The organism is Moraxella sp. CTOTU49097 (assembly GCF_032064105.1).
GTDB classification, from domain to species: domain Bacteria; phylum Pseudomonadota; class Gammaproteobacteria; order Pseudomonadales; family Moraxellaceae; genus Faucicola; species Faucicola osloensis_B.
The window spans coordinates 1-48,619 of the sequence record NZ_DAMBOA010000013.1; the positions used below are offsets into that span (position 1 = coordinate 1).

Annotated in this window: 41 protein-coding genes, 6 tRNA genes and 2 pseudogenes; 30 read left to right on the plus strand and 19 right to left on the minus strand. The window is 43.7% G+C overall.

Annotated features, from left to right (window positions below; translation table 11 throughout):
- Window positions 1-45: 45 nt before the first annotated feature.
- A complete protein-coding gene (locus RT064_RS08220) occupies window positions 46-498 on the plus strand; it encodes a phage baseplate protein (RefSeq protein WP_313062786.1) in 453 nt (150 codons plus the stop codon).
- Between the two features lie 114 nt (window positions 499-612).
- Window positions 613-888, plus strand: a pseudogene (locus tag RT064_RS08225) (sodium:solute symporter family transporter); the annotation flags it as partial.
- A gap of 174 nt (window positions 889-1,062) precedes the next feature.
- Here RT064_RS08225 and RT064_RS08230 read toward each other — a convergent pair.
- Window positions 1,063-1,139 (minus strand) — tRNA-Met (locus tag RT064_RS08230).
- A gap of 346 nt (window positions 1,140-1,485) precedes the next feature.
- On the opposite strand from RT064_RS08230, the gene RT064_RS08235 reads away from it, so the two are divergent.
- The 6 genes from RT064_RS08235 (at window position 1,486) to RT064_RS08260 (ending at window position 7,297) form a co-directional block, all read left to right on the plus strand.
- Window positions 1,486-2,655 (plus strand): PhoH family protein, encoded by a 1,170-nt coding sequence (locus RT064_RS08235; protein ID WP_313062787.1) that lies wholly within the window; start codon window positions 1,486-1,488, stop codon window positions 2,653-2,655.
- 3 nt (window positions 2,656-2,658) lie between these two features.
- On the plus strand, window positions 2,659-3,285 hold the full coding sequence (gene ybeY / locus RT064_RS08240; RefSeq protein WP_313062788.1) for an rRNA maturation RNase YbeY: 627 nt from the start codon (window positions 2,659-2,661) through the stop codon (window positions 3,283-3,285).
- Between the two features lie 8 nt (window positions 3,286-3,293).
- On the plus strand, window positions 3,294-4,388 hold the full coding sequence (locus RT064_RS08245) for an asparaginase (RefSeq protein ID WP_313062789.1): 1,095 nt from the start codon (window positions 3,294-3,296) through the stop codon (window positions 4,386-4,388).
- Between the two features lie 61 nt (window positions 4,389-4,449).
- Window positions 4,450-5,256, plus strand: coding sequence for a tRNA pseudouridine(38-40) synthase TruA (gene truA, locus RT064_RS08250; protein ID WP_248105557.1), 807 nt, complete (start codon window positions 4,450-4,452; stop codon window positions 5,254-5,256).
- Between the two features lie 128 nt (window positions 5,257-5,384).
- Entirely contained in the window at window positions 5,385-5,606 is a 222-nt protein-coding gene (infA, locus tag RT064_RS08255; protein ID WP_007116282.1) for a translation initiation factor IF-1, read from the plus strand.
- Window positions 5,607-5,851: 245 nt separating this feature from the next.
- Window positions 5,852-7,297, plus strand: coding sequence for an outer membrane protein transport protein (locus RT064_RS08260; protein WP_313062790.1), 1,446 nt, complete (start codon window positions 5,852-5,854; stop codon window positions 7,295-7,297).
- Window positions 7,298-7,431: 134 nt separating this feature from the next.
- On the opposite strand, the gene RT064_RS08265 is transcribed toward RT064_RS08260, so the two are convergent.
- Both RT064_RS08265 and RT064_RS11030 read right to left on the minus strand, forming a co-directional pair.
- Entirely contained in the window at window positions 7,432-8,547 is a 1,116-nt protein-coding gene (locus tag RT064_RS08265; protein WP_313062791.1) for an energy transducer TonB, read from the minus strand.
- A gap of 90 nt (window positions 8,548-8,637) precedes the next feature.
- Complete coding sequence (locus RT064_RS11030; protein ID WP_313062792.1) at window positions 8,638-8,850, minus strand: DUF2256 domain-containing protein; 213 nt, start codon at window positions 8,848-8,850, stop codon at window positions 8,638-8,640.
- A gap of 234 nt (window positions 8,851-9,084) precedes the next feature.
- Between RT064_RS11030 and RT064_RS08275 the strand changes: the two genes are divergently transcribed.
- On the plus strand, window positions 9,085-10,632 hold the full coding sequence (locus RT064_RS08275) for a cryptochrome/photolyase family protein (protein WP_313062793.1): 1,548 nt from the start codon (window positions 9,085-9,087) through the stop codon (window positions 10,630-10,632).
- 124 nt (window positions 10,633-10,756) lie between these two features.
- On the opposite strand, the gene RT064_RS08280 is transcribed toward RT064_RS08275, so the two are convergent.
- Entirely contained in the window at window positions 10,757-13,246 is a 2,490-nt protein-coding gene (locus RT064_RS08280; protein WP_409519549.1) for a glucose/quinate/shikimate family membrane-bound PQQ-dependent dehydrogenase, read from the minus strand.
- 512 nt (window positions 13,247-13,758) lie between these two features.
- On the opposite strand from RT064_RS08280, the gene RT064_RS08285 reads away from it, so the two are divergent.
- The 4 genes from RT064_RS08285 (at window position 13,759) to pncB (ending at window position 17,653) form a co-directional block, all read left to right on the plus strand.
- Window positions 13,759-14,736, plus strand: a complete 978-nt coding sequence (locus RT064_RS08285) for a DUF1852 domain-containing protein (RefSeq protein WP_313062794.1) — start codon at window positions 13,759-13,761, stop codon at window positions 14,734-14,736.
- A gap of 49 nt (window positions 14,737-14,785) precedes the next feature.
- On the plus strand, window positions 14,786-15,841 hold the full coding sequence (locus RT064_RS08290; protein WP_313062795.1) for a methionine synthase: 1,056 nt from the start codon (window positions 14,786-14,788) through the stop codon (window positions 15,839-15,841).
- A gap of 20 nt (window positions 15,842-15,861) precedes the next feature.
- Window positions 15,862-16,368 (plus strand): flavin reductase, encoded by a 507-nt coding sequence (locus tag RT064_RS08295; RefSeq protein WP_313062796.1) that lies wholly within the window; start codon window positions 15,862-15,864, stop codon window positions 16,366-16,368.
- 88 nt (window positions 16,369-16,456) lie between these two features.
- Complete coding sequence (gene pncB, locus RT064_RS08300) at window positions 16,457-17,653, plus strand: nicotinate phosphoribosyltransferase (protein ID WP_313062797.1); 1,197 nt, start codon at window positions 16,457-16,459, stop codon at window positions 17,651-17,653.
- 103 nt (window positions 17,654-17,756) lie between these two features.
- Here the strand turns inward: pncB and RT064_RS08305 are convergent, their stop codons facing one another.
- Together RT064_RS08305 and RT064_RS08310 are read right to left on the minus strand one after the other, a co-directional pair.
- A complete protein-coding gene (locus tag RT064_RS08305; RefSeq protein WP_313062798.1) occupies window positions 17,757-19,211 on the minus strand; it encodes an NAD-dependent succinate-semialdehyde dehydrogenase in 1,455 nt (484 codons plus the stop codon).
- 328 nt (window positions 19,212-19,539) lie between these two features.
- Window positions 19,540-20,484 (minus strand): alpha/beta hydrolase, encoded by a 945-nt coding sequence (locus tag RT064_RS08310; RefSeq protein ID WP_313062799.1) that lies wholly within the window; start codon window positions 20,482-20,484, stop codon window positions 19,540-19,542.
- A 189-nt stretch (window positions 20,485-20,673) separates the two neighbouring features.
- Here RT064_RS08310 and RT064_RS08315 point away from each other — a divergent pair, with 189 nt between their 5' ends.
- Both RT064_RS08315 and RT064_RS08320 read left to right on the plus strand, forming a co-directional pair.
- On the plus strand, window positions 20,674-21,120 hold the full coding sequence (locus tag RT064_RS08315; protein WP_313062800.1) for a BLUF domain-containing protein: 447 nt from the start codon (window positions 20,674-20,676) through the stop codon (window positions 21,118-21,120).
- Window positions 21,121-21,280: 160 nt separating this feature from the next.
- Window positions 21,281-21,856 carry a BLUF domain-containing protein gene (locus RT064_RS08320; protein WP_313062801.1) on the plus strand — a complete coding sequence of 192 codons (576 nt, stop codon included), beginning with the start codon at window positions 21,281-21,283 and terminating at the stop codon, window positions 21,854-21,856.
- Between the two features lie 152 nt (window positions 21,857-22,008).
- Here RT064_RS08320 and RT064_RS08325 read toward each other — a convergent pair whose 3' ends face one another.
- The 6 genes from RT064_RS08325 to RT064_RS08350 all read right to left on the minus strand — a co-directional run bounded on the left by RT064_RS08325 (window position 22,009) and on the right by RT064_RS08350 (window position 28,232).
- The gene (locus RT064_RS08325) at window positions 22,009-22,581 is read right to left on the minus strand and encodes a BLUF domain-containing protein (RefSeq protein WP_313062802.1); all 573 of its coding nucleotides are present in this window, start codon (window positions 22,579-22,581) and stop codon (window positions 22,009-22,011) included.
- A gap of 252 nt (window positions 22,582-22,833) precedes the next feature.
- Complete coding sequence (locus RT064_RS08330) at window positions 22,834-23,574, minus strand: hypothetical protein (protein ID WP_313062803.1); 741 nt, start codon at window positions 23,572-23,574, stop codon at window positions 22,834-22,836.
- Between the two features lie 106 nt (window positions 23,575-23,680).
- A complete protein-coding gene (locus RT064_RS08335) occupies window positions 23,681-24,967 on the minus strand; it encodes an ammonium transporter (protein WP_409519552.1) in 1,287 nt (428 codons plus the stop codon).
- A 262-nt stretch (window positions 24,968-25,229) separates the two neighbouring features.
- Complete coding sequence (gene cydX, locus RT064_RS11010; protein WP_409519551.1) at window positions 25,230-25,442, minus strand: cytochrome bd-I oxidase subunit CydX; 213 nt, start codon at window positions 25,440-25,442, stop codon at window positions 25,230-25,232.
- Between the two features lie 32 nt (window positions 25,443-25,474).
- Window positions 25,475-26,611 (minus strand): cytochrome d ubiquinol oxidase subunit II, encoded by a 1,137-nt coding sequence (cydB, locus tag RT064_RS08345; RefSeq protein ID WP_313062821.1) that lies wholly within the window; start codon window positions 26,609-26,611, stop codon window positions 25,475-25,477.
- Window positions 26,604-28,232, minus strand: a complete 1,629-nt coding sequence (locus RT064_RS08350; RefSeq protein WP_313062805.1) for a cytochrome ubiquinol oxidase subunit I — start codon at window positions 28,230-28,232, stop codon at window positions 26,604-26,606. The genes cydB and RT064_RS08350 overlap by 8 nt, the downstream gene beginning before the upstream one ends.
- Window positions 28,233-28,692: 460 nt before the next feature.
- On the opposite strand from RT064_RS08350, the gene cydD reads away from it, so the two are divergent.
- From cydD to RT064_RS08385, 7 genes are all read left to right on the plus strand, one after another.
- Window positions 28,693-30,390: a thiol reductant ABC exporter subunit CydD gene (gene cydD / locus RT064_RS08355; protein ID WP_313062806.1), complete on the plus strand. Its 1,698-nt coding sequence runs from the start codon at window positions 28,693-28,695 to the stop codon at window positions 30,388-30,390.
- A gap of 4 nt (window positions 30,391-30,394) precedes the next feature.
- Window positions 30,395-32,188: an amino acid ABC transporter ATP-binding/permease protein gene (locus RT064_RS08360; RefSeq protein ID WP_313062807.1), complete on the plus strand. Its 1,794-nt coding sequence runs from the start codon at window positions 30,395-30,397 to the stop codon at window positions 32,186-32,188.
- Window positions 32,189-32,410: 222 nt separating this feature from the next.
- Entirely contained in the window at window positions 32,411-33,304 is an 894-nt protein-coding gene (locus RT064_RS08365) for a PepSY domain-containing protein (protein ID WP_313062808.1), read from the plus strand.
- 111 nt (window positions 33,305-33,415) lie between these two features.
- Window positions 33,416-34,084, plus strand: a complete 669-nt coding sequence (locus RT064_RS08370; RefSeq protein ID WP_036603962.1) for a response regulator — start codon at window positions 33,416-33,418, stop codon at window positions 34,082-34,084.
- A 63-nt stretch (window positions 34,085-34,147) separates the two neighbouring features.
- Window positions 34,148-36,031: a sensor histidine kinase gene (locus RT064_RS08375; RefSeq protein ID WP_313062809.1), complete on the plus strand. Its 1,884-nt coding sequence runs from the start codon at window positions 34,148-34,150 to the stop codon at window positions 36,029-36,031.
- A gap of 153 nt (window positions 36,032-36,184) precedes the next feature.
- On the plus strand, window positions 36,185-37,966 hold the full coding sequence (locus RT064_RS08380) for a TrkH family potassium uptake protein (protein ID WP_313062810.1): 1,782 nt from the start codon (window positions 36,185-36,187) through the stop codon (window positions 37,964-37,966).
- 23 nt (window positions 37,967-37,989) lie between these two features.
- Window positions 37,990-38,694: a potassium channel family protein gene (locus tag RT064_RS08385; RefSeq protein ID WP_135889249.1), complete on the plus strand. Its 705-nt coding sequence runs from the start codon at window positions 37,990-37,992 to the stop codon at window positions 38,692-38,694.
- A 365-nt stretch (window positions 38,695-39,059) separates the two neighbouring features.
- On the opposite strand, the gene RT064_RS08390 is transcribed toward RT064_RS08385, so the two are convergent.
- The 4 genes from RT064_RS08390 to RT064_RS08405 all read right to left on the minus strand — a co-directional run bounded on the left by RT064_RS08390 (window position 39,060) and on the right by RT064_RS08405 (window position 40,468).
- Window positions 39,060-39,136: transfer RNA gene (locus RT064_RS08390), tRNA-Asp, on the minus strand.
- A gap of 27 nt (window positions 39,137-39,163) precedes the next feature.
- Window positions 39,164-39,239: transfer RNA gene (locus RT064_RS08395), tRNA-Val, on the minus strand.
- An 87-nt stretch (window positions 39,240-39,326) separates the two neighbouring features.
- Window positions 39,327-40,010, minus strand: a complete 684-nt coding sequence (locus RT064_RS08400) for a DUF2059 domain-containing protein (RefSeq protein ID WP_313062811.1) — start codon at window positions 40,008-40,010, stop codon at window positions 39,327-39,329.
- Between the two features lie 8 nt (window positions 40,011-40,018).
- Entirely contained in the window at window positions 40,019-40,468 is a 450-nt protein-coding gene (locus RT064_RS08405) for an acyl-CoA thioesterase (protein WP_051499411.1), read from the minus strand.
- Between the two features lie 410 nt (window positions 40,469-40,878).
- On the opposite strand from RT064_RS08405, the gene RT064_RS08410 reads away from it, so the two are divergent.
- From RT064_RS08410 to RT064_RS08425, 4 genes are all read left to right on the plus strand, one after another.
- Window positions 40,879-40,954: transfer RNA gene (locus tag RT064_RS08410), tRNA-Asn, on the plus strand.
- A 174-nt stretch (window positions 40,955-41,128) separates the two neighbouring features.
- Window positions 41,129-41,204, plus strand: a tRNA-Asn gene (locus RT064_RS08415).
- Window positions 41,205-41,362: 158 nt separating this feature from the next.
- Window positions 41,363-41,851, plus strand: coding sequence for a hypothetical protein (locus RT064_RS08420; protein WP_313062812.1), 489 nt, complete (start codon window positions 41,363-41,365; stop codon window positions 41,849-41,851).
- 214 nt (window positions 41,852-42,065) lie between these two features.
- Window positions 42,066-42,371, plus strand: a complete 306-nt coding sequence (locus tag RT064_RS08425; protein WP_313062813.1) for a CopG family transcriptional regulator — start codon at window positions 42,066-42,068, stop codon at window positions 42,369-42,371.
- 106 nt (window positions 42,372-42,477) lie between these two features.
- Here RT064_RS08425 and RT064_RS08430 read toward each other — a convergent pair whose 3' ends face one another.
- Window positions 42,478-43,815, minus strand: a complete 1,338-nt coding sequence (locus RT064_RS08430; RefSeq protein ID WP_313062814.1) for a dicarboxylate/amino acid:cation symporter — start codon at window positions 43,813-43,815, stop codon at window positions 42,478-42,480.
- Window positions 43,816-44,282: 467 nt separating this feature from the next.
- On the opposite strand from RT064_RS08430, the gene RT064_RS08435 reads away from it, so the two are divergent.
- From RT064_RS08435 to RT064_RS08450, 4 genes are all read left to right on the plus strand, one after another.
- A tRNA-Ser gene (locus tag RT064_RS08435) sits at window positions 44,283-44,372 on the plus strand.
- Between the two features lie 62 nt (window positions 44,373-44,434).
- A complete protein-coding gene (locus RT064_RS08440; protein ID WP_313062815.1) occupies window positions 44,435-45,151 on the plus strand; it encodes a 16S rRNA (uracil(1498)-N(3))-methyltransferase in 717 nt (238 codons plus the stop codon).
- 231 nt (window positions 45,152-45,382) lie between these two features.
- The gene (locus RT064_RS08445; RefSeq protein WP_313062816.1) at window positions 45,383-46,165 is read left to right on the plus strand and encodes an acetoacetate decarboxylase; all 783 of its coding nucleotides are present in this window, start codon (window positions 45,383-45,385) and stop codon (window positions 46,163-46,165) included.
- A gap of 52 nt (window positions 46,166-46,217) precedes the next feature.
- Window positions 46,218-47,018 (plus strand): 3-hydroxybutyrate dehydrogenase, encoded by an 801-nt coding sequence (locus tag RT064_RS08450; RefSeq protein WP_313062817.1) that lies wholly within the window; start codon window positions 46,218-46,220, stop codon window positions 47,016-47,018.
- Between the two features lie 268 nt (window positions 47,019-47,286).
- Here the strand turns inward: RT064_RS08450 and RT064_RS08455 are convergent, their stop codons facing one another.
- Window positions 47,287-48,072, minus strand: a complete 786-nt coding sequence (locus RT064_RS08455) for a DUF4145 domain-containing protein (RefSeq protein ID WP_313062818.1) — start codon at window positions 48,070-48,072, stop codon at window positions 47,287-47,289.
- A 230-nt stretch (window positions 48,073-48,302) separates the two neighbouring features.
- Window positions 48,303-48,619: pseudogene (locus RT064_RS08460) on the minus strand (hypothetical protein); the annotation flags it as partial.

Below are 48,619 nucleotides of genomic sequence, written 5' to 3' on the forward strand. Positions count from 1 at the left end.
TCTAACCGCTAATTTGGTTCTATTTTTAGGTTTACACAAAAATTCTTGCAATCTCAGTTTGCACAACAAGGTAGCCGAATCCTTGCTGTGGAGAATCGAATCTACGAAGATACTAAAGTTGGTGATGTCTTTGTTACCACTACTCATTTCGATACGTCTGCTCAAGTTGCAATACATAAAGGATATGGCACGTGGGAACGTGAGGCAGAAGGTCGTAGTATCGTGGGTTACTCAAGTAAAACGGATAGCCCAGAGTGGACTAAAACTAACGGAAATATATTTGGTGAATATGATCACCAGCTAAAAATAGATGAGATACCCAAACATGATTTTGAAATCAAATTTGTAAGTGGAACTATTGGAGGAACTGGCAGCCCTGCCACTGATAGTTCAAGTAATGCGCCACCTAATTTAAGAACCAATACTGTGGGTGGCGACAAAGCACATAATAATGTACAGCCTTCTAAAGTTTATAATGTCTGGAAGCGTATTGCTTAGTTACTCTAATATAAATTAAAAAACCCGCTTTTAATGGCGGGTTAAGTCTAAAATAAATTACAAATTAGTCTAAAATAAATTACAAATTAGTCTAAAATAAATTCGCAAATTACAGCTTGGGCAGGGTTTGGCGCGGCGTTTGGTCCTGTGGTGTTGATGTCATTATTTTGGCGACGTATGACTGGCACAGGCGCGTTGGCGGGTATGCTTGTAGGCGCGTTGACGGTCATCGCTTGGAAACCATTAACCGGTAGCAGTCTATATGAAATCGTACCAGGCTTTATTTTAGGCATGATTGCCATCTATGTGGTGTCGCTGTTAACGCCAGCGTCTGACAAAGTCATGGCACGTTTTGATGATGCCGATAAAGCCTATAACAATGCTCGTTAATATTGGATGCCAATTTAAATAGTAATTTAAATGACAAAAAGGGTGATACAGCTATTGCCCTTTTTTTGTTTTTTTATTGTCAAATGAAAAACAACAAAAAAGCCAAACATCAAAATGCTTGGCTTAGCAAAATACGGGGCTTGTCAAAATAGCGTGCGTTAAGTTATTTGCAAATGGTGGCGATGAAGAGACTTGAACTCTTGACCTCACGATTATGAGTCGTGCGCTCTAACCAGCTGAGCTACATCGCCATGTTTAGCAAATTTGCAGGATTTAGGCAGAATTTTGAAACTATTTCTTGCCTGTCATGGGGTGCATATTATGCGTATTTAACCCTATGTCGTCAAGCATTTTGTCACATTTTTTTTCATTTTCTCAAAATTTAATTTTTTGCCTGTCGTGGCTGAGCATTGCCCCACTGTTGACTTCAAAATCACTTGAAATGACAAAAACCCGTGAACGTCACTTGAATTTTTGCATATATTTACCATAATAGTATCAACGTGCCAAAATATTATATTGGTTACTGTCATACTCCCCTAATCTCTCAATCTTATGATTTATCACAACTATAAAAACCCATAAAAGGAAGCACTCTTGAGCGATACCATCAGCAGAACGGTCGATTTATCATCTCTAAAAACCCATCAACTCAAAACCCTGTTGGGCGAATACAATAACCACATTAAGTACCTTGAACATCGTCTGTCAGTCCACATTCACCAACGCAAAACCGATTTTGTGATTTCAGGTGAGCTCGATTCAGTCACGCGTGCTGAGCGTATTTTGGTACAGCTTGCCGATGAAGCACAAAGCAACGACGTCATCTCGCCAGAAGATTTGCACCTGCTCGTGCAAACGAGTTTCAGCCGTGAGCAAGATTTAGCGCTAGAAAATGATGCCGCTAGCGCAAATGGCAGCGAGCGCGCTGATAGCACTGAATTCACCCCGATTAGTTTGAGAACCCGTAAAGGAAAAATCATCCCACGCGGTTACAACCAACAGCAATATGTCAAAAAAATCTTACTCTCTGATGTCTCGTTTGGCGTAGGTCCTGCAGGGACGGGTAAGACTTACTTGGCGGTGGCTTGTGCGGTGGATATGCTAGAGCGCAATGAGATTGAGCGTATTTTGCTGGTGCGCCCTGCGGTAGAAGCAGGGGAAAAACTGGGCTTTTTACCGGGGGATTTGACCCAAAAAATTGACCCTTACCTACGCCCACTTTATGATGCTTTATATGAAATGCTAGGTTTTGAAAAAGTGGCAAAACTGATTGAAAAACAAGTCATTGAGGTAGCACCCCTCGCTTACATGCGCGGTCGTACCTTAAATAATTCGTTTGTGATTTTGGATGAAGCACAAAATACCACCCCTGAGCAGATGAAAATGTTCTTGACTCGTTTGGGTTTTGGCTCCCGGGCGGTCATCACGGGCGATATGTCACAGGTGGACTTACCTCGCGGCACCAAGTCAGGCTTGCGACATTCGCTAGAAATTCTGGCGGATATTGAAGAAATTCATGTGACGCGGTTTGATAGTAAAGATGTGGTACGCCATCAATTGGTTCAAAAAATCGTGCAAGCCTATGATAAATACGATGAAGCGCAAGAAGCGATTAAAGAAGCCAAAAAGCAATCGCGCCTACTTGAACAAAGCCAAGCACAGTCGCAAGCAGCAAGCTTGGCTATCGGGGTGACGGATAACAACGCCCCGATTGATAAAGCTCCGATTGATAACACACCCATTGATATAGGTATCGCAGAGTAGCTTATGTCATCAGCTTTGCCAACCCAAATTGATTTAACAGCTGATTTAGCTGGCGCTGTGCCGCAAGCGCCGCTTAGTCAAGTGCCGATGAATCAAGTGATAATTAGTTTTGCAGAAAGCTTAATTGAACTGCCAACTTTTGGCGAACTTGAAGCCTTGTACCAACAAGACAAGATTGCCGCTATTTTGAAGCAAGTGCTGCAGTATTTTCAAACCCATCAAGACACTGCCGAAATACCTAGTCAACTGGGTGAATTTATCTTTCAAAAAACCGTTGAATTAGAAATTTATGTCACGGAGCCTGTGGAAGCTCGCGCCATCAATTTTGATGCGCGTGGCAAAGACTACGCTACCAATATTTTATCCTATGCCAGTGAATTGCCTGAAACTGTACTAGAATTACTGCCCGCACTGCCGCTAGGTGAACTAGTGATTTGTCATGCGGTGGTGGTCAGTCAAGCCGCTGAGCAAGGCAAGACCATTGAGCAGCATCTGACCCATTTGCTGGTGCATGGGATGCTGCATTTGCTAGGTTTTGACCATGAACTTGGGCAAGCTGAGCAAGATGAAATGGAAGCGATTGAAATCGCTGTCCTTGATAAGTTATCCGTTGCCAACCCTTATGAGTAAAATTTCAATTGAGTAAATCTATCACCAAATCAGGTATTGGCATTATCTACGCGGGCGGCACTTTTGGCAGTCATGGCAAACCGCTTGCCAGCTTAGATGCTGATATTTTTTTACCTGTGTTATCACAGATACTACAAACCCATTTTGCCACCTACCCAAACCATGCACACGACCCTGTGGATTGGCGAATATTGGATAATGATGTCATTAAAGACAGTAGCCAGTTAACGCCTGCCGATTTTGCGCATTTTTATCAATTGATACTACAAGCCATTGGGCAAGGGCTTCGCCAATTTGTGGTACTAACAGGCACGGATACGCTCAGCTACCTCGCGGCTTTTTTGGCAGAGTGTTTTGCGGGTAGTCATATCAGTATTGTGGTGACAGGCGCAATGAGACCTTTGCTTGATAGCAATGTGTTAACCGATTACCGCATCGACGCGCAGAGCGATGCCACGCAGAATTTATTTGATGCTTGCAAATTAGCCCGTCATGGTGAGCCTGGGGTGCGGGTGTGTTTTTCTGGTGAAGATTGGCCTGCCCAAACTGTACAAAAAATTCATAGCCATGATTTAATGGCGTTTGTGGGGCACCACCGTGCTGGTTATCCCGCCAATAGCTATACCGCAAAAATCACTCAGGCTCAGCATCAACTGTGGCTAGAAGATCGGTTGAGTCAATTGCCGCAAGTCTTTGACGGTTTATCCCATGCCAATATTGCCACACTTTATTTGACGCCCGTGGATACGCATTTGCTCGCCACTCGCTTGGATAATTTATTGTCTGAAAAACCAGATGCCATCATTATTTTGGCATTTGGTGCAGGCAATGTGCCGTATGCCGAATCCATCAAAAACCAATTATTACAGGCGAGAAAACAAGGCTGTCTGGTTGCAGTGACCACCCAATGCGCGTATGGCGGCGCCAGCCAAGCGTATGAAGCGGGGGCATGGCTGGCTCAATGTGAGGTTTTGATGACGGGACGATTGACCTTACCTGCGATATTTGCGCGTCTGCTTTGGTTGATTGGCAGTTATGATACCCCTGCTCGCCGCCGTCAGCGCTGGGCGCATTGTCTAAAAGATACCCACAGCGTCGCCTAATAACTGATTAGTTGTTATACTAGGCTTTTTTATCGTATGTTTTGGAAAAATTGGCTTTTTTATGACTGTAAATACTTATGCGATCAGCATTGAATTTATTGGTACTCGCTATCGCGGCTGGCAACGACAACAAGAAGTTGATAGTATTCAGCAGCATGTTGAAGCAGCGTTATCAAAGATAGCCAATGAACCCATAGAAGTCATCGCTGCAGGTCGTACTGATGCCGGTGTCCATGCGTCAAATATGATAGCCCATTTTCAGACCAGTGCCACGCGTCAGCCTTATAATTGGCTGCGTGCCGCAAATTCTCTACTACCTGATGATATTGCGGTGCGCTGGATACAAGTGATGCCCGCTGAGTTTCATGCGCGCTTTTCTGCCATTGCTCGACGCTACCGCTATATTACCCTCAACCACCCCTTTCGACCTGCGATACTCAATCAGCAAATTACCCATGAATACGCCCCGCTTAATGTCCAACTGATGCAGCAGGCAGCGACCTATCTGGAAGGCACCCATGATTTTACCAGTTTTCGTGCCGCTTCCTGCCAATCTAATCAGCCTGTCCGCCATGTCCATTTTGCCAAATTAATTCAGCATGGTGAGCTGTTGGTACTGGATATCCAAGCCGATGGTTTTTTGCATCACATGGTGCGAAATATTATGGGTACGTTATTTGAAATTGGGCGCGGTGAAAAGCCAGTCGCATGGATGGAAGCACTGCTACTTAGCAAAAACCGGTCACTTGCGGCAGCAACCGCCGCTGCCGATGGGCTGTACTTTATCAATGCGCTGTATCCACCCCAATTTCAATCACTGTTGCCGGTAACAAGGCTATCCCCTATTTGGCTAAATTTGGCTGAATAAGGACGCGATGCACGCAAATCTTTTAGCTGTTTTTTTTCAATTGATTGATTTAGGGGTTAAAAGTTGCGATAACACACGCATCAGCGTATAATCTACATTTATACATTTGACTCATAGATATAGGTATTATGGCAAAAAAAGACGATGTAATTGAATTTGAAGGCGAAGTGGTCGATACTTTACCTAACACATTATTTAAAGTGCGTTTAGAAAATGGGCATGAAATTATTGCGCATATTTCTGGAAAAATGCGTAAGAACTATATTCGTATCTTAACAGGCGATAAAGTTAAAGTTGAAATGACACCTTACGACTTATCGAAAGGACGTATTACTTACCGCGGTCGATAGTTGTTTAGGCACATATAGTCAGTAAAAAGAGGGTGTTAACTCATTGGGTTAACACCCTCTTTTTTTCGTGACTGCTCAGGTCAATAAATTCTTACAAAAATGTGATTCTATGGTTGTCAATTGTTAAAATTTTGATTATTCTTTGACTGACGAAAGGAAGGTATTACGTCAATTTTAATTTACCGATAAGTTTTTGTTAAATTAGATGTTAGACGTGATGATTAAAATCAAACAGGGAGCTTCACATGTCATTTAAAATTTCTTCTCTTGCGCTAGCTGTTGCTACGCTTTCTACTGTTTCTATCGCAAACGCCGCAGGTCTAGACCGCTCTACCCAACCAAGCTGGGCTTTTACTGAGGAAGGTACTTTTGCCTATGTTGAGCACATTGCTATCGATCCAACAATCGAGGGTAAAGATAACAAAAACGTTGCGACAACTGACGCAAACTTTACCGCTGGTCGCAATGTCCCTGATATGGCGGATGATTACCAGTTTTTAAATTTTGGCGCAAAAGCCGATGTCAATGATACCGTCAGCATAGGGGCATTTTTTGATCAACCTTGGGCAGCCGATGTTGAGTTTTCTGGCGATAACAACTTTGTTGGCACGCCAACAGCAATCATAGCATCCAATACTGCTACTGTTTATAGTGGTGCAACTCAGCTGTTACAAGCTATTAATCCTAATGCGACTGCTGTTACTTCTGCTGCTGATTATACTAATGCTGTTAATACTGTACAAAACACTATTAACTATTTAAATAGTGTCGGTCAAACAACCCAAGCCACTGCACTAGCCGATGGTTTAACAGCATTACAAACTGGCGCAGCAAAAGCTAGCTTTGTAAACAATAATTTATCTCAAGTTACAGGTGCAACCAATGTTTCTATCAGCAGCCAAAATTTCACAGGACTGTTGGCGGTAAAACTGGGTGAAAAGAAAAACATTCAAATCTATGGTGGTCCTACGATTCAGCGTTTAGAAGGTGATGTCCACTTACGTGGTAACGCGTATGGTGCTGCTTCAGGATATGATGCTAGTATTGCTCGTAACACTGACTATGGTTGGATGGCTGGGATTGCTTATTTAAAACCTGAAATTGCCCTCAAAGCCGCGTTAACCTATCGCTCTGAAATTGACCACGATGTCACTATGACGGAAAATCTTCCTGCACTTGGTGCGATTGGTGTAAGTAATGAAATCACTATCACCACGCCAAAATCTGTTAATTTAGATTTCCAAACAGGTATCAATCCAACAACCCTTTTAACCGCAAAAGCACGTTGGGTTCCTTGGAGCGATTTTGCAATTAAACCAAAAATTTTTAATGCAGCAGCAATAGCTAGTGGAAATGGTGACCTTAATTTGGTTGATTATTCTAAAGACGCTTGGACTGCTGAAGTCGGTCTAGGTAAGAAGCTATCGCCACAATTAGCTATTTCGGGCGCTGTGGGTTATGACTCAGGTGCAGGCAATCCCATCACTTCTCTAGGACCTGTGGAAGGTAACTGGAATGTGGGCTTGGGCGCAAAATACAATTTGACACCTGAATGGGCTGTCTCAGGCGGCGTTAAATACTTAATGTTTGGTGATGCCAAAGCGAACCTACCTGATGGTAGCATTGTTGGCGATTTCAAAGACAATGATGGCTGGGTATACGGCGTACGTTTATCCTACCAAAAGAAATAAGCTAACTTTCAATAACATGAAAGCCAATCTGTTCATCAGATTGGCTTTTTTTATGTGTCTAGGTAATCAATTGTTACACAGTAAGCCCTTCATGATTATTACATAGGTGCCGCTTCAACGACATATTGTATGGTTTAATTTGCAAGATTGGTCAGTGCTATGGTGAGATTACCAATGCTTGGTACCGTGACGCCATTGGCTTTTTTTGGGTAAAGTTTGGCTTTTTGCACTTGTTGGCAAATAAACTTATCCACCTCTGGATCACCCGATGTTTGCGTAATCCTGCATTTTTCCACGCCACCTTGGGCATTGACATTGAGTTTTACTTGCAGGCTTGATAGCTGCTTTAGTGTCACAATACGGGATAAATTGGGTGGTAACTGGGTGTTAGGTCTTTTCTGCCAACTTGCCTCCGCATTGCCAAAGGTGATGGGTGTTGCTGGTTTTGGTGACGAATTAACAGCGGGGATAGCTGAAATAACTGGGCTAACGGGCCGATTTGGCGTTTTTTTTATTTGAGAGCGCATCGAGTCTTTAGATGATTTAGCAGATGATTTAGCACGCTCATCGTGAGTTATAGGTTTTAAAGCATTATCGGTATTGGTATGGCTTTGGTTGGTAGTAGCTGATTTGATAGTAGCTGAGTTGGATTGAGTAAGAGATTGGCTAGTGTTTGAACTTATTTTGCGTTCTATTTGCGACCCTTGCTGTTGTTCATATTTGGCGTTATTTTCACGCACGTTCAGTAATGGATGGCTAAGAATATCTTGTGATTTTTTTTGGGGTTGAGTTTGGCTTTGACTTGTTTTAGATAACGAATTTTTAGGTTGACTGGCTTTTTTTTGGTTAGCCGAATTATCCATCGTTGGTCTGAGTTCGATTGGCTTGTGGCTACTATTTTTTGCTGGGTGATTCACCAGTTTAGCGGGTGTAGGGTTTGGTGTTGGGAACGGTTTTTCCTGAATATCAGCCGCTTGTGTGTTATCGCTAGGATAAAATTGTTTGACAGGGTCTACATGATGGATAACCACAGGCTGTGTTTGTGAATGGTATGTCTGTGAGGGGTGAGGCTTCAGCTGGATAAAGCTAATTTCGAGCGGCTGTGTGGTTTGCGGTTTGATTTTTAATGGCGTTTGGTACTGAAAAAATAGATATAGCAGCAGCCCATGCAACGCAGTAACAATGCCAACTACCGCTACCCTAATATATAGTTTTGACGATTTGTTATCGGATGATGGGGTAGATAGCATAACAGGGGAATCGCTTGATGCACACTTTAATGATGGGAGATGATATTGCCATCTTAATACAATTGTGCCATAAATCAAATAGTTAGTTTGCTATTTGATTTTAGGTGCACCTGTCATTAATGAGTTTTTAGCGTTATTTTTTAATTTGCTGCTACGGCTATTACCTTGACAGCGCTTTGAGCAATAAATGACATTCACCCAATCTTTTTCCCATTTTTTTCGCCAAGTAAATGGACGCTGACACACTGGGCAGATTTTGCTGGGTAAATCAGATTTTTTAACGGTTTTATTAGAATTTTTCATTATCCCTTTCTATAAATTTACTTAATCTCTGGCCATTTAAGGCGCGTACATCTATGAGCCATTATCTATTTTAGTTTAGTTGACTTTTTATGTGGGTCATTGCACATTTTTGCAACAGCATGAGTGGTGTTTTACCGTCATGATAGCGCAATAAACCTGAAAAAATGACTTGGGAAGCCAAGCCTTTGTTGACATAATACCCTAATGATAAACTGTTGTATTGGGCTAAAGATAATGAGCAGCAAAACAAACTTGATGTGGTTTCGCCAAGATTTGCGCACCTTTGACAATACCGCTTTTGCGGCTTGCTGTGAGCATGCACGGCAAAACCATGCTGGCGTCATAGCGGTGGTTTATTTAACACCCAAGCAATGGCAATCACACCGCAAATCGCTGTGGCAAATTGACTTGATACTGCGGCAAATCCGCGCACTTGAGCAGAGTTTATCTCAGTTAAATATTGGTATCATCGTGAGAGTGGTGGATGATTTTGCCTTGCAGGCGATGGATGTGCTTGAGCTTTGCCAGCAGCTTTCTATAAGCCATTTATTTGCCAATCTGGAGTACCCGGTTAGTGAAGTTGGCCGCGATCAGTATATTGCCCAGCAGGCGCAGTCGTTGGGCATAGTTACCCAATGGTTTGATGATAGTCAGGTGATTGCCCCTCAGCGTATCGTCACCGACAAAGGTATGCCGTACAAAGTTTTTACCCCTTTTTACAAGCGTTGGCTTGCGCTGATTGAAACTGGGGGCTTAACCCTATCGCCCACCCCTGCTGTAATGGCTATAAATACCACACAACTTACCAAAGACAGCCGCAATACCAATATCAATATCAATCACCATATAACGATTGATGCATTTTATCGTGCTTATCTTACCCCCACCGCTGCGCTTGATAAACAGCTCAATCACGTGGGTAAGTTAGCACAATTGTTATACCCTGCCGGTGAAGTGGCTGCCCAATCACGACTGGATGATTTTTTAAAAAACCATATCGCTGATTACAATACCGCCAGAGACGTGCCCGCTTTGAATAATCACTTGGGTGCGACCAGTCGTTTATCACCCTATTTGGCCATCGGTATGCTATCGCCCAGATTATGCTATCTCAAAGCCAGACAAAGGCTGAACGGTCAGCAAGGACTGGGCAGCGAGAAAGACATTATGCGCTGGATTAGCGAGCTGGCTTGGCGCGATTTTTATTATGATGTTATGGTTAACCGTCCAGATATCGTTAAAGGCAAGGCGTTTTTGACCCCACTCGATGAATCTGTGGCTTGGCGTTATGACCTAGCTGACTTTGAAAGCTGGTATCAAGGCAACACCGGTGTACCGCTAGTAGATGCAGCGATGCGCTGTCTCAATGCTACAGGTTTTATGCACAATCGGCTGCGTATGGTGGTGGCGATGTATCTGAGCAAAAACCTATTGATTGATTGGCGTTGGGGTGAGGCGTATTTTATGCAGCATTTGGTAGATGGTGATTTTGCCAGTAACAATGGCGGATGGCAATGGTCAGCTTCCGTCGGTACCGATGCCCAACCTTATTTTCGGGTCATGAATCCATTTAATCAGGCGGCAACACATGACCCTGACGCCAGCTATATTCAACACTGGTTACCCGAGCTTGCAACAGTGCCAGCTAACATCATCAACGATGAGCAAAAACTACAAACTTACCTAACACAACATCCTCACATCGCCTATCCAAAGCTTGCCACACCAACAAAAGTTTCACGAGCGATAGCAATTGAGGCGTTTAAAAAACCAGTTGAGTAATTGCTATCGTTAAGTGTTGTTTAATTGCTGATATAAATTATGACTAAATACACTGCCCACTTAATCTAGGATCATAAAAAAACCACGTTAAAGTGTTAACGTGGTTTTTTTAAAACATTTATGACTAATCGGGTAACGCATAGGCAACCATGTAGTCACCCATCTTGGTGCCAAACGAGCCATGCCCGCCTGCCATGATGACCACATACTGTTTGCCATTAATCTCATAAGTCATTGGCGTGGCTTGCCCACCAGCCGGCAAACGTGCTTCCCAGAGTTTATTGCCGTTGCTGACATTAAAGGCACGGATATAATTATCTTGGGTCGCCGCGACAAACATCACATTTCCTGCGGTCGAAATCGAACCACCCAGTCCGGGTACACCGATTTTTAATGGCGGTAACTGCATCAGTTTTGGTAAGCTATCGCGGATAGTACCGATACGTTTTTTCCACACGATTTGATGCGTGGTCAAGTCCACCCCTGCCACATAGCCCCAGCCAGGTTGTTTACAAGGTAATCCGACAGGCGATAAGAAAGGTTTGATTTCCACACCATAAGGCGCACCATACATAGGCTGGATGCCTTGTTCAGTGCCTGCGCCTTTTTCTTTTTGTGGACGGTTAGGATCTTGTGGGATCAAAGTACTAACGAAAGGTAACGCTAAAGGATTCATCACCGCGACTTGGCGATCGGGATTGACGGAAATACCGCCCCATTCAAATACCCCTAAATTGCCTGGGAAAACCAAGGTACCGTTTTCTGACGGTGGCGTATAGATACCCTCATAATTGAGTGATTTAAAATACGCACGGCAATATAATTGGTCAAACATGGTCGCGCCCCACATATCTTTATCCTGTAGCGGATTTGGTGGCGCAAGGTTTAACTCAGAAAATGGCTGAGTGGCAGCGTATTTTTCACCTTTGGTTTGGTTACCGCGTTTGACCGTTTGTGGCACGGCACGTTCTGTCACCGGTACCACAGGTTTACCAGTACGGCGGTCAAGGACAAAAACATTGCCCGTTTTGGTGGTGACATAGACCACAGGCGTGGTTTTGCCCGTTTGGTCGGTCAATTCTGCAATGGTTGGCTGCGACGGTACATCCATATCCCACAAGTCGTGATGCGTGGTCTGGAAGCTCCAAAGCACTTTACCTGTGGTGCCATTGAGCGCGACAACCGAGTTGGCAAAACGCTCTTGTAGTCGGTCACGATTACCGCCCCAAATATCTGGCGTACCAACACCGACAGGCACGTATACAACGTCGGCTTGGCTATCATATGCAAGCGGCGCCCACGCATTTGGCGAGTTGTGTACAAATTTTTGCCCAGGTGCTGGGATAGCGTTGGGGTCTTCTGCGCCTGTGTCAAACACCCACATCAATTTACCGGTATTAACATCATAGCCACGGATAACGCCCGAAGGCTCTTTGGTAGAGAGGTTATCAGTCACAGACCCACCAATAACAATCGTCGTCCCTGTCACTACAGGCGGTGACGTTGGGTTATAGCCACCGGGATATGGGTATGGCATATCTTGTTGTAGATTGACTTCACCATTGGTACCAAAATCGCTACAACGTTGACCCGTATCGGCATTGACGGCGACTAAGCGACCATCATTGACCGGCAAAATAATTTTACGCGGGCAAAGCGCCGATTTGGTTTGGCGCGCTTGCAAACTGGCAGCATTTTTACTGACATTGGCGTCATCGTGATACGATACCCCACGGCAAGTCAAATGTTGGAAGGTTTTGTCTGATTTGAGTTTCGGATCAAAGCGCCATTTTTGTTTACCTGTGGCAGGGTCAAGCGCAATCAAAAACTGATGCGCGGTACAAAAATATAAGGTATTATTGACTTTAAGCGGGGTGACTTCGTTGGTGGTTTCCCCAGAATCATTGGCGGTTTTAAAGTCGCCAGTACGAAACGTCCACGCTTCTTTAAGATTTTTGACATTGCTATCGTTAATTTGGGTCAAAGGTGAATAGCGTGTACCTTCAGGCGTACGTCCATAATCGGTCCAATCGCCAGGAGCAATACCTGCCAGTGGTTTTGGCGTAGGCTGCGCGCGGGTGATAGTACCGTTGATTTCTTGGGGGTCATGAAAAGCGGCATAACCCATCAACGCAAAAATTGATAGAATGACTAAGCCTAAGCCATGTCGAACCGGGGTTAGCCAAGTATGATCAAATAACGTTGCTTTAGGCGTTGATGATGGATATGCAGAGTTAATTGGCTGATGAGATTTAACATAGCGGGTAATATGTGGTAACCATAGCCAAATCCCCATAAAGGTTAAAATATCAAGTCTAGGTGCGAGTGCCCAAAAATCGCTGCCCACTTCCCATAACGACCATACCGCTGTCACAACCAATAAGGCAGCAAACAGCCACAGCGCCAATGCAGCGCGTTTTTTAAGTAACACCGCCGTAGCTAATATCCAAAGACCTGCTACTAAGTAGTACCACGAGCCGCCCAAACTAATGAGATAAATCCCGCCAAACAATAATACAAAGCCTATAATGGCAAAAATCGCCATGGTGATATAGGGTGGTTTTACCGTATTGATTGCTGACGAGGGTATATTTTGATGATTGCTTATTGTCATATCACCCTCCTTATTTTCCCGTGATTATAGAGCGGGCTATTCAACCTTTAATGCTACAGACTTGTAGCGTAATGTTGGTAATTGGTAAGTTAACCTTTCTAATGACTAATTACTTGTTTTATACCTACAAAATTTATTACTTTGTTGCATAAATTATTTTTTAACTATCAACTTTTATTGAATGTGCAAAACTTCTAACAAAGTTAATTTTCGTCAACTTCAAAAAATAGACAGTATCACTAGCTTCGCTAAATCTATGTTAGGGAATTTTGACATCGCTAATACCAAATCTCAGTGCTGCCAATAAAAAACGATTAGACACTCTGCTAGCCGTTTTTTATTCAAGAAAAAACCTAAAATGAATAAAATTCATCATTTTTAAATTTTAATTCGTTTTAATTCATCTTTATTTTAGCGTATAACTGTCTTTGTACTTTTAGCAGTAACGATTTTTAGTAATCGTATGGTGCTAAAAGAAAATTTTTTGCGCGACTGTTACGGAGATTATAGACATGACTTTACCGATTGATTGTCATATCAAAACCATTGCATTTGATGAAAACTACCAACCTGCCAAAGATACTAGGCTGACTACCAACTTTGCCAATCTGGCACGCGGGGAACACCGCGAGCAAAACTTACGCAATACCCTGCAAATGATTAACCATCGATTTAATGACTTGGCAAATTGGGACAATGTGACTGGCGACCGCTATCAGGTCGAGCTTGAGATTGTCTCTGCCAATCTTGAGATAGCGGGTACGGGAGACAGCTTTCCGGCTATTGAGATTTTAAAAACCGTTATCTTTGACACCCAGACCCAGCAGCGAATCGATGGCATTGTGGGGAACAGTTTTTCTTCCTATGTGCGCGATTATGACTTTAGTGTATGGTTATTGGCGCATAACAAAAACCAGCCATCGTTTAGCGTGCCCGAGCGGTTTGGGGATTTGCATGGCAAGTTATTTGATTGTGTGCTGAACTCGCCTGCCTATCGTGAGCAATTTAACAAACCCCCGGTGATTTGTCTCAGTGTGTCGACCACCAAGACTTATACCCAAACTGCCAATTGTCATCCGATTCTGGGCACTGAATATGTACAAGACGCGTATTCGCTAACGGATGAATACTTTAGCAAAATGGGGTTATCGGTGCGTTATTTTATGCCGCCAAAATCAGTGGCGCCTTTTGCGTTTTATTTTAAAGGTGATTTGCTCAACGACTACACCAACCTTGAGCTTATTAGCGCGATTAGCACGATGGAAACGTTCCAAAAAATTTATCGTCCTGAGATTTATAACGCCAATACCGTGGCAGGTCAAAGTTATCAACCCAGTTTAAATCATCAAGATTATTCACTGACCAAAATCGAGTATGACCGTGAAGAACGTAGCCAGCTGGCGATTCAACAAGGTCAATACACAGAAACCCACTTTATCAAACCCTATCAAACCTTATTACAAAATTGGTTAAATTCCCAAGTAGCTTAATAAGTCGCTTAAGCAGTTTTGCTGACACCAAACAATTAAAGAGAAAACAATGACGACACTTTTTCCAACATCAACGGCAGGTAGCCTACCTAAACCAAGCTGGCTTGCTGAACCTGAACAACTTTGGTCACCTTGGAAGCTGACAGACAGCGCGCTTGTCCAAGGCAAACAAGACGCGTTATTAGTATCATTGCAGCAGCAACTAGCGGCAGGCATTGATATAATGAGTGATGGTGAGCAAACCCGCCAACATTTTGTCACCACCTTTATTGAGCATCTAGATGGGGTTGATTTTGCCAATCGCGCTACGGTAAAAATTCGCAATCGCTATGAAGCCAGTGTGCCGACTGTGGTGGGTGCTGTGTCGCGCCCGCAATCGGTATTTGCTGAGGACGCCAAGTTTTTACGTCAGCACACAGACAAACCTATCAAATGGGCGCTGCCTGGACCCATGACCATGATTGATACCTTAAGTGACCAATACTACGGCAGCCGCGAAAAACTGGCTTGGGAATTTGCCACCCTACTCAACCAAGAAGCCAAAGAACTCGAGGCGGCAGGGGTTGATATTATTCAATTTGATGAGCCTGCCTTTAATGTATTTTTTGATGAAGTTAATGATTGGGGCATTGCGGCACTCGAACGTGCTATCGAAGGGTTGAAATGTGACACTGCCGTCCATATCTGTTATGGTTATGGTATCAAAGCCAATACCGATTGGAAACAAACCTTGGGCAGTGAATGGCGACAGTATGAAGCCATCTTCCCCAAACTACAACAATCGGCGATTGATATGGTGTCGCTAGAATGTCAAAATTCGCGCGTACCGATGGAACTTATCGAATTGATTCGTGGCAAAAAAGTGATGGTGGGCGCGATTGATGTGGCAACGCATCAGATAGAAACGCCTGAACAAGTGGCAGCAACGCTGCATAAAGCCTTGCAGTTTGTGGATGCTAAAAATTTGTACCCTTGTACCAATTGCGGAATGGCGCCGCTCCCCCGTCATGTGGCACAAGGCAAACTGTTTGCCTTAGCACAAGGCGCCAAGCTCGTCCGAAATGACTATTTAGCCACGCATCAATTGGACAACCTAATAATTTAAAAAGTAATTTGGAAAAAACAATGGTTGAAGTTACTGATTTTAGAAATGCCATGTCGATGTTATCGGCTGCGGTCAATGTGGTCACTACCGATGGCCCTGCGGGTCGTCATGGCTTTACTGCATCGGCGGTGTGCAGTGTAACCGATACCCCACCAACCTTGCTGGTATGCATGAATACCGCCTCACGCTCGTATGAATATTTCGTGCAAAACAAGGTATTGGCGGTGAATGTGCTGGCTGATCATCATGCACCATTATCTGCGGTTTTTGCATCAAAACTCGAAGCGCAAGCGCGCTTTGAGCATGGCACATGGCATACCTTGATGACCCAATCACCGATTTTGGACAATGCGTTGGCGAGCTTTGATTGCCAAATCGAGCAAATCCAAGAAGTCGGCACACACGGGATTTTTATTTGTCGTATCGAAGCCATACAACAAGGCAAAGACCAGACAGGCTTGGTGTATTTTAACCGTGAATACCATGCCGTCAATAAAATTAAAGTCGAAACGCCCAGCCAACCATAATGCCAAGCACCGAGTCAGATTTTGTACAATCTAAACGATTTAATGCTAAAGTAGTCACTCACATCGATAGTTACAGAATTTAGGATGAGTGATGGCGATTATTAAGTCTTTGTTGGACACGGATTTATACAAATTTACCATGCTACAAGTGGTGCTACACAAGTTTCCACAGACGCATAGCGTATATGCGTTTCGCTGTCGCAACCTTGAAGACACCACCTATCCCCTATCAACGCTACTCGATGAAGTCAATAGCGAACTCGATGCGCTTTGTGAACTGCGTTTTACAGCCGATGAGCTACAATACCTTCGTGGTCTACGCTTTATCAAAAGTGACTTTGTTGATTATCTGGAATTATTTCAACTCAAACGGCGTTTTATCAAAGCAACCCTTGATGCCGAAGGTCGGTTAGACATTCGTATTGAAGGTCCGATGATTCAGGCAATGATGTTTGAAATCTTTGTGTTGGCGATTGTCAATGAACTGTATTTTAGTCACCTTGACCAGCAATCGGCTTGGCAAGTCGGTGAACAACGGCTAAACGATAAAATCATACTGTTACAAGACTATCGTCGCCAAATGGCGGCTTATGACGTTCCGTTTTTGCTATCAGATTTTGGTACGCGTCGACGTTATAGTGTTGCTTGGCAAGAGCAAGTGATTGAGCGGTTGATGACAGTGCCGGAAATATTTCGCGGTACGAGCAATGTGTATTTTGCCAAACAGTTCGGTATCACCCCAATTGGCACAATGGCACATGAATTTCTGCAAGCGTTTCAGGCACTCGATGTGCGCTTGCGTAATTTCCAAAAAGCGGCACTCGAAGCTTGGGTTCAAGAATATCGAGGTGACTTAGGTATTGCGTTGACAGACGTAGTCGGGATGGACGCTTTTTTACGCGATTTTGACTTGTATTTTGCCAAACTATTTGATGGGCTGCGTCATGACAGTGGTGACCCGTATGCATGGGGCGAAAAAGCCTACGCGCACTACCAAAAACTCAAAATCAACCCAAAAACCAAAATGTTAAATTTTAGCGATGGCTTGACGTTGCAGAAGGCGTGGGCGCTGTACTTGCATTTTAACGACCGTTTTCAGCTTGGGTTTGGTATCGGGACTCACTTGACCAATGATATGGGGCAAACACCGCTCAACATCGTCCTTAAACTGGTTGAATGTAACGGGCAATCGGTTGCCAAAATATCCGACAGCCCGGGCAAAACTATGACTGATAACGATACCTTTTTGGCATACCTGCGCCAAGTATTTGATATCGCTGAGTAAAAATTCTAAAGCGCTAATTGCAAAAACCAATAAGCTGAACCATCGCGTTCAATCTCACGCCCAATCATGGCAATGTATGCCATGAACTTGGACGATTTAACTATTATTGCACATCAATACACCAATATTTGGTAGTCACATAGTCTTCAATCCCATACTTTGAGCCTTCACGCCCAAAGCCTGATTGCTTCACACCCCCAAATGGTGCGACCTCCGTGGATAACAGACCTGTGTTTTGGGCGACCATGCCGTATTCAAGCCCCTCACACACTTTCCACGAACGCGCAACGCTTTGGGTGTAAAAATACGCCGCTAGTCCATAAATCGTGTTGTTGGCATGGGCAATCACTTCATCATCGCTATCAAACACAAACACGGGCGCAATCGGACCAAAAATCTCTTGGCTGGCGATGTCCATGTCATCGGTAATTCCCGTGATAACAGTTGGTTCAAAGCTTAAATCTGACGCGCTGTGTTTCTTTCCACCGGTTACCACGGTCGCGCCTTTGTTCACCGCATCTGCAAGTAACTGCTCGACTTTGTCCAGTGCACCTTGGTTGATGAGCGGACCGATATTCACGCCCTCTGTCATACCATTACCGACTTTTAGTGCTTCGACTTTTTGTTTAAAGATGGCTAAAAATTTATCCTTGATGCTTGATTGCACATACACGCGATTGGCACACACGCAGGTTTGTCCGGCATTACGGTATTTGGATGCAATGAGCCCACTTGCCGCTTTTTCTAAGTCGGCATCATCAAAGACGATAAAGGGCGCATTGCCACCAAGTTCCATTGAGAGTTTTTTGACCGTGGAGGCGCATTGTGACATCAGCACGCGACCAACTTCCGTAGAGCCAGTAAATGACAATTTATGGATACGTTCATCTTGGGTGAGCACTTCACCAATCACTGAAGATTTACCGGTGACGATTTGTAGCAAGCCTGCAGGTAAGCCTGCACGTATGGCAAGTTCGCCCAGTGCTAATGCGGTCAAGGGTGTTTCAGTGGCAGGTTTGACAATTATGCTACAGCCAGCGGCTAAGGCAGGGGCAACTTTGCGGGTAATCATGGCGGCGGGAAAATTCCAAGGGGTAATCGCCGCACATACGCCAATGGGTTGTTTTAACACCACGTAGCGTAGGTCTTTGTTGGTGCTAGGGATGATGTCGCCATAGATGCGCTTGCCTTCTTCGGCAAACCAACGGATAAAGCTATTGGCATAGCCGATTTCACCGCGTGATTCGGTCAGTGGTTTGCCTTGTTCGGCTGTCATGATGGTCGCCAAATCTTCTTTATTTTGGTCGATTAAATCCGCCCAGTTGTTTAAAATAGCTGCGCGCTCGTTGGCGGTTTTTTGTGCCCAGTCTGTTTGTGCTTTGTGGGCGATGGCAACAGCGTCGATGACTTGGGATTTTTCTAGGCTAGGTATGGTGGCAATCACTTGGTTGTCAAATGGATTGGTGACATCAATGGTAGTACGATCCGTTGCATCTACCCATTGGTTGTCAATGAGGGATTTGGTTTGCAGTAATGAGGAGTCTTTAAGTGGTAGCATCAGGATGTCCTGTTCGTTATGTTGTTATGAGGATATTGAAAACTTTTTTATGATAAGCAGGTCAATGCCGTTTATTATAAGCGCATAGCAGCTACCTGCAATAGCGTCATTATGTTGCAGCAGCTGTCTAGGCAGTAAAAATTGCAGTAAACATTGGATAAAAAATTGGATAAAAATACAAACCGAGTCGGTTACATCAACTCGGTTGTGATTCTTTCATCGCATTTGAGGCTACTGTCTTAGCAGCGGTATGCCTTAGATTGCGTTAGTCGCTAAAATTTGCCGCCACTTTAAATTTTGTCTTGAAAATTTTTGTTGGAAATTTTTCTCACTGCGCTGTTGGCAAATGCCGCTGCATAAAATCATTGACCTTGTTAAAGGTGGGATAAAACGATTGTAACGGTGTCGCCAGTCCAATGACGATGCCTGCATGAGTGGCAGGAACTTGCACCCGTTCCACGTTGCCGCCTGCTTGGGTCAGCGCTTTTTGTAGGCTATCAGCATTTTGTGGGTACACAATCATATCTTTACTGCCTGTGACCAACAAATGCGGGGGTACATTTTGGCGGATATGATACACAGGCATCACTTGCTGGCGGGTGCTATTGGCTGGAAAGGCAACTTTAGTAGTGCCGCTACGAAAATCATAATCATACGGACCTGCTAGTCCAATCACGCCTAATATTGCCTTGTTGGGAATGCCGGTGGTTGTCCAAAAGCGGCTATCATCCACCGCAGATACCACATTAAACGCCCCTGCAGAATGCCCCATGACAAACAGCTGATTAGGATTGCCCCCATATTGGGTGATATTGCGATACACCCACCCCATGGCGCTGGCTGTATCGAGCACATAATCTGGGAATACGTTTGCAGGGGCTAAGCGATAATCCACCACCACTGTGGTGTAGCCCGACTTGGCAAACTGCTTACCGACAAAGCCATAGGTTTGGCGTTTGCCATGTTGCCAGCTGCCCCCGTATACAAATATCAACACAGGGTGACGCTGACCGTCTGCAGGGGTATAAATATCGAGTTGTTGGCGAGCATCTGTGCCATAGGCAATGTTTTTGATGGTTTTAATACCATTTGATACCGTGCTAGTGCTATCAGCTTTTGCGGCGATGGGTGCGTTTTTTGTCGCCATGGCATGACAACCTGTCAAACTTAACCCCACAATGGCTATAACCGCAGCAGCCCCAAGTTTGTATTTATTCAAGCGGACGGTGGCGGATGACGGGTGTTTTGTAGCGTGGCTAGATGAATTTGGCATAGGTTTCTCTTTTTTAAGGTTTTTGCTTTTTTAAGCAATTACGTTTTTAAGTCAGGATGTTTTTAAGTCAGGACGTTAAATTTGAAATTATTAAATATTTATGTAACAGAATGGCTTTTTGTTAAGTATAATCGCTTATAAGCGTTAATCAAATGCCTGCTGTAGTGAATTGGTAACAGCGGTAACCCTATGTTGGATATCGTTATGTGTAATGCTAGTTATTATTTAACTTACACCAGTACAATCACCCTACTAGGCGCGATTAATCCGTTTACTTTCAAAACTATCGAGGGGATTTCTAGGCAAAACAATCATACCCAACACATCACGGGATTTTTGCTATTCAAACATGGGCATTTTTTTCAATATTTGGAAGGGGATATGGCATTGGTCACTCACCTGTACCAAGATTTACTTAAAGATTATCGCCATAAAAATTTAAAAATAATTACCGAGGATTATCGAGAACAGCCGCGGTTCAAAAAATGGGATATGTACTGTATTGACATTGATAAGGATGTGAATAATTTATCCATTAGCCGACTATTTCAAGCGTTTAACCCCACCGATTGGCAGTCATCGGAAGTGAACGAGCTAATCACAGATATGCAAACACAGCATCATAAAAATAATTAAATTTTTCACCCTAAAAAAATTTATAAACTTCAATTTATTTTTGTATGAATTAAAGGTTATACTTTAGTTTTAATAAAAATGCTAAATTAATAATAACATTAAAAAATTATTATGCTACACTCAAAGTAACATATAAAGAGTATGGCTGAGGAGTTCTACGATGATGTCTCCCCCTACTTACTACCTGACTTATACCAGTTCGCTTACTTGGTCAGCCGCTTTAAAGCCCAGCACATTTACCCAGATTTATCAAAGTGCCAGAGATAATAATCAAAAAACAGGCATCATGGGTTTTATCCTATTCAAAGATGGTCGCTTTCTGCATTTTATGGAAGGTAGTGAAATGTATATAGCGAATTTGTACCTCGCTATCACCCATGATAAACGCCACCATAAAATTCATCTTATTCATCAAGGTACGACCCCCGCTAAACGCTTTAAGCAATGCGATATGCTATGTGTGACACCGGGCATATCCCATACAACCCCAGTGATTAGCGAGCTGTTAGCAAAGTTTGAAACCTACCAATGGCAGACCGAACAGGTCGAGCAATTACTCAATGATATGGTCGCATTCTATGAGCGCGATGATGCTGATATTGCGCCCTACCAAGTCAAAGCCGGAAGCTATATCGGCGCCATCATCAAACACCATGTCAAAAAACACCTTTTTTTCATGCTTACCGTCATCACGGTTCCATGGTTGGTGATATTTATGTTGCTAATTGAGCTGTAAATTTTTGCCAATCTGAAGTAAAAAAGGCTAACCATCAAACGTTGCGCAAGGTAACGACGCGGTTTTAAACTCAATTTTTCCGCCGTCTTTATTGGGTATTTGGTAATCGTCACTGTCGGTTTATACCCTATCGCGTTAATCAATGGTTAATTTTAATGGTTGCTTTTTAAAAACAATAAACTGATGAAAAACATACCTAATATCAGCAGTTGAATGATTAAATATTTTTTGTTCTGTCCCATAAAGCGGCGATAAACCACCGAGAAAAAACTGCCTGTTTGGGGCGTCATGCCAAGCAAATGGTTTTTTGCCATTAGTGACATCACTTCATGTACGTGAGCTTGGTTCCAATGATAAATATCAAAGTCGTACACCATATCTGGAAGATTAAGCAGTTCAAGGGTTTGCGTTTTTTCATCCATGTTATAACAATTCATCAACCATTGCTGATAATAGCGTTTTTCTAGCTGTCCCTGGTCTAACACCACTATCTCTTTATGTCGTCGGTCTTGCTTTATCCTGTCAAATAATTGCTCGCAGAGCGCTTTTTGACCTTCAATATACTGCAAAAATTTGCCATCCTTAAACAATAAAAACCCCGTAATATGATGTTTTTGATTGTTGGACTGGGCTTGCTCACGAATATCAGTGAATAAATTGTGGTCAAAAATTTGGGTCAAATTTATTTTACTGGCGTACACATAATACTGAATTTGATGATTCATGACATTTTCCGAAAATTTGTGAGGGAAGCCAGTTGCAATAAATTTTCATCGGTTAAAAAAAGCTTAATCTTATGACACCTAGAATTGGGCTCATAAAATTAAGCTAGAATACAGCATCAAGCACAGTGCTAAACGCTCTAAAATGGACTTGGAAATAAAATGGACTGGGAACTTGCCATTTAGCATCTTTAGGTCTGCATAAAAATTGTACTATGATACTGTCAATCCGTATTATTTTATACAAGTGGCATTCTACATAAATTTTTCAACCAAAGATACGTCAAACTTGGCTTTGGTAATCTTGTTTGCCTGCGCCAAAGCAATATCTGCATCAGTAGGCCCCGCCCATTGACACGCTTGCTGATAAAATAACGATAAGATAGTTCTAAATCCTGCTGTATCCGCATCGTTCAACGACATTGTCAACGCACTTTGTTTATCGCCACCAAAAAACTGATCAAAAAAGTGAATCATGGTTAAGGTTAAAGCCTGATGGGTTTCTGCCTTGCGACCTAATAGCCCAAAACCACGGGATTTTGATGAATGATCATGCTGATGAATCGTCTGCTTGACACTGTCTAAAATTTGGCTGCCCAATAATGGTGAAAATTGCGCCGTAAAACTATCAATCAGTAACTCAAAGGCGGCTATTTGGCTAGATATTGGGTCAGGTTGTTGGTTAGAGATAGCTATTTGACTGGGTGATGGGTGAATTACTGGACTATTTTGCCCCAAATCAGGGATATCATGGGTCATCGGTTGGGGGTTGGCTGCACCCATTTGATAATCACTCAGCGCTTTCATCAAACTTCGACGGATATTTGAGCGATATTCTTTGGTTTCGTTGTCTTGCGTAATTTCATGGACAAAACGCTGGATTTGGTAAGGCGTAATATCGGCATAATCTTTATGAAAGATGTCCATGGCTTTACGTATATCAGCATCTTTTAAAAACGGTGTTAACGCAGATTTGATAGTAGCTTCTTTGTTCATGACGGTGCCAAATATTTAAAGTTAATAAAATTACAATTGACGCAAATCACTGTGGTGGGTCGGGTACCTGTGACGACAGAGCATACAGGTCCCTCAAAATTTAAAACTAGTGCCGCTCAGTTAGCGTTTGCTGACTAAATAAGCTATCTTGGAATTCAGGGTAAGCCACTTCGGCATGTTCGGTAAAGTCGAGCCCGCGTTGCTCATGCTGTGCAAGTACACGAAGACCGATGGTTTTTTCTATCACAAAGTACACCACCATACCCAGTCCAAACGACCAGATAAACATTGCCCCGATGCCCATCAGCTGTACGATGATACGATGGGTGTCGAATAAATCACCTTCATAAAACAGCCCTGCTGCCAGCGTACCCCACACACCGCCGCCCACATGCACGGCAACGGCATACACCGCATCATCCATTTGAACATTATCCAACAACCGCTTCACCGCCAAATATGCCAAACATGCACCCACACCGGTAACAATCGCAAACACAGGCGACATGGTCGCACAGCCTGCGGTAATGGCGACCAACCCTGCAAGGCTGATATTGACCGTATCACTTAATAAAATCGCCTTACGCATCACTCCTGAAATCAGCAGATAAGCCGTCACCGCACTCACCCCTGCTAGGTGGGTATTTAGCATAATTTTGCCCAAGTTGCCTGAGCTGGTCAGTGTGGAACCTGCGTTAAATCCAAACCACGCTAACCATAGGATAAAGCCGCCCAATGTGACAAGCGTGAGATTATGACCGGCAATCAAACGCGGCGTGCCATCAGGGGCAAAGCGACCAATACGCGGTCCAAGGACGATAATACCCGCGAGCGCTAGCCACCCACCGACAGAGTGCACCACCGAAGAGCCTGCAAAATCAATAAATCCAAGCTGGGCAAGCCAGCCTTGACCGCCATAATAACCACCCCATGCCCAACTTGCTGCGACTGGATAAATCAGTCCGCAAGTCATCAACGTACCAATCAGATACCCTGAAAATTTAATGCGCTCCGCCATCGCACCACTGGCAATGGTGGCGGCGGTGGAAGCAAACATCATCTGAAAAAACAAATGTGCCCATTGCATATTGCTAAGCTGCTCTGGCAAAAACTCGCTTTGACCTACGTAACCTGTGGGGTTGTTGCCTGCCATCAAACCATAGCCCAAGATATAAAAAATTAATCCGCCAATCGCCATGTCGGTGTAGTTTTTCATCAACACATTCACGGTATTTTTACTGCGCACTGAGCCTGATTCAATAAGCGCAAAGCCCGCCTGCATAAAGAACACCAGCAAACCGCCAATGACCACCCACATCACGTTTTGGTAGTCATAAAGCTGCTCATTGGTGGGCGTCGCAGCGTACACCGAGGAATGCTGATAAAAAACCATCACGGATAATAGCCATTTATAGGCTTTATTAAACCGTTTACTGGTATGCCGTTGAACTGTATTGTTTAACTTTCTCATGAAGCTTTTACCCTTATGCCCTCGATAAAAAATTATCGCTCAAGTATTAATCAGTTTTGCCAAGACAGGGAATGCAAAATGTGTACCAAATAAGAAAATGATTAAAAAATAGAGGGTTTTGACAACGCATAAAAAAGCGCTTTAAGCCGTGGTAACTTAAAGCGCTAATGGTTGAGGTTGATGGCTATAAGGACTCGTTATCTGAAGTGTTGCCTGTTTTATGGATATCTTCAGTGGGACTGCCTTCTGTCACCGTACCATCATTGGTGGGATTATCGCCCTTTGCTTTTGGATTAAAGGCTTTATTACGCGCATCGGCATTTTCAAGCCACAGCGCGTTTAAAATCGCCAATAATACCGCAAACCCCAATCCTAATATCCACGCAAAATACCACATTGTGTTCTCCTATTGAATTGCCTTGATTTGGGTCAGTAAAGTGAATGCTCTTGCTCTCGAACATAAGCCTTGGTCACTTTACCGCGCATCACGTTATATGCCCAGCTGGTGTAGCCTACAATCATCGGTAATAACACCACCACGACAATCAACATAATCATCAAGGTAAGATGACTCGATACACTGTCCCAAACCGTCAAGCTTGACCGTGGGTCGCTAGAGGATGGCATGACAAACGGAAACAGCGCCACCCCTGCGGTCATAATCACACTAAGCACAGCAATACTGGAGGCGATAAATGCAGTCAAGGTTTTACGTGCTTTTAACAATATTGCCGTGACAATCGGCATGATGACACCAAGTGCAGGGAATGCCCATGCCAGCGGATATTGATGATAATTTGCCATCCATGCGCCTGCTTGACGCGTCACCTCTTTATTGAGCACATTTGGCAAGGCTTGGGGGTCAATGTGGCTGGTGATATGATAGCCGTCAATCGATTGTATCCATACCCCTGCTAGCACAAACAACACCGCCATCACCAGACTACTGATAGCAGCGTAGTTAAGGGTACGATTTTGTACCTCATCAAGGGTTCGATGCGCCAAATACGCCCCACCTTGCATAATCAACATAGACGCACTGATTAATCCACACAGTAGGGCAAATGGATTAAGCAATGCCCAAAATGAGCCTGTATAAGTCGATACCAAATGGTTGTTAAAACTAAAGGGCACGCCTAAAAACAAATTACCAAATGCCACGCCAAACACCACAGCCGGGATAAATGAACCGACAAACAACCCCCAGTCCCACGCTTTGCGCCAAGTTGGATTGTGTATCATACTGCGATATTTAAACCCCACCGGGCGGAAAAATAACGCCCACAATACTGCCATCAACGCCCAATAAAAACCGCTAAAGGCAGTGGCGTACACCATCGGCCATGCCGCAAAAATCGCGCCACCTGCCGTGATAAACCATACTTGGTTACCCTCCCAGTGCGGACCTATGGTATTGATAATCACCCGGCGCTCTTCATCATCTTTGCCGACAAAAGGCAGTAACGAACACACGCCCATATCATGCCCATCCATGATAGCAAAACCAATGAGCAGCGCACCGACCAATAACCACCAAATAATTTTGAGTGTTTCATAATCAAACAACATGATTCACCTCGGCTGTATCATGGGGCAAATTTAATGAATGACTCACATGAACCTTGTGAGTATCTTCGCCGTAGTATTTGCCCGTGCCTAGACTTGCGGGTCCTTTACGGGCATATTTCACCATCAAGTACATTTCAATCATCAGCAGCACCGTATAAAAACCAACAAATCCCGCCAGCGAGGCATACACATTTGCCACGCTAATGTTGGAAGTTGAAAAGTACGTTGGCAACATGCCATAAATCGTCCAAGGTTGACGCCCATACTCGGCAACAAACCAACCAAATTCAGCAGCAAGCCAAGGTGCAGGCAGCATCAATAATGCCCAACGTAACAGCCAAGGTTTTTGGATAAAGTTATCTTTGACACTTGACCAAAGACTAATCGTAAACAATGCCAACAATAAAAAGCCCAAACCTACCATGGCACGAAATGACCAGAACATCGGGACAATAGGTGGAATGGTGGCATCAGTGGCCTGTTTAATCATTGCCGGCGTGGCTTTACTGACATCAGGCGAATAGCGTTTGAGCAATAACCCAAAGCCCAAGTCTTTTTTTACCTTTTCAAATTCCGCCACTGTCACAGGATTTGGGGTTGCACCTGGGGGTGCACTGCGTAATTGATCCAGTAGTACCACCGCTTTTTGACCATTGACGATGCGTTTTTCATTGATGATTTTGATGTCATGGATGCCCAAAATCGGGGTATCTAGTGAGCGCGTCCCAATCAAGCCCATCACATACGGAATTTGCACAGCCCAGTTGTTTTTTTGCTCGGCTTGGTTGATATCGGCAATCAAATTAAAACTGGCAGGCGCAGGCTCGGTTTCCCACATCGCCTCTATCGCCGCCATTTTGGTTTGCTGTGCCAAGCCAATGGAATAACCCGACTCATCACCCAGCACAATGGTGCTACAAATCGACGCAAAACCAAATGCCGCCGCGACTTGAAAGCTGCGTTTGGCAAATTCGACATCGCGTTTTTTGAGCAAATACCACGCTGAGATGGCAAGCACAAAGGTCGCCCCCACCGTATACCCGGCAGAGACGGTATGTACGAATTTGTTCTGCGCCTCAGGGTTAAATAATACGGCCGCAAAATCGGTCATTTCCATGCGCATGGTTTGGTAACTAAACTCTGCGCCTACCGGATTTTGCATCCACCCATTGGCAATCAAAATCCACAACGCGGATAGATTGGTACCCAGTGCCATCAACATAGTCACCAGCAAATGCTGTCCGCGTGACAGTCTATCCCAACCAAAGAAAAACAGTCCGACCATGGTGGATTCTAAAAAAAACGCCATCAAGCCTTCAATGGCAAGCGGCGCCCCAAAAACATCGCCGACATATTGTGAGTAGTACGCCCAGTTGGTACCAAACTGGAATTCCATGGTGATGCCGGTGGTGACACCCAAGGCAAAGTTGATGCCAAACAGTTTGCCCCAAAAACGCGTCATGTCTTTCCACACTTCTTTGCCTGTCATCACGTACATGGATTCCATGATGACCAGCAGCCACACCATGCCCAGTGTGAGTGGTACAAATAAAAAATGATATAACGCCGTGACTGCAAATTGCAGACGGGAAATATCGACGAGATGTTCTGTTATCATGTTGACTCCTTGGTTTGACAACCAATTCAGATGTCAATTACCCTCATGCGTGCTTAAAAAAAGGGTAATGTTTTTATTTACAAACATTATATAAATCTATAAATTATTTGTCATGCGGCATAATGTCGCACCTGACTACAAAATACTATGATGAGTATTGCCTTGCTGCTACCATTTTCTCATACCCTGTCAAAGATGGGGATAGTCGAATGAGTGATAGTTTATGGGTCTCTTGAGGGTAGTCGTTTAAAGTAGCGGGATCGTGCAGCGCTTTACTTATTTAATTGTGTCTTATATGGCTTGTTATATGCCTTTATCAAGGTTTTATCAACCCTCATTGGTGGGCACGGTGTTTACACTTTTTTGTCTCATTGCCTGGATGAGCATGATTTGTCATACCTAACCTGCGCTTGATACGCTATGATGTGTCCATTGATTTTATCGTTACTGTTAACCAACCATGTCTGAAACGTCTGCTGTCAACCAAACCCTTCGTCACTATGCCGCTATGGCAAAGCGACCGATTTATATGGCATGGGGACTGTCAGTTGTGTCCACGCTGGTACTGATCGTGCAGTCTTGGCTGATTGCGGTCATCTTTGCAAATTGGTTAACACAAATTACCCATCACCGCCCTGCCACTGACGTATTTTTTGATTATCTGCCGTGGCTCATAGGGTGTCTATTGCTACGTCCTTTACTGCATTTTTGCAAAGACCAGCTGACTTTAGAGGCGGGGTTACAAGTAGCCAGCATCCTGCGAAAAACGCTAGTTGGAAAACTGGCGCAAGTAGGTGCAGCGCGCGACCAGTATGGCAGTGATGGCGGGCTTGCCAGTATGGTGATTGAGCAATGTGACGCCTTAACGGGCTATGTCAGCCGTTTTTATCTGCAGCGACTGATTGTGGTGAGCACGCCTATCATGCTATTAGTCGCCGCTGCGACCCAAAGCTGGATGGCGACGCTGATTTTACTGCTGACCGCACCCCTAGTTCCTGTATTTATGGTATTAATTGGTCATGCCACCGCTCGTAAAAGTCGGCAACAATTTGCCGCGATGGCACAGCTGAGCGGGCGATTTTTGGATTGGTTACGTGGCACAGCGACACTGCAACGGCTGGATGCTGTCGGGCACGCCAGTCAAGACATCGACGCCTCAGCCGAGGCCTACCGTATGCGCACCATGTCGGTACTCAAAATTGCGTTTTTAAACACCGCCGCGCTAGAACTGTTAGCCGCGCTGTCGATTGCGCTACTTGCCGTGTATTTGGGTTTTGGTTTAATCGGTATTTTACCTTGGCAAAAAAACACGGTGCCTGTGCCTTACCAGTCGGCGCTATTTTTACTGCTGTTGGCACCCGAATTTTATGCCCCGCTACGTCAGTTGGGCGCGGATTATCATGTCAAAGCGCAAGCGGAAGGCGCCATTGCTGAGTTATCACCGTTGTTAGCGTTTGCGTCAGCGGAAAAAACAAAAGCTAATCCCTTTATATTAACTGCACCCCCTGCCATTGACGCTCATAATATTTGGGTCAATCATCAGCAGCGCACACGGCTCGCGCCGTTAAGTTTCGCTATTGCCGCAGGGGAACGGTTAGCGATTGTCGGTCAAAGTGGCAGCGGCAAATCTACCCTATTGCAAATTTTTTTGGGTTTTTGTGCCTATCAAGGCGATATTTTTATTGATAACCAAAATTTTAACACCATCAATTCCACGCAATTTCGCCACCAAATCGCCTATTTGTCGCAGCAAACCATGCTACTGCCGATGAGTATCGCCGATAATTTACGCCTGCCAAACCCAACCGCCAGTGATGACAAATTATGGCAAATTCTTGCACAAGTGGGGTTAAAACCTTTGATAAAAGCACTGCCAAGTCAGCTAGATACTCAGTTGGGTGAACGTGGTAGCGGCTTGTCGGGGGGGCAGCAGCGACGACTGGCAATAGCCCAGTTACTCTTGCAAGACGCGCACCTTTGGCTACTCGATGAACCCACTGAGCATTTAGATAGTGATACCGCAGCCGAGATTAATGGGTTATTACAACAAGTGACGAGGGGTAAAACCGTGTTATGGGTGACGCACGATGCCACAAACCTGCCTTGGCTGGATCGGCAAATAAGCCTTGATATTGCATCTACTTTGGCGAAGGCGTAACGGTATGACAGCTCCTAATAGTGAAAACAATAGTGAAAATAGGCTTATTAGTCAAAATAACCTTGTCAAAACTCACCGGCAAAAAAAAGCAAACAGTCATCAAACCTTTCGTTTAACCCAGCTGTTTAGCACGCAGCTAGATAAATGGCTCATTGCTGCCTTGTTAGGCATAATGACTGCGTTATCGGTGATTGGGCTATTGATGACGTCAGGGTGGTTTATTTCTGCGGCAGCAATGGCGGGGATGGTGGCGCTGGGCTCACACAGTTTTAATTATCTGGTACCGGCAGCGATTATCCGTGTGATGGCGATGGTACGTACCGCAGGACGCTATGGTGAAATGATGGTGTCCCACCATGCAGTGTTTGGTTTGTTGCAGCGGCTGCGAGTGCGGTTTTTTAACCAGTTTGCACGCCTGCCACTGGCAAATTTATCAAGTACCCTACAATCTACCCATGCCATGCACCGTTTAACCCATGATATTGAGGTGCTCAATGAGTTGCCACTGCGCGTGGTATCGCCTTGGCTAGTCGCGACAACCGCTAGCTTGCTAGTAGCCACCTTACTTTATCAGTATGAGGTTAACCCCATGCTGATTGCCATATTTTTAATCGCAGGTTTGATGCTACCTGCCTTGCTGACATGGCGCAGTATCAAGCACGCCCGCGCTCATCAGGCATTGGCAGAGTCTAGGCGTGTCAGTTTGCTCAATCCGCTATCGGCGCTTACCCATTTATTGATTTGGCAGCGCTGGCAATCCGAATTGACTGCTTTTAACAGCTTCGACACTCAGCATACGCATCAGCAAAAGCGCATCCAACGCGCCCAGTCGTTGGTCATGCTAATCATGCAGTGGCTGATGGCAGCGGTTTTGGTCGGCTTGTTAGTGGGTTTTTATCACACGCCCCTTGTCATCAGTGTGCCGATGTTGCTTGCGCTATCCCTCGGTATCATGGGCATGACTGACTTGCTAACACCGTTAGTCACCCATTCGCTAGCCCTTGGCAATAGTTTGGCAGCAAAACACCAACTCAATGAATTACTCAATCCCTCGCTACAACCTAGCCATCATTTAACGCCTGATTTAACTCATCATTTAAACCATGATTTAGCCTCTTTACCCATCGATGTTGCGCGCCTAAATGCGCCACTCACACTCACCATCCATCAGCTCGCTGCCAAAATGCCGCAGGCGATTGTCGGTTTCAAAGCTATCAGCTTGACTGCCACCCAAGGCATCCCTGTATTGATTACTGGGCGCTCGGGCGCGGGAAAATCAACACTGTTACAAGTGCTAGCCCATGAACTAGCACCGCAACAAGGCAGCATCGAGCTCAATGGGATGGATTGGCTAGCCCTGCACAATACGCCCGCGCTCACAGGTTATCTGGGGCAACAGATTGATATTTTTGACCAGACTTTGGCGACCAATTTAAGATTGGGCAACGCCGATGCCAGTGATGAACAGCTTTGGCAAGTGCTCGGTAAGGTTGGACTCAAAGACTGGGCGCGCAGTCAGCCGTTACAATTACAGACGCCGCTAGGGGAATACGGGCAAGCCATTTCCGGTGGACAAGCCAGACGCATTGCCTTGGCACGGCTATTACTCGCCCCGAAGAAAATCTTGCTGCTTGATGAGCCGTTTGCGGGACTTGATAAAAAAAGCCGTGAAGCACTGTGGCAAATGCTGGTACAGCATCAGCAGCAAGGCATTTTAATCATTGTCACCCACCATCTTTGGCAAACTGACCAACCAATTAATATTGTGCAATTACCTGAGCCTGATGTTTTTATTTAACCTGTAGGGGTCAGGTTTGATTTGACAGGCAAAAAAATTGATAAAAACATTTTTGAACATTGTTGCCGGCGTTTATGCAAAGCAAATTTTTTGATTGTATTGCTATAACCTACCTAGCTTGATTCTGCGTTATCGCTAAGTTTCTGCTGTCTTAATTTTTGTATGATAGTACTATCCAATCAAGGGTTATCAACAACTATATTAACAACCGCAGGAAAACCTATGAACTTAGCAAAATTTAACCCCTCATTTTTAGCCACTGGGCTTAGTGTAGCCTTGCTTAGCGTCATTACAGGTGCGACTCTCACCGCCTGTGCTAGTACCTCAGCGGCACCACAAGCGCAAAACATGCAAAAACGCCATCCAGCCAATGCCAAGAACTTTGAGCAACACTTACAAGCCATGCAAGCCAACGCCCAAGCAGCCGCCAATGCCAGCATCAGTGCCTCTCAAGCAGTCGCCTTGGTACAAAAACAAGCCGCGAACACACGCATTGTTGGTGTACACTATCATGACAATAGCAACCGACCCAACCCAAATCCTGCCCGTAGCGGCAACAACGCCGATGACAACATTGTCGGCTACCGAGTCATGACCCTTAGTGCGAATGGTCAACCACAACTCTATATCGTCAATGCGTCTAATGGTCAAGTGAGCCAAGCAACTATGCCATCACGGCCATCACGCCCAGCGCGTCCGCCACAACCCAATACCCCCAATAACCCTAATAGCCCCAACAACATGGGCAACCCCAACAATCAACCACCTGCGCCCCCTGCCATCAATATCAGCCTAGAGCGCGCCATGCAATTGGCAGCGAGCCAAGTGGGTGGTGAAGCCATTGGCGCCCATTTGGGTGGAGATAAAGGGGGTAAAATGGGTCATGGTCCTCGTGACAGTCACCGCCGCTTTAACAGAGACCCACAAACGGGCAATACAGGCATGCCGCCTGCACCAAACCCTGCCCAAAATCAATCACCTAGAACCCCAAGCTATCAGATTGAGGTGGTAAAAGGTAAAGAAGTCTATCATGTCAAAGTTGATGCCCAAACAGGTGCCGTGAGCGATGTCAAATCATTTAACGACTTCAAACGTCGTGCGCCTACTCAGCCATAATTGAGTGCTAAATGGCAACCTTGCTTATGAGCAACACCGTCATTCTTAGAATGGCGGTTTTTTGTGTTATAGTCTATTTATTGAACAGTATTCGTGTATAAAGGTAACCCAATGAGAGTATTACTCGTCGAAGATGACGTCTTCATTGCGGACAGTCTGATTGATAGTCTAGAAGAAGAAGCGTATGCGGTAGACTGGGCAAAAGATGGGCGAGAAGCGATTTTGACCCTCAAAGTCGAATCGTATGACGTGATTTTGCTGGATTTGGGCTTGCCAGAAATTGACGGAATGAGCGTGTTAGAGACGCTTCGCAGTGCCAAAATCGATACGCCTGTACTGGTGCTGACCGCCCGAGACCAAATCAAAGACCGCGTGAAAGGGCTGGACGCTGGGGCAGATGACTATATGACTAAGCCGTTTGCGATGAGTGAGTTACTGGCTCGTATGCGTGTATTGGTGCGCCGCTCACAAGGCAATAGCCAAAACACCCTACAAGTCGGCGACTTAACCCTCGATATCAATGCCAAACGCCTTAAACGTGACGGCATAGAAATCGATATTACCGCCAAAGAATACATGCTGCTCACCACTTTTATGACCGCGCCCGATAAAGTGTTTTCAAAAAGTGAATTGGAAAATTCTATCTACAATTGGGAAGCTGGGATAGAGAGCAATGCCATTGAATTTTTAATCTATGGACTGCGCAAAAAAATTGGTCAAAAACGGATTAAAAACATCCGTGGTTTAGGCTGGTATATCAGTGCCGAAGCCCAAGACTAACAAAAAGCGATAGAAAAAAGGCTCAAAAAAAATCCAGACAATGACCGCCAAATAGCCGCAAAAATGACCATGACTACCCCTACAAAAACCGCTCTTTCCTTGCAAAAATCGTTGCAAAAATCACTGCAAAAACAGTTGCTGGTTTGGATACTTGGCACGTTACTATCGATTGGCATTTTGGTACAGATTGCGGTATTTTGCTATACCTATCAAGAGTTTAATACCTCACAAGAAACCAATCTTAGCTATCTTGCTGAGCTGGTCAGCTCGCGCTCAACGGTGCGACCACCCCCGCATGAACTAAATCCCAATAGGCGCAACCTAGATAATAATCTTTTACCGCATGACTTACCACCGCCTAGACCACCTATACCAGCTATGATAGCTTCTGCCCCTAGCAGTAGCACGCCGACCACTGTTTTCTCGCCCAATGATGAAAGCAACGTCCTACAGTATCAAGGCGTTAAAGACGGTGTGCAAGTTGATATCTTCCCTGCCCGTTTTGGCAAAATTGACACCAATTTTATTGAGCCAATGGCTCACCCGCAATTGATTAATACCCCTATTGGTTTTAGTGAATTAACCCTCGATGGTGAAATCTGGAAAGTCTTTCGTAAAGACACCCCAAGGCGGGTGATTTTTGTGCGTCAACCTGTTGAATGGCAGAAAAAAATTGCCCTAAAATCGGCTTGGCAATCCATTATTCCGATTTTACTGACTACTCTGTTGCTGCTTGCACTATTGCCTTGGGTATTAAAGCGCGTATTGCGTCCTATCCAGTCATTAGCTAAGCAAATGGCAAAACGTCATGGTCAAGATCTCAGCTTGATCGAGCTACCCACTGACAGCCAACATCGCTCGATTCTGCCCAGCGAGCTCATGCCCTTGGTCATTGAAATCAATGCGTTGTTACAGCGGGTTGACACGCATATCCAAAACCAAAATCGCTTTATCGCCGATGCAGCGCATGAGCTACGCTCGCCATTGACCGCCATCTCGCTGCAAGTACAACAACTGCAAAAATACAGTCAAGATGCGGCGATGTATAGCGACCCTGCAAGGCAAGCCAAATTCAAACAAAACATTCATAAGCTCGCTGTCAGAGTGGAACACAATCAACATCTGGTGGAACAGCTACTTACCCTTGCCCGTATGGACGCCCAGCAATCACAGCTGACCGAGCGCACCAACCCGCCCACCGATTTAATTGCAGTGCTACGAGAAGCCATCAAACTGCTATTTCCGATTGCCGATAACAAAGACCAAACCCTGTCGGTTGACAATCATCTCGCCGCGTTGGGTACGTCAGCGACGCAGGTCAGTCTAGATGAAACCGCCTTGTTTATCCTCCTCAAAAATTTACTGCAAAATGCTATTTTATACACCCCAACCACAGGCAATATCGCTGTTGTCATTGACCAGATGGCTATCGAAGATCTAACGCAGACGTCAAGCAGCACCGATTCGACCCATGCCACCCAAGACACCCATGCCACCCATACCAACTTAACCAACCCATTGACCCCGATCCCTGTATTGGTGAACAACGCTAGCAACGCACTCAATCACGGCGCAAAACGACTCATCGTCCAAGTTGCCGATACCGGCATTGGCATTGATGCAGCCCATTATCAAGACGTCTTTCAACCCTTTTACCGCGTCCATCAAAATGCGTCAAGCACAGCCCTAGCCCTAGCACAAGGACAAGGACAAACAAGTAGTACACAAACCCATAGCGATACTGCCAAAAAATCTTTTTCCTCCAAAGACACAAGTACCCATTCAGGTTTGACGGTGATTGGCGGTACCGGCTTGGGTTTATCGATTGTTTATCAAATCTGCCAACAAGCCAATATCGATATTTATCTCAGTCCTACGCAACTGGTTGAGAATAACGCCCAAACCACTGCCACCACCCAAGGCTTAACCGTAACTTTGGTGTTTTAGCCTGCCTCAAAAACAACGTAATTTTGTCAAATCATCGCTACTTTTTTTAAATCATTGTTCAATCTAGTTTTCTCAAACGCATAATTGCGGTATAAAGTACAACAACTATGCTTGGGTAAAACGGAAGTCAACTTTACGATGTTTGATTTTATATTGAAAAAAAATAAAAAAAATGCGCTCGACTCAATGCATGACAAGCCATCAGGTGTGTTTAATAAACTGGTATTTTATAGCGGTTTATTCGCTGTATTGCTTGCGATTATTGAGACAGGGTTTGATTTTAAAGTTTGGTTGCATGGCGTGGCTTCGACGTTTTATTTAATCGTGCTTGGGCTTAACTTTATTGAATTATTGAGTCAATATGTGCAAAAAGGTATACGCTCAAAGCTTGTGCTAACGTTTGATTTGTCCATTGCTTTATTAGTTATTGCGCTATTGGTGACACATTTTTTTGCCGATAATAGTTCTTTTTTATACAAATTCTTGTTTGAAAAATCGCTGATAAAAATTGCGTTGTTGGTTTCTTTTATTCGTCAGTTATTGGTGATGGAGTTTAGCTTTAAGATAGTCGTTGCGCACCCTGCCCAGTTGTTTATTTTAAGTTTTTTATTGCTTATTTTGCTCGGCACGTTTTTGCTGATGATGCCAAATGCCACCTATGGTCATATTGCGTTTGTTGATGCTTTATTTACTGCCACGAGTGCGGTGTGTATTACAGGTCTAGCGGTAAAAGATACCGGCGCTTTTTTTACGCCATTGGGTCAAATCATTATCATGTGTTTGTTTCAATTGGGCGGCTTAGGGATTTTAACTTTTGCCACTTATTTTAGTTATTTTTTTCGAGGACGCATCAGTTACCAGACACAGCTACAGATTGGGCATGTGACCTCAGCCAATCGTATGAGTGATGTGCTAAAGACGCTCAAAGTAATTTTTGCGGTTACTTTTGCGGTGGAGTCTGTGGCAGCCATAGCGATTTATCTCAGTATGCTTGATGTCCCTATGAGTATCCATCGTCGCATCTTTTTTTCGGTTTTTCATGCCATCTCTGCATTTTGTAATGCAGGTTTTTCAACGATGAGTGATAGCTTATATGAGTTACAACTGCGCTTTAATTATCCGTTACAAATGGTTGTGGCGGTGACGTTTTTGTTTGGGGGGTTGGGGTTTGCGATAGTTGCCAATATCGTGGAATATTTGCGCCATCAGCTGATGCGCCTGCTGTTTCCTAACCGCTCACGATATGGTGCCAAGCCGTGGTTACTGAGTATCAATAGTCGCATTAGTCTAGTGACGACCTTGTCCTTGCTAGTGCTTGCCTTTGTCAGTGTGCTTGTATTTGAGTGGCATGGCACCTTAACTGAGCATACCAGTGTCATAGGCAAACTTGTGACAGGGTTTTTTGTGGCAGCTGCACCGCGCTCATCAGGAATCAACGTGGTAGACATGGCACAGCTAGCGCCACCGACCGTGATGCTTACCATTGCACTGATGTGGGTTGGGGCAGCCCCAAACTCTACAGGCGGTGGTATCAAAACCACGACTTTTGCCGTCGCTGTGCTCAATATTGTGTCACTGGCACGCGGCTATTCTCGTATCGAAATATTCCGTCGTGAAATTGCGGATATCTCAGTGAAGCGGGCATTTGCGATTATCTGTTTGTCAGTGATTATTATTGCGTTTGGTTGTACGTTAATACGCTGGGCAGAGCCCAACATGAGTATGACAGAAGTGTTATTTGAAAGTGTTTCTGCTTACACCACCACAGGGTTAAGCTTAGGCATTACCCCACATTTAAGTGCGTTTAGCAAATCCGTACTGATTGGGCTGATGTTTTGTGGACGGGTTGGGGCATTGACCATCTTAATTGCCTTATTAAATCGCCCAAGGCATCAAAGCTATCGCTATCCCAGCGAAGAGATTATTATCACCTAAAGATAAATTGATAAGGTATAGATATGAAATACATCATCGTCGGTCTAGGCAATTTTGGCTCATCACTTGCCACCAAACTCACCAGTCAAGGGCATGAGGTCATTGGTATTGATATCGACATGGATAAAGTTGAGCGCTACAAAGAATCCATTTCGCACACGATTTGTATCGATTCTACCAGTGAAAACGCCGTCTCGGGGTTACCCATTGCCCAGACAGATGTGGTTCTCATTACCATTGGCGAAGACCAAGGACAAAACGTGATGGTCACTGCCCTATTCAAAAATCTCAATGCCAAATACATCATTAGCCGAGCGATTAACCCACTGCATGAAAAAGTGCTACAAGCATTGGGGGTGGATGATATCATCCAACCTGAAAACGAAGCGGCAACGCACTGGGCAAAGAAACTCTCGCTCACTGGCTTAATTGATTCGTTTGAACTTGATAACGATTATAGTATCGTTCAAATACAGACACCGCCTACATTTTACGGTAAAACAGTTCACGCGCTTGATTTAATCAATCAATTTAATGTGATGCTGTTAACCACCATTTCATTTCACCAAAACCAATTTGGTTTTGGTCGAAATCAAACTAAATCCAAAATTGATGGCATTGTGCATCCAGATTTTGTCATTGAGCCTGATACGGTTTTAGTATTATTTGGGGAAACCAATGACTTAAGACGGCTGTTCAAGTATATGCACGCCTCCCAGAATTCATAACATTAGCACAATCCAAGCATTTAGTCGTTGTGGCTAATTTTTTGATTTTCACTAGGTTTCTTGTGTTTTAACAACGGCTTGTGACCTTGCAAGCTGTCAGACAAAATTTTCGGTCACAAAATGCTCACGTTTTGGTCACAAGCGTTTGGTCACGTTAGTTTTACTTAAATATTAAAAATAGATATCTTTTCAACTTAACAATCAAAATCAATTTTCTTAATCACATCAAGAGAAAAATGTATAAAATAATATATTTTTTAAAATCAATAACTTAATATAAAATTTAAGCCAAAAAAAACCTCAAATCAGGGGAGATTTGAGGCATAAAACTTTAAAAATTTCGTTTTTAGTTCCACTAAAATAAGTGGCGCAGCGGACGGGACTCGAACCCGCGACCCCCGGCGTGACAGGCCGGTATTCTAACCAACTGAACTACCACTGCACGGTAGCTGATAGCGATGATATAGGTTGGTGGGTCGTGACGGATTCGAACCGCCGACATTCTGCGTGTAAGGCAGACGCTCTACCAACTGAGCTAACGACCCTGATAGGCAATCTATAAGCCAATCAAGTTGCTTCAATATCATCGAAGTGACGCGTATTATATAGACTTGTCATGGATTGTCAACTAGTTATTTAAAGATTTTTTCGATATCTTTTTGCAAGCTTGGCATCGCTTTTTCAAATTGGCTTGTGTCACCTATCAAAGTCGGCATCATCACCTGCACAAACTCACTGGAAACTTGCGATTGTTTACTTAAAATGCGTTGTCCCATTGGGGTCTCATAAAATTGGTTGAGGGAATCGACCTCAGCTTGGGTATAGGTTTTTTTGGCAATTGCTTGATAAGCTTGTTGCAGTTGCTGTTTAGAGATGGGTTGGTCTAATTGCTGTCCCAAGACGGTGCTATATTTGACAAAGATATTTTTAAGTTGTTTTTGCGCATGACGGCTAAAAATGCCTGCGTTTTCATCCGTAGGTAATTCTTGGGGTAGCCCTTTCATCATATTGGCAGCCTGCTGACGTTGGGCAAGCATTTCATCAATCATTTTATCGATATGTAGCACTTTGATAAGCTTGTCAAGCGATGCATCCGTGGGTTGGGTTTGCAATTCATTGAGAGTTGCAATTGGCGTTTGAGCATTGACTGCATTGACTGGGTTGTTTTGAATGATTAATTCGGCGTAAGCAGGATGAACCAGCATAGTCATACCAGTCGAGGTTAATAAAGTTAGCAAGGCTAATTTTTTAGCATTTAATGAGCCTGATAGAATTAACGGTGTGTTGGTTTTTTTAGCGGGATATTGATGACGCATTCTTTTGCCTATTTGATATCACATTGGGAAATATTGTTACTTTGAAAACGCAATGCTTTACGCATCTGTGCGGCTTTTTGGCGACATTCTTGCAAACTATCTTTGATTTCAAGGGGTGGCACACGGGTGGGCTTGCCATGTTGATCTACCGCTACCATGGTGAAATAACAACTGTTGGTATGGCGTATTGTACGGTTTTGGATATTTTCTGCTTGCACTCGAATACCCACTTCCATCGAAGTTTTACCCACATAATTGACGCTTGCCAAAAAAGTGACTAACTCCCCTACATGAATCGGCTCACGAAAAATCACCTGATCCACCGATAGCGTCACCACGTAACCACCACTATAGCGACTGGCACAAGCATAAGCCACTTGGTCAAGCATCTTTAATAAATCGCCGCCATGCACATTGCCAGTGAAATTTGCCAAATCAGGCGTCATCAGCACAGACATGGTAAGTTCATTTTGTAAAGGGGCAACTTGCAAATTTTGGTTTGATTCAATGGCGTTGGGCACAATGACGATCCTTCTTAATTCATATAACAATTATCATAAAAAATTATTAATCTCGGCATCCTAGCTGTGAATTAACATAGCTTTAAATCAACGCAGCTTTTAATCAATGCTGTGAATCAACTTGACCCATAGAGTGATGCCTTAATCGCTAAACTAGCAAATTCGCCTTATCATCACAATAGCCAATCAGTAACTGGCTGATTACTAGCCACAATCTGGTTGAATAATAAAAAAATCCGAAGATTTTTTGATATAGTGCTTGACAGCCACGGTTAATTTGCTAAAATACGCACCACTTAAACGCTGTGATGATTTTTGCAGGTTTAACAAAAAATTCTACCGCTTATTCTCCAATAGCTCAGTCGGTAGAGCAATGGACTGTTAATCCATGTGTCCCTGGTTCGAGCCCAGGTTGGAGAGCCATATCAAAAAGACCTTTAACAACGCTTGTTAAAGGTCTTTTTTTATGTGGTATTTTTTATCTATCGTTATTGCTAGGGGTCATTTTGCATCATGAATTTTATTAATATTTTTTGCTAAAAAATGCTTGACTCATTTTTTAAATCTCAGTAATATACGCACCACTTGATTATCTGTTCTCCAATAGCTCAGTCGGTAGAGCAATGGACTGTTAATCCATGTGTCCCTGGTTCGAGCCCAGGTTGGAGAGCCAATCAAGCCAAATTCTGTTGTATATTTTGAACCCGTTCCCTTGTGAATGGGTTTTTTTATGAGCAAAGTTTAGCAATTTGCTGTTTACTACGCCTTTGTTTGCTACCCTATTATCTCACCTGCTAAAGTACTTAAGATACTATTGATAAGGTACTAGTTATGACGCTGTCGTTTTCCCCTACCCAATCTCAATTTTTGACCCTGCAACAAGCGATTAATAAAGACCGCATCACCCAGCTAGTAAGCGATCATCAGCAAGGTAAGCTGTCGTCAGATGATAAATCTTACTATGAAAGCTTAATCACCCAATTTATCGAGCTAATCAAGCTGCCTGATAGCGCGCATTTGGCCATGCAGCTTTTACCAGAATTCAAAATCACCGTGCCAGCCTTGCTTGATGGCATGGCTTATCGCGCCGTGGCTGATAAAAACCCAAAAGCGTGTGTGTTTGCGGCATATATGATTGACCAATCGCTGTTGCAGCGCAATATGACGCCCCTGTTCAATGTGATTATTGAATTCGGTACGCCTGAACTGTGGGTTGAATTGGTAAAAAAAGTGAATAATGCCCCTGCCGATCGCATCGTTGAGAAGGTTTATCAATGTGACAAATCAGTACAGACCTATTGGGAACAACAAATTTTGTAAAGAAATTTCGCTTGATTGTTGCATCGAGCGTTAAGCTAATCCAACATTTGGCTAAGATTTTTGTAGGAATTTTACGTTTGCCTTGCTTGTTTCTCGCCAATGAAATAATTACACTAGGTTAAAGATATCTAATTGCGCTAAATTTTCCGTCTAATTGATAAATTGGTTACATCTAGCTTGATTGCTAAAAATTGATCACACGCGAGGCATGCAAATGATTACTAAAGTCAAAAAAAATCAACAAGTCATGGTTCCTATCCATATCAAAATCACTGAAGAAATGCGGGATTTGTTGACCCAAGTCGCCAAAAATCATGGGTTTCCACGTATTCAAGGCTTGATTCGCTTATATATTCGCCGGGGACTTGATGCCGAGAATGTCGGCTACTCACTCGCCAAAGACAGCCGTTTTATCGAAAAGCTGAAGCGTCAAGGGGTGTCCGATGAGGTGATTTTTGAAGCGATTGAGGACACAGCCAATGAGCCAGAAGCCAAAGCAAACGGTACGGCAAAACCTTAAGCATTTATAGCCCCATAAAAAAACCCAAAACGCATATGTTTTGGGTTTTTTACGATTCATCAACGCTTTTATACGTTTATCTTTTCTAGGCTTATTCTTTCTACAATTATACAGTGGGATGATGCTCAATAGGTGGTAATGGCTGACCATTGAGCGCTGCGTCCAAGCGCTGTTTGTCTAGCGCATTTTCCCAACGTGACACCACAATCGTCGCACAGGCATTACCGGTTAAGTTGGTCAATGCACGGCACTCTGACATAAAGCGGTCAATCCCTAAGATAAGCGCCATCCCTTCGATTGGCACAGTTGGTACCACCGCCAAAGTAGCTGCCAAGGTAATAAAGCCAGCGCCCGTGATACCTGCCGCGCCTTTTGAGCTTAACATTGCGACCAATAATAACGTAATCTCTTGGGTCAACGTCAAATCAATATTACAGGCTTGCGCGATGAATAACGCTGCCATGGTCATATAGATGTTGGTACCATCTAAGTTAAATGAATACCCTGTTGGAATCACCAAACCGACCACTGATTTTTCGCAGCCTGCGCGTTCAAGTTTTTGCATCAAGGTCGGTAGTGCCGCTTCTGATGAACTGGTGCCTAACACCAATAGCAATTCATCTTTGATGTATTTAATCATCTTGATGATTGAAAAGCCGTTATAACGTGCCACAGCACCGAGTACCACCAGCACAAATAGCAATGAAGTGATATAAAAACAGGCTAGCAAAAAGGCTAAGTTGCCCAGTGAGTGCACGCCATACTTACCAATAGTAAATGCCATCGCACCAAACGCCCCAATCGGCGCAGCTTTCATCAAGATTTCAACCGCTTTAAACACAGGCGCAGATAACTCTTGAAAGAAGTTTAACACGGGACGAGCCCGATCACCCACAGATGCTAAGGAAACACCAAACAGCACTGAAACAAATAACACTTGCAGAATATTCCCTTCTGTCAGTGGACTTACCATGGTTTCCGGAATGATATTCATCAAAAAACCGGTAACGGTACTATCGTGCGCTTTACTAACATACTCAGAGACTTTAGCCGCATCTTTCCCTGTTGCCAGAGTAGCGGGGTCGATATTGAGACCCGCGCCAGGTTGCAGCACATTGGCAACCACAAGGCCGATAATTAATGCCAAGGTTGAAAAGGTAATGAAATACAGCATCGCTTTACCAGCAACACGACCGACTCGCTTCATATTGCTCATACCAGCAATACCCGTCACCACTGTCAAGAAAATAACGGGGGCGATAATCATTTTAACCAATTTAATAAATGCATCACCCAGTGGTTTCATTGCCTCACCCACGTCTGGGGCAAATACACCAAGCAAAATACCCAGTACAATGGCGATAATCACTTGTACATACAGAATTTGGTACCATTTACGGGGTTTGGGGGGTTCCACGAGTGTGGTGGTATCGATAGGTATCATGACAGATACACTCCTTTTATCTGATGAACCCTAAAACTGGGATAAGGTTACATTTGCGATAAAAATTGTGGAACAAATTTAGCCAAATAGTCGCACAACCTTTAGAATTTTATCAACAATCATTAGAAAATCTAATGGATTGCAGTGCTGCGTATATTAACAATGTGATAACGTATCAGCAAGGTAATTTTCAACATTATTGTTAAGCTGCAATGGATCACATGAAGGCACTGAAACAACCCGTTGTATCAATATTTTTAGACGCAGGATTGGTGGGTTTTTGAGTATTTTTCGCTTCAGTATTTGGCTTAACATCAGCGCATGGTATGAAGCCCAGGTGTTAAGCCAAGGTATTCAGTATAATTATCTAACTTTCTATTTAGCTTTCTTTCGCTAATATTTTTTGCATTAACGTAAAATAATGCTTGCATTGTTATTTCACTTGTATATAATAGCCACCACAATTTGGAAGCTTGGCAGAGCGGTTGAATGCACCGGTCTTGAAAACCGGCAAGGGTGCGAGCCCTTCGAGAGTTCGAATCTCTCAGCTTCCGCCATATTAAAAAAACCCCTGACTTAATTAAGTTTTGGGGTTTTTTATTGTCTAAGATTTATCCTTATGAATATCATTCTTTTACCGCAAAATACCTCATCGACCGCTATTATTGATGATAAAACGAGCGTTATGCACTTAAAACAGGTGCTTAAAGTGACACTGGGCGATACGGTGAAAGTCGGTATCAAAAATGGTCATTTAGGCACAGCGGTTGTCAGCAATATCCACGATTCAAGTATCGAATTATCGCAAATCCATTGTACTATTGCGCCACCTGCCAAACTGCCACTGACTGTTATTTTGGCAATTCCCCGCCCCAAGGTATTGCGTCGTCTATTTTTGGACATGACGGCGATGGGTGCCCAGCATATTATCTTGGTCAATAGTTACCGTAGTGAAAAAAGCTACTGGCAGACCCCTTTTTTAACTCAGCTCGATAACTATATCCATGAAGGCCTACAACAAGCCTGCGATACCGTAAGCCCGACCGTAAGCCTCAAAAAACGCTTAAAACCTTTTGTTGAAGATGAACTCCCTGCTTTAATCGCAGGTAAACAGGCGATTTTGGCACATCCTTATGCCAATGAGCAGTTTACCCAAGTGTGGGACAATGCCCTGCCACATGTGCTAGTGATTGGGGCGGAAGGGGGCTGGATCGATTATGAAGTCGAATTATTCAAAACCGCTGGCTGCCAAGTGGCGCATATTGGCAATCGCATCTTACGCACTGAGAATGCCGTGAGTGTGCTCTGCGGTCATGCACTGTTAACTAGCCAATAAAATAGCCCATAAGAACAGCGATACCTTGCCGTCAGATAACCTACTATCGCCAAAGTTAAGCGGATGCAGGTGTGAAAAAATCATTACAACATCATAACAATTTTGTCTTGGGATTGATTTTGCATAAGGGTGTATAATATTTCCTGCTTCATGTCATAACGATAAAATTAAATAATATTTCATAACTAAACAACATGACTAGATAATATAACGAGATAAAAAGGAAAGCTCATGAAAGCGAGTGAGATCTTAGATAACGCGACGTTTATGCCTTTTACTGCCCCACCTTGTTCGAATGGTCCTTACGAATTTTTTGACCGCGAATACTTTATCATCACCTACCGCACAGATCCCGAAAAACTGCGTGCTATCGTACCCGAGCCACTCCAAATCACTGATAACGCGCTGGTGAGTTACGAGTTTATCCGTATGCCCAACAGCACAGGTTTTGGCAACTATACCGAATCGGGACAAGTGATTGAAGTGATTGATGCCGAAGGTCGTCATGCCAATTATACCCATTGTATGTTTTTAGATGACTTTGGACCTACCGCGGGCGGGCGTGAGCTGTGGGGTTTTCCAAAAAAAATGGCGTCGCCTGTACTAACCGTTGACAACACCGACACTCTACTTGGTACCCTCGACTATGGTAGTGTGCGTGTGGCCACAGGTACTATGGCATATAAATATGATGAACTGGACAAAGCCACTGTCAAAGCCAATATGGAAAAAACACCCAATTATTTGTTAAAACTCATTCCCCATGTCGATGGCACGCCGCGTATTTGCGAGTTGGTGCGCTATTATTTGACCGATGTAGAAGTTAAAGCAGCCTATACAGGACCTGCTACCTTACAGTTATTTGACCATGTGATGGCACCCGTGTCAAAATTACCTGTGCTAGAAATCGTCAAAACCTCTCATATTATTGCTAATCTCACCCTTGCGTTGGGTGAAGTAGCAGTAGACTATATTGCCGATGCGCAAGCCCGTCCCGATAGTAACTTTCAATAATTAAAACCGTCATAATAAAACTACTTTGTCATAAAAAATTAAGGAGAAAAACATGGCTACCCAACTCACTACCGATTTAACCGGTAAAGTCGCACTCGTCACTGGCTCTGCAAGTGGTATCGGTCGCGATATCGCAGAAACCTATGCCAAAGCAGGCGCTGCGGTAGGTATTGCAGATATCAACCCAGATGCGGCGCAAGCAACCGTGGATGCAATCAAAGCTGCAGGCGGTAAAGCGGTTGCCATTGCCATGGATGTAACCAATGAAGACGCGGTAAATGCTGGCGTGGATAAGCTGGTACAAGAATTTGGGGATATTGATATTTTGGTATCCAATGCCGGTATCCAAATCATCAATCCCATCGACCAATTTAGCTACGCGGATTGGAAAAAAATGATTGCCATTCATCTAGACGGTGCTTTTTTGACTACCAAAGCAGCACTTAAATACATGTATCAAAATGATAAAGCAAGTACAGTCATTTATATGGGCTCAGTCCACTCGCATGAAGCATCAGCCCTAAAAGCACCGTACGTCTCCGCCAAACACGCGCTATTAGGTCTAGCCCGCGTATTGGCTAAAGAAGGTGCAGCCCACAACGTGCGCTCATATGTGGTATGCCCAGGCTTTGTCAAAACCCCACTGGTTGAAAAACAAATCCCAGAGCAAGCCAAAGAAAAAGGCATTTCTGAAGAAGAAGTGGTAAAAAATGTGATGCTGGGTCAAACCGTTGACGGTGAATTTACCACAACCGATGATATTGCTCAATTAACCTTATTCTTAACCGCTTTCCCAACCAATGCGATGACCGGTCAATCATTTATCGCAAGTCACGGCTGGTTTATGAAATAGCTGACTATTCGCTTATAAAACTAAAGTACAAAAATAAACTACAAAACTGACTGATAAAAAAGGACTAGCTTGGCTAGTCCTTTTTATTTTTGCATTTGTGATTTATAGTATATTCATCACTGCACCGCACAAACAAACTTTAGCAATAGTGGTGGGTGGTATCGCATACGCCTTTACATAAGCAGTTTAAAAAACGGTTTTTCCAGGTTCCACGAATAGGTCATCCTCCCCCAGCCTGACTATTCGTGGTTTTTTATGCCTTCAGTTTTTATTTTTTCTTATTCAAACCTTTATTTTTGTTTATGGATTTTGCTAATTTTAATAACTTATCATTTGGTGAATAAATTTCTGATAAAACATATTCCATTAGGTCGTAAGCATTGAAAATATCATCTAATGTTAATTCACTACTATCCTCATGACTGCCACTATTACCTATCCATTTTAGTGCTGTTAAGATGTCTTCAAGTTTTCCAAGCTTTGGTTTCTTATTTTTAGCTTCTTTGATTCTATTATGCAGACTTATTCTTGTACGTTTTCCTTTTATAATTTTTGTTTTTGGAATTTTCAAAGTCGATAATATTTCAATAGCAATTCTTACTTTATTAGAAGCAGAGCTGGGTGAAATAAAGGTTAAACGAAATGCTTCATTGAGCATATTACTAACTTCTACTGGGCAATTTTCTGGAATAGGAAAAAAACTTAAACTTGGGGTGAAAAATTGAGCTTTATAAAAATTAGTAAATACCTGTCTGACAAAACCGTCTTCATCTTCTTCATAGTCCCAATCACATATACCTATACCACTACATGTTACAACTTGAGAGCAGCTTGGCTTCACGCATTTTAGGATACAAGAAAAGACATACGTTTCAACTCCTGACAACCACTCAGGTTCAAAATCGGGATGTTGTTGCATCAATTTGCTTTGATTAGTTTCTTCTACGAGAAACCTATTTTTATCACCTTTCAGTGTCTGATTGTGACAACTTGGACAAGATAAAATGAAGCTATCAATATGTTTAAATTCATTTAGAAATTGGCTTGCCTTCAAAATGATTATCCTTTGAATTTAATTAAATCGTTTTAACCCTAAAGCAGTATATTATTTTTACCTAACAGACAGAATAATAGCCAAAATATAGTCAATCCTAAATTATATTAAGCAACGTTTGCCATGATCTTATCCAAGGGTGACGGGCGTTATGGTTCGACGGTCTCACCACGAACGACCCTGTTCAATATAATTGAGTTTTCACTATATATAAATGGTTAATTCATAAGTTACAGATCGTCAATGAACTTTCGACCATCACTCGCCACAGGTTCATGGTCAATTTTTCGAATCTCTGATTTTATAAGCTGTTCATTGTTATCAGCGATACATTGCATGATCATGGCAAGTTGTTGCTTGGTCGCATCTTGATATTTTTCTGCTAAGATTTGCCCGACGTGACCCGCGGTTTGGGCAGATTTTGGGTTGGCAAGCCAGTGAGCCAGTTGCTGCGTTAATTCATCACTACCATTGACTTGCGCCAATGCACCGGCTTGTTTTAACTGATCCACAATCAGTTGGCAAGATTGGGTATATTGCCCCATAA

Bases quoted from the DNA above. Each gene is read 5' to 3' on its own strand.
- ybeY (WP_313062788.1), top strand. From the start codon at position 2,659: ATGTCATCAGCTTTGCCAACCCAAATTGATTTAACAGCTGATTTAGCT.
- truA (WP_248105557.1), top strand. From the start codon at position 4,450: ATGACTGTAAATACTTATGCGATCAGCATTGAATTTATTGGTACTCGC.
- infA (WP_007116282.1), top strand. From the start codon at position 5,385: ATGGCAAAAAAAGACGATGTAATTGAATTTGAAGGCGAAGTGGTCGAT.
- RT064_RS08260 (WP_313062790.1), top strand. From the start codon at position 5,852: ATGTCATTTAAAATTTCTTCTCTTGCGCTAGCTGTTGCTACGCTTTCT.
- RT064_RS08265 (WP_313062791.1), bottom strand. From the start codon at position 8,547: ATGCTATCTACCCCATCATCCGATAACAAATCGTCAAAACTATATATT.
- RT064_RS11030 (WP_313062792.1), bottom strand. From the start codon at position 8,850: ATGAAAAATTCTAATAAAACCGTTAAAAAATCTGATTTACCCAGCAAA.
- RT064_RS08275 (WP_313062793.1), top strand. From the start codon at position 9,085: ATGAGCAGCAAAACAAACTTGATGTGGTTTCGCCAAGATTTGCGCACC.
- RT064_RS08280 (WP_409519549.1), bottom strand. From the start codon at position 13,246: ATGACAATAAGCAATCATCAAAATATACCCTCGTCAGCAATCAATACG.
- RT064_RS08285 (WP_313062794.1), top strand. From the start codon at position 13,759: ATGACTTTACCGATTGATTGTCATATCAAAACCATTGCATTTGATGAA.
- RT064_RS08290 (WP_313062795.1), top strand. From the start codon at position 14,786: ATGACGACACTTTTTCCAACATCAACGGCAGGTAGCCTACCTAAACCA.
- RT064_RS08295 (WP_313062796.1), top strand. From the start codon at position 15,862: ATGGTTGAAGTTACTGATTTTAGAAATGCCATGTCGATGTTATCGGCT.
- RT064_RS08305 (WP_313062798.1), bottom strand. From the start codon at position 19,211: ATGCTACCACTTAAAGACTCCTCATTACTGCAAACCAAATCCCTCATT.
- RT064_RS08310 (WP_313062799.1), bottom strand. From the start codon at position 20,484: ATGCCAAATTCATCTAGCCACGCTACAAAACACCCGTCATCCGCCACC.
- RT064_RS08315 (WP_313062800.1), top strand. From the start codon at position 20,674: ATGTTGGATATCGTTATGTGTAATGCTAGTTATTATTTAACTTACACC.
- RT064_RS08320 (WP_313062801.1), top strand. From the start codon at position 21,281: ATGATGTCTCCCCCTACTTACTACCTGACTTATACCAGTTCGCTTACT.
- RT064_RS08325 (WP_313062802.1), bottom strand. From the start codon at position 22,581: ATGAATCATCAAATTCAGTATTATGTGTACGCCAGTAAAATAAATTTG.
- RT064_RS08330 (WP_313062803.1), bottom strand. From the start codon at position 23,574: ATGAACAAAGAAGCTACTATCAAATCTGCGTTAACACCGTTTTTAAAA.
- RT064_RS08335 (WP_409519552.1), bottom strand. From the start codon at position 24,967: ATGGTTTTTTATCAGCATTCCTCGGTGTACGCTGCGACGCCCACCAAT.
- cydX (WP_409519551.1), bottom strand. From the start codon at position 25,442: ATGTGGTATTTTGCGTGGATATTAGGATTGGGGTTTGCGGTATTATTG.
- RT064_RS08350 (WP_313062805.1), bottom strand. From the start codon at position 28,232: ATGATAACAGAACATCTCGTCGATATTTCCCGTCTGCAATTTGCAGTC.
- cydD (WP_313062806.1), top strand. From the start codon at position 28,693: ATGTCTGAAACGTCTGCTGTCAACCAAACCCTTCGTCACTATGCCGCT.
- RT064_RS08360 (WP_313062807.1), top strand. From the start codon at position 30,395: ATGACAGCTCCTAATAGTGAAAACAATAGTGAAAATAGGCTTATTAGT.
- RT064_RS08365 (WP_313062808.1), top strand. From the start codon at position 32,411: ATGAACTTAGCAAAATTTAACCCCTCATTTTTAGCCACTGGGCTTAGT.
- RT064_RS08370 (WP_036603962.1), top strand. From the start codon at position 33,416: ATGAGAGTATTACTCGTCGAAGATGACGTCTTCATTGCGGACAGTCTG.
- RT064_RS08375 (WP_313062809.1), top strand. From the start codon at position 34,148: ATGACCATGACTACCCCTACAAAAACCGCTCTTTCCTTGCAAAAATCG.
- RT064_RS08385 (WP_135889249.1), top strand. From the start codon at position 37,990: ATGAAATACATCATCGTCGGTCTAGGCAATTTTGGCTCATCACTTGCC.
- RT064_RS08400 (WP_313062811.1), bottom strand. From the start codon at position 40,010: ATGCGTCATCAATATCCCGCTAAAAAAACCAACACACCGTTAATTCTA.
- RT064_RS08405 (WP_051499411.1), bottom strand. From the start codon at position 40,468: ATGTCTGTGCTGATGACGCCTGATTTGGCAAATTTCACTGGCAATGTG.
- RT064_RS08420 (WP_313062812.1), top strand. From the start codon at position 41,363: ATGACGCTGTCGTTTTCCCCTACCCAATCTCAATTTTTGACCCTGCAA.
- RT064_RS08425 (WP_313062813.1), top strand. From the start codon at position 42,066: ATGATTACTAAAGTCAAAAAAAATCAACAAGTCATGGTTCCTATCCAT.
- RT064_RS08430 (WP_313062814.1), bottom strand. From the start codon at position 43,815: ATGATACCTATCGATACCACCACACTCGTGGAACCCCCCAAACCCCGT.
- RT064_RS08440 (WP_313062815.1), top strand. From the start codon at position 44,435: ATGAATATCATTCTTTTACCGCAAAATACCTCATCGACCGCTATTATT.
- RT064_RS08445 (WP_313062816.1), top strand. From the start codon at position 45,383: ATGAAAGCGAGTGAGATCTTAGATAACGCGACGTTTATGCCTTTTACT.
- RT064_RS08450 (WP_313062817.1), top strand. From the start codon at position 46,218: ATGGCTACCCAACTCACTACCGATTTAACCGGTAAAGTCGCACTCGTC.